The organism is Alteromonas sp. MmMcT2-2, assembly GCF_022348305.1.
GTDB classification, from domain to species: domain Bacteria; phylum Pseudomonadota; class Gammaproteobacteria; order Enterobacterales; family Alteromonadaceae; genus Alteromonas; species Alteromonas macleodii.
This window is the reverse complement of record NZ_JAKRFA010000028.1, coordinates 1-54628: the sequence shown is the minus strand read 5'-3', so window position 1 is coordinate 54628 and position 54628 is coordinate 1. Positions and strand designations below refer to the sequence as shown.

Below are 54628 nucleotides of genomic sequence, written 5' to 3'. Positions count from 1 at the left end.
TACTGCTGTAGCCGTATTTTTTATTTTAGCTTTCATCGTGTCTGTTCCAAAAAAGTGGTTAAATAAATGTAAATTCAACGTTAACATTGCTGATTGTGTACTTATTATCTCAAAATTAAATAAGCCAATGGTCGCATAAGACTATAGTCGTAATACTTTTCTAGTAGAACCTTAGTTGTATGCTGCTAAGACCAAAGTCTCATTTTGCTTTGTGGGTGAATGGCTAGAGTGTTTCACCATACAACAAGAATTTTACATCATTGATATTGGAGGCAATCTTTATGACCGCCAGCAAAACTTATCCTGTGCCTGAGAACATTCTTCAGTCTACACATTTAACCGCATCTCAATATGATGAGATGTATAAGCAATCTGTAGAGCAACCTGAAGCGTTCTGGGCTGAGCACGCATCCATGCTTGAGTGGTATCAAAAGCCCACCAAAATTAAAAACACAATGTTTGGTGAAAACGATGTGTCTATTAAGTGGTTTGAAGATGGTAAGTTAAATGCCAGCTATAACTGTATTGACCGCCATCTAGCTGATAATGCCACAAAAGTCGCCTTTCACTGGGAAGGTGACTCACCAGAAGATAGCCAAGATATCACGTATCAACAAGTGCACTATGAAGTTTGTAAATTAGCGAATGCACTTAAAGAAATGGGCGTAGCAAAAGGTGATCGTGTTGCGATTTACATGCCGATGATACCTGAGGCTGCCTACGCCATGCTAGCGTGTGCCCGAATTGGTGCAGTGCACTCGGTGATTTTCGGTGGATTTTCACCTAACGCTATTGCCGATCGTATCAACGACAGCAACGCCAAAGTCGTGATTACTGCTGATGAAGGCCGTCGTGCTGGAAGAAGTATTCCACTGAAAGCGAATGTGGATAAAGCACTGTCTGGTGATGCGTGTCCGTCTATTACTCATGTTTTAGTTCATAAGCTCACAGGAGGAGAAGTAGACTGGAATGCTAAGCACGATGTGTGGTGGCATGACGCTGTTGATGGCGTGTCAGCGCAGTGTGAACCAGAGGTAATGAACGCGGAAGACCCACTGTTTATCCTTTATACATCAGGCTCTACTGGAACGCCAAAAGGTGTAGTACACACCACGGGCGGGTATCTCTTATATTCTGCGATGACCTTTAAATATGCCTTTGACTACAAAGAAGACGATGTTTATTGGTGTACCGCTGATGTAGGCTGGATCACAGGCCACAGCTACATGGTTTATGGCCCTATGGTGAACGCCGCATCACAAGTGTTCTTTGAGGGTGTACCAACCTATCCAGACGTTAAGCGTATTGCTCAGGTAGTGGAAAAATACAAAGTAAATAGTTTATATACCGCGCCAACTGCTATCCGCGCATTAATGGCCCACGGAGATGTTCCAGCTGAAGGGTGTGATGTCTCATCGCTTCGTCTGTTAGGGACAGTAGGTGAGCCTATTAATCCTGAAGCATGGGAATGGTACCACCGCGTAATTGGTATGAGCCGTTGTCCTATCATCGATACATGGTGGCAGACAGAAACAGGTGGACACATGATCCTGCCTTTGCCTGGCGCTACGGAGTTAAAGCCTGGCTCAGCGACTCGCCCATTCTTCGGCATTCAGCCTGCGCTATTTGATGCTGACGGTAATGAGCTTGAAGGGGCAGCAGAAGGTAATCTTGTTATTAAAGACAGCTGGCCGAGCCAAGCTCGAACGGTTTATGGCGATCATCAGCGCTTTATCAACACCTACTTTAGCGCATACAAAGGTGTGTACTTCACCGGTGATGGTGCTCGTTGCGATGAAGATGGCTTTTACTGGATCACTGGTCGTGTAGATGACGTGCTAAACGTTTCTGGTCACCGTTTGGGCACCGCTGAAATCGAAAGCGCACTTGTTGCCCATCCTAAAGTAGCTGAGGCTGCCGTTGTTGGCTTCCCACATGATATCAAAGGGCAGGGTATCTACGTTTACGTAACACCAAATGAAGGGGTTGAAGCAAATGAAGCCCTTACTAAAGAGCTTAAGGCGTGGGTGCGTCAAGAGCTAAGCCCGATTGCTACACCTGATATGATCCAATGGTCTCGTGGATTACCTAAAACCCGCTCTGGTAAAATTATGCGCCGTATTTTGCGTAAGATTGCCGCCAATGAGCATGAGCAATTAGGTGACACATCAACGTTGGCGGATCCATCGGTTGTTGATACACTGATAGAGGAACGTCTAAATAAGTAGAAACTAAGGATATAGACAATGATAACCCTTCTAATCGCTGATGATCATCCGCTGTATCGCGATGCACTAAGAGGCGCGTTGTCGTTGTCACTTCCAGCCTTAACCCTCAAAGAGGCGGGAGACCTTAACACTACAGTCGATATTCTCAACAATGAGGATATCGACTTATTGTTGCTTGATTTGCACATGCCGGGTAGCAATGATTTGTTTGGCTTGCTGCATATTCGAAAACTCTTTCCCGAACTTCCTGTTGCCGTAGTCTCTGGCACAGAAGACACCACACTTATTTCAAAGATTATTAGCGTGGGCGCGCTAGGGTTCATCCCCAAAACTGCCAGTGCGCAAGATATTGCAAACGCCGTAGAAGCAATTCTGGATGGCGATGTATGGCTACCTGATAACTTAAGTGAAGACGTTGATGAGGTGAATGAAGAGTTCTCTGAATTAGCGGATAAAGTTGCCTCGCTAACGCCCTCGCAATACAAGGTGCTTTGTTACATGCGAGACGGCTTGCTGAACAAGCAAATTGGCTTTAATTTAGATATCGCAGAGGCCACGGTTAAAGCGCATGTTACTGCTATTTTTAAAAAGTTGGGCATAAACAACCGCACACAAGCGGTACTTATTGCTTCACAACTTGAGCTGGAGCCGCCGGTTCAGTAGCGTCGAACTTAAGCACGGCTTCTGAGGTAGCAAATTCCGGTAAGAACTTTTCTAATGCCAAGCGGCTTTGTTCACTTAGCAAAGGGTTGTCAATTTCAATAACCGTTCGCCCTTCGGTAAGTGCCATACCTTCTCTAAAGTTATCATGAGCTAACAGTAGCTCCTGAAATTTACCCGTTTCGAAGAGCCTTAACAGGCCTTCAGCTATGCGCCCGGCTAATGCCTGATTGTCGCTTCCTACAAAGAAAAAGATGGGGCTCGGGTATGAAATGATAAGGTGATCGTCGATAGTTAGACCGCGTGAGAGCGCCTTGTCAGCGAGTTCTTCTTTAATTTCCATAACACTTCTTGGAAACATATCAGCGAAGCCTTCCGAAACAATTCGAAATGACGCCCGGTAGGTCGTTTCCAACACCGGGATATCGTTTGCGCGAAATATCTTCGTATCGGGCCAGTCGTAGCCCAAAACCGCTCGGTATGCTCGTAACGCGTTTAATGACTTTACTTCTTTAAGTCGCGTATCGCCTTCTCTGACCAGCAGTGCACGCTTACCAAAAAGACCCGCCATAATGGGAATGCGAATGGGAAGGAACTGACGTTCACGCTCTGTCGAGGTAACGCTCCACGTCACGTCTAGCATGTGGTGTTCAAGGCTGCGTAGTTGACGCTCTTGCGCCGTTTCTTGGTCGCTGATAATCAGTTCAAAAGAGCCGTATTGAGGTTCAGTAACGCGCAGTGATTCTCTGAGAAGACGTTTAGCGTAGGCGTATACGGCGTCTCGCCCAGGGTGAATATTTGGCAGGCGGAGAACGGTGTGAGGTAAGTCAGTACTTACCTCGTTTGTGTTTTGCTGCTGAGCATTAGCACTCAATAGTGTAAATACACTCAACAGCAGAGAGGCAACACTTAGGGCTTTTTTCGTAACGTCCATATTTTGTATTTCATGCACTAAACGCATGCCTTACTGCAAGTTGCCGCAGGTTTTAACGCTGAATATCCATTGGCAAACTTGTATTGCTAGTCTTTTCCCGTCAGCAAAAAGTCGTGCTCGGGGTCTACAATAAATTGACCCCTCATCGCTTCTCTTCCGAGCAGCATCAAATAGGTCATTTCAGAGCGGTCCGTTAGGGTTAACTGAATATCCCACTGGTACCCGTCCATTATTATAGGCGTAATTATAACATAGCGCTTCTCAAGTGTAGCCGTTGAGCTTTTTACGCGTTTTTGTCCTTCTACACGTGCTTCTCTGCGAACCACGCGTTCAACGTTGTGAATGTCGGGATGGATATCAAATTTAATCCATAATTCACCGTCTTGATCAAACTCTTCAATGTTGTCAACATGAAGTGAAGACGTTGCCGCCCCTGTATCAACGCGTACGTTCAAATCAGAGATGGCGAGTTTTGGTAAATCGCACAGCTCTACCGCACCAACAATTTTTTTATTGTTCATCAGTTTTTCTACCAATTTTATAAAACAGGACCCTGTTCTGGTGGCAATAAATTGTCTTGTAATAATTCTACGTGTTCTGCAACAGTATCAGGCTCTGAAAAGTATGCAATGTGGTATACCGCTTCACCTTCTTGGGTAAGTGGAATATTTTGTTTACCAATTACAACACCTTCTGCAGGGCTTTCAAGGCTATCTAAATAATTGCCAAACGGATCAGCAATAATGGCCAGTTTGTCACCTTTTTCAACATGGTCACCTAGCTGTGCTAAATGCGTCACAAAGCCACTTTCTGGCGCGCGAACCCATCCACTTTGGCGCGCTATAAAACGCTCGATACTGTGGCCCTTACTGCGGCTTTTATTCAGCATGCCCAAATGACGCATGGTATTAATAATGCCTCTTACGCCGGCACGAATAGAAAACTCGTCATAACGTAACGCTTGGCCTGCTTCGTAAAGCAGAATTTTAACGCCACTTTCACTGGCCGCTTCGCGCAAAGAGCCATCGCGTAACTCTGCGTTAAGTAGTACAGGTACGCCAAACGCTTTTGCCATTTCCAGTACTTCTGGGTCGTCTAAGTCAGCGCGAATCTGTGGCAAGTTACTACGGTGTATAGCGCCGGTGTGAAGGTCAATGCCGACATCGCACTTACTTACCACTTCTTTGAAAAACAAGTTGGCTAACCTACCGGCAAGCGAACCTTTTTTACTCCCTGGAAAACTGCGGTTCAAATCGCGTCTATCGGGTAAATAACGAGACTGGTTTAGTACGCCGTACACATTAACCATAGGCACCGCGATAAGGGTTCCTCTTAGGCGTTCAATCGCTTTTGAGCGGATAAGTCTGCCTACTATTTCGATGCCATTTAATTCGTCACCGTGAATGGCTGCGCTGACGAACATAATGGGACCTGGTCGCTTTCCTCGTTTAACGTAAACGGGAATGCTCATATTGGTGGCCGTGTACAACGGCGGCATTTCTAACTCAATCTTTTTTGTTTCGCCAGGAGCAATGTTTTCACCCCCAATTCTTAAAACATCATTTACCACTAACGTTTTCCTATATTTACGTTATTGCATAGCAAAGGTTAAAGGGCGCTAGCCCTTTCCACGGGTTTTTGTTTTGTGCGGCTCTGCGCTTTTTTCAATGAACTCGATGATCATACTGGCGACATCTTTATTGGTCGCTTTCTCAATGCCTTCAAGGCCCGGCGATGAGTTTACTTCCATAACGACTGGACCGTTGTTCGAACGAAGAATATCTACGCCACAACAATTTAGTCCCATCGTTTTAGCCGCATCTACCGCTGTTTTGCGTTCCGCTGGACTTAGGCGAACTAAACTTGCCTGACCGCCACGGTGAAGGTTAGAGCGGAATTCCCCAGGTGCTGCTTGGCGCTTCATCGCTGCTACAACTTTTCCACCTACCACAAAGCAACGAATATCTGCACCGCCCGCTTCTTTAATGAACTCTTGCACTAAAATACTGGCGTTAAGACCCATAAAGGCTTCAATGATCGACTCTGCCGCTTTTTGCGTGTCGGCCAATACCACGCCAATACCTTGCGTGCCTTCAAGTAACTTAATAACCACTGGGGCGCCGCCAACCGTCTTAATAACATCATCGATTTTATCAGGGTGGTGTGCGAAGCCTGTTCTCGGCATACCTATGCCTTTACGTGATAAAAGCTGCAATGAACGCAATTTATCTCGAGAGCGGCTGATAGCAACCGACTCGTTAAGGCTGTATGTGCCCATCATTTCAAATTGGCGAACGACTGATGTGCCATAAAAGCTAACCGATGCGCCAATTCGCGGGATCACTGCATCGTAATAGGGTAGTCGCTTACCGTTATAGCGAACTGACGGTCGCGCACTGGTGATATCCATGTAGCAGTGCATGGTATCGATAACGTCAACCTGATGCCCGCGAGCCTGCCCAGCTTCGACTAAGCGTGAAGTAGAGTAAAGACGAGGATTTCTAGAAAGAATTGCAATGCGCATTATAAAAAAGCCTGTAGTTTGTGTTTTATTTTGTCGTTTTATCGACCAATCTATTACCACGTTAGAACGTGATTGTTAAATAGACAAGTCATTTTTGCGCGCATACTAATGTAAGTGTTCGGGGGTGTCTTACGAATAATTCTTGTTGTGTCGATTGCTTTTAATGCATGAACTTGACTGTTTTTCACGTTAGCATTAGAGCGCGTCGGCCTTTTTAACGTAAAATCAGAATTTAAGGTCAGTCTGCTTAACGAAAAAATGTAAGGATTTGTGTTAATGAATGAGTGGTGGCATGGGTTTTTGGCGTGGTTAACTCAGTACCAGTCAAATGTCGTGTGGAGTGGTTTGGTTTTACTAATTTATTTGGCGATGTCTCGTAAGTTGCTGCCAAAATTAGAAACCAACATCGTAAAGTCAAAGCTAAAATCAAATAGTGCTATTAAAGGGCTTTTTGCTGCACGGGTTATTGTTGCTACAGTATCGTTAGCCTTGTTGTTGCTAGCATGGGGGATCGATTTTTCTGGGCTCTTAGTGCTTTCCACTTCTATCATCACGGTAACCGGTGTTGCGCTTTTTGCTAGTTGGTCACTCATCAGTAACATCACTGCGTACTTTATTTTGCTCACAAACGTAGCCTATCGCAGAGGTAATTATGTGCGCATTCTCGACGGCGATAACTTCATTGAAGGTGTGATTGCCGATGTAGGGCCGTTTAGCACGCGCTTGCTTACCGCTGAGCGTGAAACCCTCATGTATCCTAACAACCTGATTTTAACCCGTCCTGTTTTGCTCAACCCTAAAGAGAAGTGGGGAGCAATGGGAAAAGTGGTGGCGAAGTCGAGCGTAGAGACGCCGGTGGTTAAAATTGAAGAAAGTAAACCACACGACGAATTACTCTAGACGTCTTTCCTTACTCATATAGCGAAAAACCTGCAGCGAGCTACTAGCTACACGTTTTTCGCCTCCCTGATGTAGCGCGTCATACTTTGGAGTAGTGCGCGCAGTTTCGCTGGTTTTAGCGGTTTAGCTAAGAAGTTTACGCCTTGGGCTTTACACTGTGTAACTAAGCTTTCATCTGGTGTCGCCGTTATAAGCGCTGCTGGCACCACAATATTAAGTCGATGTCTTATCTCTTCAATCAAAGCCAGCCCATTTTTCTCGCTGTCATGACTGAGCTGATAATCCATGAGTAAGATTTGAGGCTGAATAGTCTCACAGACTTTCAACGCGTCATCCCAATTGTTCGCAAGCACCACATTGATTCCCCATTTCTGTAATAGGGTCTGCATGGCATCTAAGTTCTCTCTTTGATCGTCCACGCAAAGCACGTCCATGCCTGTAAATGTTGTACTGCGGGGCTTTGCTGTAACGTTGGATACCTGTTTTGGCTCAGCTTTACCCAAGCTAAACGCAAAGCAGCTGCCTTTGCCTATTTTCGAGGTAACATTAATATCGCTGTTCAACTGCAGACTTAAACGTCGTACAACCCCCAAGCCAAGACCTATGCCGTGTTCCTTGCTTTCGTTCGCGCGGAAAAAGTCACCAAAAATACTGTCTTTTTTGTCGGTAGATATGCCAATACCTGTGTCGATAACTTTGAAATAAACGGTGTCTTTGACAGGCTTGATAATGAACAAAACGCGGCCATTTTCCGTGTACTTCACCGCATTTGAAAGCAAGTTTTGCGTTATTCGGTATAAGTACGTTTTGTCAGCTTTAACCCAGCACGGACGTATAATCGCTTTAAAACCAAGTCCTTTTTCCCGCGCGCGCATTGCCATTTCGTCCACAAGTGGTGACAGCAGGGTCCTTACATCAATAGACTCAATATCGGGTTTCATTTCACCTTGGTCTAAGCGTGCAATATCCAGCAAAGTGCCAATCAGTGTTTCACTAGACGTCACGCTATGGCTAAGCTTTTGAATAATGGCTAGCGCTGACTCAGTCAGTTCTTGTTCTTCAAGGGCGCTCACGTAGAGCTTGGCCGCATTTAGCGGCTGCAACACATCATGGCTTGCGAGCGCCAAGAAACGGGTTTTACTGGCATTGGCATCTTCTGCAGCCTTTCGTGCCCTTATCAGTTCTTTCTCGGCATCAGAGCGCCGTTCTATTTCAAGTCGAAGCTCGGCGTTTATGGAGTGTACTTCTTCAGTACGCTTCTTAATACGAGCCTCAAGGTCAATGTTTGATTCTTCAAGCGCTTGCTGTATTTCCATGTGTCCGGTGATGTCGTTGAAGCTTGTTACGAAGCCTCCGCCAGGTAAAGGATTACCTACCATTTCAATAACCCGTCCATCCATTCGTTGTCGCGTGAAGCGATGGGGCATACCAGAGCGCAAATGAGCCAGCCTTTTTTCTACTTCACCGTCTACGTTATCTGCGCCGAACTCACCTTGTGATGCGTTATACCGAATAAGCTTTTCTATAGGCGTACCCACTGCCAACAAGTTATCCGGGTAAGTGTAGAGGTTGGCATAGCGTTTATTCCACGCTACTAAATTTAAGTGTTTGTCGACTACGCTAATGCCTTGGTCCATGTTTTCAAGTGAAGTGAGTAGTGCAGTCATATTAAATTGCATGGCTTGCGTTGTGTCATCGAAGAAGTTGATAACCTCGGTAAAGTCCATCTTCTTACCACGCAATGCGCTGTCTAGCAGTACTTTGGCACTCGATGCGCCAATAACGCCACCCAAGGCGCGTTCGCAAAATGATAAAAACGACTCATCCGGCGTATCGTCGTGCTTTAATTGGCAATTATTGAGTTGCTGATATTGCTCTAACAATTGTTCACAACGCCCAGATCCCATAAAGGTCGACAATAGCGTTATGAGATCGGAGACGGTCACGTTAGTTGCCTGAGCTTTAACGGTGTTGTTAGTGGAAATGGCAGGGGACACAAAGGCTTCAGCTTGCATTCTGTCGATAAGACGCTGCGGTGCAAAGTGTGAAAAGAGTATGTAAACAAAGGTGTTTGCCGCTAAGCTGATCATAGCGCCTTGGCTAATGAGTTCGTTTTGCTCCATTTGTGAAACTTGCTCGCTCACAATAGGAAGCACAAGCCATAACACCCAAATCACTAATCCCACCATTAGCCCTGCGTAAACCCCGTGCGCATGCGCGCGCTTCCAGTAAAGTCCGCCAACAATGGCTGGCATAAGCTGGATAACTAACGAGAACGCAATAAGCCCAATTGAATGAAGCGAGCGGCTGCTGGTCATTTGCTGGTGGTACAAAAACGCCATAAGCAAGATAAACGCGATGACGATACGGCGAATAAGCCTGATTTTGCTCGACACGTCCTGTTTGTCATCGGTATTACCTGTAAATGCAAGAATGCGCGGCAGAATCACATCGTTGGTGAGCATAGTACTCAGTGTGAGTGTTGCCACAATGATCATAGCTGTTGCGGCAGAGAGCCCGCCTACGAAGACAATCACTTGAAGAAGAACTGACTCTGAAAATACAGCCAGTGACAGTACGTAAGAGTCGGGCTCGATATTAGCGCCAGCAAAAATGGCTTTGCCTGCAATGGCGATAATAGGAATTACCGCTGAAATAATGGTCAGGTAGAGAGGGAATAACCACCTTGCCGTGCGCAGATGACCTAGGCTTAGGTTATCAATAATGGCAACGTGAAACTGCCTAGGCAAACAAACAATGGCCGCTGCCGCCATGATAGTTTGAGCGATAAAAGTAAAAGAACCAAACTGCGCCAAGGCTATTTCATTGGTGAAACTTTCGAAGAATGGACCAGACTGTGTGCGCTTCCACGCACTATAACCAACAATGGCAACCAGCACTAACGCCAGCAATTTAATGGTCGACTCGAAGGCGATAGCCAGCATCAAACCCCGTCGGTACTCGGTGACGTCCGTTTGCCGGGTACCGAAATATATTGCGAATGCCGCGATGAAGCCAGTGGCGGCAATAATAATGCCGTTGCTGTTAGGCTGCTGAGTAAGGAGTTGGAAAGTAGCGCCCACTGCTTTTAACTGAAGCGCGATATAAGGAATAGTGGCAAGGAGCGCGATAAGCGTAACTACCAAAGCTACGGTTTGGCGCTTGCCATAGCGCGACGCGATGAAGTCGGAAATGGTAGTGATGTGTTGCTTCTTGCTGACGAGGGTTAACTTGTAAATAAACTTATAACCCAAGACGTAAACGAGAATAGGCCCAAGCATGATTGGCAGGTAAATCCAGGTGTCTCTACTTGCTTGGCCTACCATGCCGAAAAAAGTCCATGCGGTACAATAAATAGCGAGGGCCAGCGAATATATAGCGGGATGTGACGTTAGTGCTCTAGCGGTGGGCGAGTTCTTTTCACCCCAACTCGCCAGTGAAAACAGCAAGAAGAGGTACAGTACTGCAAGTGTTACCCAACCAAAAACCATAACGTTCCTTTTAACTTAGTTTTAACAATGCTGTCGCTATTATAATCATTTCGACCATGGTCTACCTACGACCATGGTCTCATTTTGAATTTTTAAAGGCAGGTCTAGAGTAATACGCGAGCTCCTAAATGCTTGACTTTGCTGCTTGTGATTGTCTTTCCTCAACCACGTAACACGCAGCAATAACGTTAACAAAGCCGGGCGTTAGGAATATGTAAAATCATAACAATCAATTAACCTGACATGAGGGTGAAACAATGGCATTTAGAAACGAAGAGGACAAAAAAGCGTATTGGAGGGAGAATCTCGCTCTTCTCGCCAAGCTTTTAGTCGTTTGGTTTATCGTATCATTCGGTGCCGGCATTATTTTTGTCGATATCTTAAATGAAATCCAATTTTTTGGCTTTAAATTAGGCTTCTGGTTTGCGCAGCAGGGCGCAATTTACGTATTTGTTGCATTGATCTTTGTCTACATGGCGAAGATGAACGCCATGGACAAACGCTACGGCGTAGATGAGGAGTAAATCATGGACGTTCAAACTTTAACGTTTATTATCGTTGGCGCATCGTTTGCGCTTTATATCGCCATCGCTATTTGGGCTCGCGCAGGCTCAACTAACGATTTTTACGTTGCAGGTGGCGGCGTACCTCCCGTTATGAATGGGATGGCAACGGCAGCAGATTGGATGTCGGCAGCCTCGTTCATTTCAATGGCGGGTCTTATCTCATTTATGGGGTATGACGGTGCAGTATATCTAATGGGGTGGACAGGTGGTTATGTTCTACTTGCGCTTTGTTTAGCTCCCTATTTACGTAAATTTGGCAAATTCACGGTACCTGACTTCATTGGGGATCGTTATTACTCACAAACCGCGCGTACGGTTGCTGTATTTTGTGCAATCTTCGTTTGCTTTACATACGTTGCAGGTCAAATGCGTGGCGTAGGTGTGGTATTCAGCCGCTTCTTAGAGGTTGATATTGTGTCTGGCGTGGTTATCGGTATGGTTATCGTGTTCTTCTACACGGTACTTGGCGGTATGAAAGGCATTACTTACACGCAAGTTGCACAGTATTGTGTAATGATTTTCGCCTACATTGTACCAGCGGTATTTATCTCTATGATGGTAACAGGACATATCCTGCCGCAAACCGGCTTTGGTGCAACCTTAGCAGACGGTTCGGGGGTGCATATGCTGCAGAAACTCGATAATTTGTCTGTCGAGTTAGGCTTTAACGAATACACCTCAGGAACAAAAAGTACCATTGATGTATTCTTTATCACCTTTGCGTTAATGGTAGGTACAGCGGGTCTTCCACACGTAATCGTTCGCTTCTTCACTGTGCCTAAAGTTCACGATGCGCGTAAATCTGCAGGCTATGCACTAGCGTTTATCGCAATTCTATATACCACAGCACCGTCACTAGCAGCGTTTGCCCGTGTGAATATGATCGAAACCATTAATGGACCTGAAATGACGGGAACTAGCTATGAAGAAGCGCCGTCGTGGATTAAAAACTGGGAACAAACTGGCCTTATCTCATATGAAGATAAGAACGGTGATGGCAAGATGTTCTATTCGGGTGACGAGCGCAACGAAATGAAAGTTGACCGCGATATCATGGTATTGGCTAATCCTGAAATTGCGAACTTACCTGCGTGGGTTATTGCACTCGTTGCAGCGGGTGGTGTGGCAGCAGCACTGTCAACGTCCGCAGGCTTGCTGCTGGTTATTTCAACCTCTGTTTCCCATGATTTACTGAAACGAAACTTTATGCCAAACATTACCGATAAAGCCGAGCTCATGTATGCGCGACTTGCTGCTGGGGTGGCCATTGTCATAGCAGGTTACTTCGGTATCAATCCGCCAGGCTTTGTTGCACAGGTGGTGGCATTTGCCTTCGGCTTAGCGGCGTCGAGTTTCTTCCCGGCAATTATTATGGGTATCTTCAGCAAGCGCATGAACGATAAAGGTGCTATTGCTGGTATGATTTCAGGTATTGCCTTCACTGCGGCTTATATTATTTACTTCAAATTTGTAAACCCAGCGGCCAATACGCCTGACAACTGGTGGTTCGGTATTTCTCCTGAAGGTATTGGTACCTTAGGTATGATGGTGAACTTCATTGTGGCTTTCCTTGTGTTCAAAGCAACAGATGAAGCGCCAGAAGAAATCCAAGAACTGGTTGAAAGCATTCGTTATCCTAAAGGAGCGGGTGAAGCATCAGCGCACTAAACTAATGTTGCCTTAAGATAGGCTTTAGCAAAATAAAACCAATCTACTGGCGAAAGTGAGTAGGTTGGTTTTTTCTTTTTGTGAACTGGACATTCCCTATGACTGCGATGGCTAAACAAGTTGAAGACTTTCTCAACACTTCAGCACCTTTTGACATGCTGGATAAAGAGCAAAAGCTTGAGCTAGTAAAACATACTGAATTGATTTACCTAACAGCGGATAATGTGGGCGACCTGCAAAAGGGTAAATCGTCACTTTTTCTTATTCAAAATGGACAGTTTTCCGTCCAAGATTCAGATGCCCCTTTACGCCATTTAAGTGAGGGCGACTATTTCGGCTACACCAATATAATGGAAAAACGTAATTTTTCATTAAGCATCAGTGTAGACAGTCCAGGTCTGGTTTACTGTTTTGAAGCATCTGCTGTTACCCCGTTATTTGAACTGCCAGCAATTCGAAATTTTTTTGATGGGCTGCGCAATAATGCCCTTCAAAACCATGCTATTTCCGATAGCAACTCCATGTGGCTTTATAAAGGGCTTGAGGATGTTATTAATAAGTCTCCCGTGTCGGTGGACGTAGAAACCTCAATTACAGCTGCGGCGCAGCTTATGACAACTCAAAAGGTATCGTCATTACTGGTTACACGAGAAGATAAGCTTATTGGCATTATCACCGACCGAGACTTACGTTCAAGAGTGGTTGCCGCCTCTCTCGATATTCATCTTCCAGTCAGTCATATAATGACGCCTAATCCTGCGCAGATTATGGGAAATAGAACGCTATTTGATGCCTTGGCGCTTATGACCGAAAGGAACATCCATCACCTACCCGTTATCGACCAGCAAACCCTTGTGCCATTGGGTATGGTGACAGCCAGCGATATTATTCGTCATCAGCGTGGTAACGTTCTTTTTATAATTGGAGAGCTAAGCAAAGCGGAAAACCTTTACGAATTAACACGGCTATCCTGGCAATTGCCGCATTATTTCTCTGCTCATGCGAAAAAAGCAGGGGACTATGACATTGCTGGCAAAATTTTGTCTCAAGCTACCGATATTATGACAAGAAAGCTTATTGGCTTTTTCCAACAGGCTAACGGTAAAGCCCCCATGATGTTTGCGTGGCTTGTTTATGGCTCACAGGCAAGAGAAGATCAGACGATGGGTTCGGATCAAGACAATGGACTGCTTCTTGCTGAGCGGCCAAGCGAAGCGCAAGCAGAATATTTCGCAAAAATGGCTGATTATGTGTGCAACGGTTTGGCCAAATGCGGCATTAAACTGTGCGATGGTAATATTATGGCGAGTAATCCTAAGCTTAGACTCTCGCTTGAAGAAGCCATTGAAGAAGCTAAGCGATGGGTAAAAGCACCAACTAAAGATGCGATTATGCACTTTAATATTTTTCTTGATGTTCGCTGCGCAGCCGGGGATATAAGTTTATTTAAGCAGTTGCAGCGTCAAAGAGCCCCCTTGATGAAGCAAAATATGTTCTTAGCAGCGCTTACGAGAAATAGTAACGAAATATCGGTTCCGCTTTCCATGTTTCAAAAGTTCATTTATGAAAAAGGCCGTAGAGAGAAGGACGTTATCGACCTTAAAACCCGAGCCGTGGCCTTAATTAACAATATCGCCCGCATATACGCGCTAGCTGATGGTGTGACGTTGCCTAACACACTTGCCCGGTTAGACGCGCTATCGGAAAATTCACAGCTCTCAAAAAGAGATGCGACTAACCTACGTGATATTTGGCTGTTTTTAAATCGTTTGCGTTGGCGTCATCAGTTGGAAAATAAAGTAACGGACAATCGTGTGTCGGTTTCAAGTTTATCATCGATAGAAAAGCATCAGCTAAAAGCTGCATTCAAGGCTATAGAGCGAACCAATCAAGCAATGGTTATGAAGTTCTCTGGCGGCGTAAGTTAACCCCATGATAACGCGAATAATCGAAGCCTGTGCATCGGTACTGTTTGGGAATCGTCAATTCAGAAAGTCGTTACGTGATAAAACGTTGGGCGACACCCCTTTGGCGTCTGTTGATTTAGAACTCACATCGTTAGACCCTGTGACAACTCAAATTACATCGATTGGTTATGTAAGTGGTTCAGCTGGAAAAATTACGCTTTCCTCCAGTGGCTATCACGTTATTAATACGTCAGCGGACTTAGGACAAAGCCCTGTAATACACGGATTGACCTTAGATATTTTGCAACAAGGCGAAGGCTTAGCAGACGCCATCAATTCATTGCTACCACTACTGAAGACACATGTTCTAATTTTTCACAATGCGCGATTAGATTTGATGGCGCTTGATAGTGCCTTCAAACGGTGTGGATTACCGCAGTTGGAAGTGCTCTATATTGATACGCTTCAGCTCGCACTTTATCAGTTAAACAAACAACATCAGGTGCTACCGAGTAATAGTGCAACGCTAACGGTTTGTAGGCAACGGTTAGACTTACCCGCGTTTCCTGAACACAACGCACTAGATGATGCGCTAGCGACAATACAGTTGTTTTACGCACAGCTAAATGAATTGGGAATTACTTTGGAGAATTCACTCGAGTCTTTGGCTCACACGAATGCTATTGGCCGTTTTAAGCTGGGAGTACCGCATTAGCGTCTAAAGCAAGGCGATGCTAATTATAGTGCCTAGGCCTTAAGTTTTGTGGGATGACTCGGTGCATTTATTTTGCCAGCGCTTACCGCTGTCGGCGCCACGAGTTGATTCCGTCCAGAGGTTTTAGCCACATACAGATTTTTGTCTGCTTCTAACATGACGTAGTCGATAGTTTTATTGTCATCAGCATGCTTGACGGCTAAGCCTGCACTTAGCGTAACGCGCTCATACTCAGATGCCGCATGAGGAATATTCAGGTCATAAACCGTTTGCAATAAGCGCTCAGTGACGGCTTTCGCGCCGTCTACATCGGTGTTAGGCAGAATAACCAAAAACTCTTCACCGCCAATTCTCACTAATTTGTCCATGGGTCGAAGTAGGGCGTCGTTGATCGTTTTACTGACCTTCCACAAACAGCTATCGCCATCTATATGACCATACATATCATTGAACAGTTTAAAGTGATCAACATCAAAAATAACCAAGGAGAGAGGAGTAACATTACGTAACCCATCTCTCACTAAACGGGGTAAATAGTCATCTAAATAGTGGCGATTGTAGGCACCTGTTAACTTATCTACATAGATAAGCTTTTCGAGCAAATCGTTTCTAAGCTTGTGATTGATGTGTGATTTTACACGGTTGCGCAGGGTACAAGCGTTTACCGGCTTCACCACAAAGTCAACGCAGCCAGATTCCCAACATCTCGACTCTTCTTCATCACTTGACGAAGAGGTCACGAAAATAATAGGAATGTGAGCACACAACGGCTTTTTTCTTAACAATGCGGTGGTCTGATGCCCGTCTATTTCGGGCATTGAAACATCCATGAGGATTAGGTCAGGCGTATGGTACTTGCAATATTCAATTGCTTCTTTACCTGAGCCCACAGAGGCGCAGGCGACTGTGTCTTCAAGTAAAGTTTCCAGAACAAGTCTGCTGCTGGCTTGGTCGTCGACAATCAGTACTTTGCAATCTGCTAAAGTTCGGTCGCCAACTTGTTCAATATACACAAGTACTCCTAAACACAAAGGTGAGTGTTCAGGTTCAAGAGTACGCCTAATTTTAGAAAATGTGGATTAACCAAAAGTTTAATATTTAACCATTTGGTTCAATTTCACTCTTATCTTCTTACTTTATATCGTTTCTAGGAAAACAAATTAAACACTGCAAGACCAAATACGCCGAAGGTACACAGCGTGCCTATCATATAAAAATAGCTTCTCGGGCTTGGATTTTTTTCTGTAGCGATTGCGTAATACAGTCCCATATGAATGATGCGACTTAGCGCGTAAATCCAAACAAGTGCTGCAAGTATGCTGGTTGATGCGCCAAGAAAAATGCAAAGAAGAGCTGGGAGCGTAAACTGATGAATATTTTCGAGCGAATTGTGAAATGTTCTGTGGCTTCTGAATACGAAACTATCATGACTCAATTCCTCGCTGACTTTCCCTGGAATATAGCGAGACTGTTTTCTGTGAGCGATAGCGGCAACGATGTTTTGCACGAAAACGGTAAAGCTAATAAGCAAAAGGCCCGCAATACTATATGTGTAGACTGTGAACACGTGAACTCCTTTCTTTATTCCTTGAATGGATTCAGACGACTGGTTAGATGACAACGAAGGCCTGTTTAAACATGCCCGTGACCAACTAACCGTTTAATGTTTCTACGCCGAGACTTGTTGAAGAGATCGAAGCACATGCATAAATCGATGAACGAAAGCACTAATTTTTAGTGCTTTCGTTTTCAGCGCTTTTCTTTGCAAGAGGGATTACAGCGCCGCTTTAACATCGTTTGGAAGCAACACGGTATCGATCACGTGAATAACACCGTTACTCGTCATGATGTCGGCTTTGATCACATTTGCGTCGTTTATCATAACCTTATTCATATCAGTTGAGACCATTACCTTGCTTCCTTCGACGGTAGTGGCATCAGATAGCCCAGCTACATCTTTTGCTGTGACTTTACCCGTTACTACGTGATAAGTGAGAATTTTAACAAGGGTTTGTTTATTCTCAGGTTTCAATAGCATTTCAATGGTGCCTGCCGGCAGTGCAGCAAAAGCTTCATCGGTGGGAGCGAATACAGTGAATGGCCCGTCTCCCTTTAGTGTAGTGACCAAGTCGGCAGACTTAACTGCGGTGACAAGTGTAGAGAACATGTCGTTGCTTGCAGCGGTGTCGACAATATCTTTATGTCCTTCCTTGGCATGATGGCCAGCAAGCGCTGAGGCACTCAATACAACTAAGAAGAACGCACTAATTAACTTTTTCATACTCTTTCCTTTTACCTATTAAATTACGTTAAGTGAAATTCAACATCCTTCGTTTCGCCAACTACTGACCTACGCCACTGAAAGCTACTGAATTGAGAATTGTTACGGCACTTCAGGGAAATTTGATGATTAACTTTGTGTAATACCAAGTCGCAATTTATGAGCACCTAAGGAAGCGAGTAAAATTATGCGTTGAACGAGCTTTAAATTGAGTTGTAAATAAAATGTAAATTCATGGTGCGCTGCTATACTTAATCTATCGAGTAAATAAGAAAGGTGCCTATTATGAATGCTCGACTCGCTGTTCCTTTGTTGTTATGCATAGTGCTTGCCGCTTGCCAAACCACTGATAATCAGCATGTAAAAGATGCGCCCACTTTGTTAAATGACAGTCTCTTTCCTTCCTATACGTTATTTCCCGTAGAGTCTTCAGATGAAATTTTTTACTTAGACGAAGACGCACAGTTTTTTGCCGAAAGGGCAGTTTACGAAAAAAGTATCCTGCAAAAGAATGTAAAAGGGTTAGTAAAAGCAATTTTCGATCATTCTGATCATGGGATGCTTTATCGTAACAGCGCAAATACAACGGCAAATACAACATTTAATAACCGAGCCGCGAACTGCCTGTCTCTTTCCATTATGACGTACGCTTTGGCAGAACACGTTGGACTCAATGCAACATTTTACGAGGTGGAAATTCCGGAATACTGGACACGACGAGAAGGGTATAGCTTACTGAATGGGCACATTAACCTTCGACTCTCATTGCCAAATGAAAGTCCTGTTGCAGCTGTGGGAGGAACGTGGGCAGACGTTGATTTTGATCCACAAATGCTGCGAAATTACTTCCCAAGAAATGCCGTTTCCAAAAACAAAGTAATAGCAATGTATTACAACAACAAAGGAGCGGATGCCTTAGTGGCGAACAGCTACACTCGGGCCTATAGCTATTTTCGTGCAGCAGCAAAAGTCGCTCCCGAACTTCAGCAGAGCTGGGTGAACTTAGGTGTGCTTTATAGGATGGTGGATGAATATGAACAGGCTGAAATGACATACAAACACGCACTATCGTTAAATGAAGAAAACTTAACCGCATGGGAAAATTTATCCATTCTTTACACTTATCAAGATAGAGATGACGAGGCTTTAAAAATAACACAAATGGTAGAAGCTAAGCGGAAGCATAATCCATATTACCATTACATTTTAGGAGAACAGGCACTTGAGGCAGGTGATATTGCATTGGCAATAGTTCATTACGAAAGAGGACTAAGACTTGATAACGCGCGCCATGAGATTCTATTTGGGATGGCAAAGGCCTATCACGAGTTAGGTGATGTAAGTGAAGCTCAACGTTATCTAGAGCGAGCGGTCAGGTATTCGCCCAATGAGCAAGAAAAGCAACGCTATTCTTCAAAACTGGCAACGTTAGCAAGCAGCTAAAAAAAAGCCGCAGACTAGCTGCGGCAAAAGAATAACACTACAAAAGGAACTTAATTTATATAACGCCCAGCTCACGAAGGCGCTCTTGCAGGTATGACCCTGCGGTATGACGTTCTGAAAGAACAACATCTGGTCTAGGGTGTAAGAACAGTGGCAATGAAATACGAGATTTCGTCATGTCAGCACCATCTGGGTTTACAACCCTATGCGTAGTTGATGGGAAGTATCCGCCAGACGCTTCTTGAAGCATGTCGCCAATATTCACAATCAAGTTCCCGAAATCACAAGGAACTTCAATCCAACTACCGTCTTTAGCTTGTACTTGCAATCCAGGCTCGTTGGCTGCAGGCAAGATAGTAATCAAATTAATATCTTCGTGAGCAGCTGCGCGAATTGCGTCTACTTCTTCATCACCTTTTAGTGGTGGGTAGTGCAGTATACGTAGCAAAGTTTGATCAGAATCTTTGATCATGTCACCTAGCGGTTGACTGTACTTATCGCTCACCTCTGAAGGAGAATGTTTTTCTATCCAACCCAATAGCTCTTTCGCTAGTGTATTTGCCTCCTCATAGTACTGAGAAATCTGCGGGTGTAGCGCTTCTGGACACTGACCCCACGGATAGAAGTGGTAATACTCTTTAATGTCTTTTTTCGTAAAGCCTTTGGCTACCTCAGATACGCTCTGAGGGAAAAATCCGTCTTGTTTACCCTTGTTGTACAGGTAATCGTTCTTCTCTTCACTGTCGAAGAAGCCCTGCCAATTGTCGTAAATACCTTGAACTAATGACTGTCGGATAGGGTGATTTTTTAAAACACCGAACCCTGTCTCGCGAAGTGACTTCACGAATTCTTCTTGTGCGTTTTCCGCTTGGTAATCAACAGCAACTAATTGCATAACTTTATCCCGTATATTTTGACTGCGGCATTATAAAGGTAGACGGGCTACAGAAAAAAGTCGCAGAAATTGACATAAATCAACCCCGCGAGGAATTTGCGCGTAATTTACAGAAACCTGACCAGTTAGTCTAGTAAAATATTGACCAACTGGTCCAAATTAATGAAATTTAACCAAGAGAGAGGTAAAAGCCCGCTAGCGCGGCACTCATTAAGTTAGATAACGTTGCAGCAATAACAGCTTTTAACCCCAGCCTCGCAATTTCTTTTCTGCGTGTTGGTGCCATGGCACCAATTCCACCCATCAAAATAGCGATAGAAGAGAAGTTTGCAAAACCACAAAGTGCAAAGGTGATAATGGCCTGAGATGCTTCAGATAGCTGTGATTGGTTCTCTAGGAAGTTTAGGTAGGCGACAAATTCGTTAACTACCATTTTCTGACCAATAAAGCTGCCTGCAAGTTGCGCTTCCTCCCATGGTACGCCGATTGCCCATGCAAGAGGTTGAAGCACATAACCCAGGATCCCTTCAAACGTCACGTTTTCATAGCCAAACAACTCTGCTGTCCAGCCAATAAGACCGTTAAACATGGCAATAAGTGCTATGAAAGCGAGTAGCATTGCACCTACGTTCAACGCAAGTTGCATGCCTGATGCTGCGCCACTGGCGGCTGCATCAAATACATTGGCGTAGCCGGTATCTTCCGCATCTACGTCATGTAAATCTTCATTTGGCTTACTGGTTTCTGGCAACATGATTTTTGCCATAAGTAAGCCACCTGGAGCAGCCATAAAGCTGGCTGCTAGCAAATACTTAAGATCTACCCCCATGCCTGCGTAGCCCGCCATTACTGAACCAGCAATTGACGCCAAACCACCCACCATAATGGCAAATAGCTCAGAACTCGTCATGTGTGGAATAAAAGGGCGAACCACAAGAGGCGCTTCTGTTTGGCCCACAAAAATGTTGGCAGCAGAAGACATGGATTCAGGTCGGCTAGTTCCCAGTGCTTTCTGTAAAAAGCCACCGATAACCTTGATGATCAAACCCATTACTTTTAGGTGATAAAGAACGGCAATAAGCGCCGAGAAAAACACGATAACTGGAAGCACGTTAAAGGCAAAAATAAACGCTATCGACTTGTCGCCAATAGGACCGAACAAGAAATTAATGCCTTCTTGGCTATAAGCAATGATGTTGGCGACAAAACGCGTCGCGCTCAACAATACTTCTTTACCAGGTTCAGAATACAGGACAAACGCGCCAACGGATGCTTGAATAGCAAATGCGCCACCAACGGTGCGCCAATTTATATTGCGTTTCGCCGATGATAACGCGAAGGCAATACCCAGAAGTACTGCAATGCCCAGTAAACTCACCATAGTTATGTTCCCTTAAAGAAGCGCTTGCTGAATGTGTGATTTGATCACATCTAATGCAATTTGGTTTTTGCCGCCTTGCGTCACTACTACGTCGGCAGTGAAGCGGCTAGGTTCAATAAATTGATGATACATAGGCTTAACAGTTTCTTCGTACTGTTTTGCCACCGACTCAATACTACGACCGCGTTCTTTTAGGTCGCGCATCATTCTGCGCATCAAACAAATATCAAGAGGAGTATCAATGAAGATCTTCACGTCGTACAAAGGAAGTAGATCAGTACGAGCAAGTAGCATGATACCTTCAAGAATAATGACTGGCGCAGGATTTAGACGCTCAGTTTCAGGCAAACGCGTATGCGTTTTATAGCAGTAATGTGGATAGTCAATAGGCTGACCATCGCGCAATGCTTGCAAGTGTGCTTTTAAAAGCTCATGTTCAAAGGCATTCGGGTGATCATAGTTGTTCTTCTCACGTTGCTCCATGGGAAGATGATCTTGCGCACGGTAATAGTGATCCTCGCGCAGCACTTGAACAGGGCGGCCTTGAGCACTGAAACCGTTAAACAAATTTTTTGTAAAAAGAGACTTCCCAGAGCCAGAAGCTCCAGAAATGGCAATAATAAGTGGCGATTGCATAGTACTATAAAGCTGATTTTGTTGGTGCAAAGATACGCGTTTAGGCCTCGCGAATCAATGTTATATTCACAAGTTCTCGGTTTTTGGATCGGTCTTTGCTAGAACTTTATCGTATTTTCAAGGTATTGCAGGGCGTTTAGTCAGCTTACAAAAAATACCAAAAAGTTCTCCAAGTGGTCAGTTTTTAACTGAACAAGTCAAAATATCGCTAGTTACCAATTATCTCTATATCGTCATCCTTAATACTCGGTAATGCATACGAATGCTGCTTCGAGCGAGAGCCCTCACCCTGAGCCCGAGGTGGATAGTATATTTCTTTTTCTTCAGTGAATCCGGCAAACACTTCATCAAGGGCTGCACGGATCTCGCTCAAGGTTTTGTCTAAATTCGCGTTGAAGTCTGGCCTTTTGCGTTTAGTATGCCCAAGTTCAATCAGTCTACCAAAGCTCTTGTTAGCAAGAATCATAAGTTCATGTGGTACATCTTTATGCGGAGGAAGCGGCTGATTGGGGTACTCAATACAAAACTTAACTAAAGCAGTATAGAAACATAATGGCTTATTCTGTAGTGCAACTACCTTGTCATCAACACCGTTTGAAAGTGTTTTATCTTTGAGATTAATAATGAGCTTCGGTGTTGGCGGCAGCAATTCTTCTTCAACAGCCGACACTTTCTTACGCTTTTTCGTTGCAATAGAAAATACTGGAAGTAGTAAAAGTGAGCAGAGCAATGCTATAAAACTAAATCCTACTCCACTCCATGACGACTTACTGCGCATTTCAAGTACAATACGTTGCTCTGCATTTATCAGTAAGGTAGATGTCACGTTAGGGTATTGTGTGAAATCTTGAGATTGAACGCTGATTTCCTGAATATGGCTCACTAAAATAGGATAGCCTTCTTTGGTTAGTTCGCTATTTAATCTATCTAAATAGCTATAGATAGCATGCTGATTGACCGGCGTATTAAGCGTTACATTGCCCACATCTAGAAATGCGCTGTCTAGGCTTATACGACGTTCGACTTTATCTTGCGCTTCATGAATATCAGCCTTAAATGAAAAGTACTGGCCAATCAGCGCGATAGTCTGTAAGCACAGAAATAGCAGTGCCCAGTTTAACGTTATGCATGCAGGCGATTTGAACTTAGGTTTGATCATTTGTTACACCCCGCTTCAAGTGTAATATTTTTGTAATATGGTCGCGGGCGAGCCATTGCTATTTCATGTACAACAGACTGCATAGCACAGAACAAATCGGTGTTTTGTGTCTGCATTTTCAGGTACCACTGCATTCCACCTATGCTTTCTTGTAACGGTGTTGCGTAATTTCTTGAAAAGCGATCACTGTCATCTTCAGCCCAATAAGACGAAATAATGTCAACATCACCTGCTAACAGTGCTCTGCGAAGCTCTTGATGGGAACTGTAATATACAATTGATACGTTTGTGTCGCTTAACCCTAAATTTTGTAGGATAGTTTTGGGTACAATGTGGCCTGAGCGACTACTTGGGTAATCTAATAAACCAATTTTTTTACCGAGCAAGTATTCTTTACTTAATTGCGGGCGTTCGCGTAACGCAATGAAAAAGGCGCTGTAATTAGGGTGCGATGCCACTTTAGACAGCCCATATATTTGGTCAGCGCCAAACGCGTCGACCACGTTCTTTTTCACTAATGCAAGGTCAACAACGCCGTGGTTGATGTAGCGAAACGTGTCATAGTCGCTTTGACCGATGATAATTTTTACTTCGCCGAATTGCTTCTTTATTGTGCTGTCAGCGCACAATCTATCTCTTGCCATTTCAGCAATGCGACCGTCGGTAACATACACTGAAAAAATGTCGCTATTCGCACTTAATTTAGTTTTGCAGTATAAAAATTGACCAGTTTGTGGGGTGATGTCACTATAAACATTGTTTTTTTGTAAATAGCTAAAAGTACCGCACGCGATAGCGACGATGACAAATAATATCCACTTTCCGGAGGCAACAATTCTAAAATTCGCCAAAAAAACGACCAAATGAATTAACGATTTATGTGGGGATTTCATCAGTTAAGGTTATTTATTGCAATAGGTAAATTTATTTTAAATCGTTAAGCTATTGAAATATAGTTTATTTTTATAGGTAAATCTGATTTTTATTAAACGCTGTTTATTAGTCGCACATCTGCCAAGAATAGCACTGTCCAATTGCTGCAGATAGACAACAACAATAACAAGTAAGTTAACTTGACTACATGGTCAAGTAATTTTTTACAAAGTCACTAGCGTCGGGCAATTGGTGTTAAACAAAAATGTAAAACTGTAATAAATTTGACATGAATCTCGATAACAATTCTTCGTGGTACTAGAATAGTAAGTGGTCTTGATAGGGCCAACGCCCTGCGCAAGTCCATAAAAAAGAATTTTAAACAAAAAGGGAAACACACACATGAACTCTCCAGCTAAATTCAGCCGTATTGCGGCTGCTGTTGCGCTGTCCATCGGGTTGTCTACCGCTGTAATGGCGCAAGAAACGTCTTCATCAATTAAAGGTAGCCTAGTTGGTCCAGCAGGAGCTCCAGCAGCAGGAACTACAGTTATTATTACCCACGTCCCCACTGGCGCCAGAAAAACCGTTCAAGTTAACAACGCAGGGCAATTTAGCTCTCAAGGTCTACGCGTAGGTGGTCCTTATACTGTTGAATTTGATTCAGATAAGTTTGATGATAAAGTCATAAGTGATGTTTATTTGCAACTAGGTGAGCCTTTAGTTCTTAATTTAGCGCTAACTGACGAAGCTGACGTTGAAAGAATTCAAGTTACAGCTTCTCAAATGGGGTACGACGTATTCGGTCAAAAAAGTCCTGCGTCAACATTCAATCTTGAAGATTTAGAGTCTGCTCCTTCTGCAAACCGTGACCTAAAAGATATCGTTCGTGTAGATCCTCGTATTAGTATTTCTGAAAGCGACGGCGAAGAGGCGATCATCTGTGGTGGTGGTAACCCACGTTTTAGTGCACTAACTGTTGATGGTGTTCGTATGAACGACAGTTTCGGTTTGAACCAAAATGGTTATCCGACTGTTAGAATGCCATTCTCTTTCGATGCAATTGACCAAGTAACCGTTGAGCTTGCACCATTTGACGTGCAATACGGTGGTTTTACGGCGTGTAACATCAACGCAGTTACAAAATCGGGTACAAATGAAGTTCACGGTAGTGCTTTCTATGATTACACTAGTGATTCATTAATGGGTGATAAAGTAGAAGATACAGACGTTGATACAGGCGACTTTACTGAAAAGCGCTACGGTGTAAACGTTGGTCTTCCACTAATCAAAGATGAACTTTTCTTCTTTGGTGCTTATGAAAAACTTGAAGGCGCTCAAATCTTCTCTTACGGCCCTCTAGGTAACCAAGTATCACAACAAGATATCGATCGCATTCGTGAAATTGCGTCACGTGTTTACGATTACGATATCGGCGGTACGCCTGGCTCAATGCCTGTGGAAGACGAGAAAGTACTTGTTAAGCTTGATTGGAACATCAACGACGCTCACCGTGCATCATTAGTTTATAACTATAACGATGGCTTTAGAATCGACCAATCTGATGACTACTCGACAGCTCTTTCTTTAGATAGCCATTTCTACGAAGTAGGTGCAAAGCTTAATTCAACAGTTGCTTCATTGTACTCAGACTGGACCGACGACTTCTCTACCGAAGTTCGCTTAGGTCGAATCAAGCTTACCAACCGTCAAAACTCACTAGATGCTGACAGTGGTTTTGGTGAAATTCGCATCGATAGAGTAAACGGTGCAGACGTCTTTTTCGGTCCAGATGACTCTCGTCAATCTAACGAAATGGATTGGAATAGCACAACTGCCAAGTTCGCTGGTACGTACTACCTAGATAACCATACAATTACATTCGGTTATGAGTATGAAGAGCTAGAAGCATTTAACTTGTTCATGCAACATACTATTGGTGAATACCGTTTCGAAACTATTGATGATTTTGAAGCTGGTTTGGCTGACGACATCTACTACAACAACTCTGCTGGCACAAATAATCCTCAGGACGCAGCGCAACGATTCTCTTATGAAACGAACACGCTTTATGTTCAAGACGAGTGGATCCTTGATGACCTAACTTTGTTGTTCGGTCTTCGTTATGACAAATACAGCAGTGATGACAAGCCTAAGCGCAATGAAGTATTTGCTCAACGCTATGGTTATGACAACACTTCAACATTCGATGGAATTGATTTATTGCAGCCTCGCTTTGGCTTCAACTATACATTGAATGACAATATGGAAGTACGTGGTGGTGTAGGCCTATACTCTGGTGGTAACCCTAACGTTTGGCTATCAAACTCTTTCTCTAACGACGGTATTACAAATATTGATACTTATCGCAGTGATTTTGAGTTGTTCGATGAGAACGGTAACACGGTTCCGCTGGTTAATGGTGGTCGCCTAATTTACTCACCACTTCAAGAGATGTTTGATGAAGTTGCTGATGCAGATCCATCTTTGGGTAATGAGCCTTCAACGAATGCCGTAGACCCTGATTTTGAGATTCCTAGCGAATGGAAGTTCAATCTTGGTTTCACTTGGGTAACAGACAGCGATTATGTATTCCAAGCAGATATTCTTCACAACAAGAAGCAAGATAGTGCACAAATCATAAATGTTGGTTGGGACACAGAAAACGTTACTTTTGCAGCTGACGGTCGACCTATCTACGACTATATTCAAGTTGGAACTAATGACGATGGTGACGCTGTTTTCCGTAACTTCCGTAAGAGTGACTTAGTACTTACCAATGCTCGTGAAGATGGCAAGTCGACCACTATCTCTTTTGCTGTTCAAAAAGAATATGACTTTGGTTTAGATGCTTCATTCGGTTATGCATACAACCGCTCTGAAGACGTTACACCAATGGCAAGTTCAGTAGCGTTCTCGAACTTTACTAACTTTGCTTCATCAGACCCGTTAAACCCTGGTATCGCAACTTCGAACTACGAAGTGCCACATCGCTTTACGTTTAACTTGCGTTATTCGACTGAAATTGTTGACGGTTACAAAACAAGCTTCTCGCTATTCGGATCTCGCCAGCAAGGTCGTCCATTCTCGTACACCTTTGACGGTATCACGATCGGCGACGCGCAGTTTAGAACAAACAATGCACTTCTTTACATCCCAGAAGTTGATGATCCAAACGTGACGTATGCAGAAGGCTTCGACTTAGGTGCATTCAACTCATTCATCGATGAAGGTGGTTTTGCTCGCGGCGAAATCCTTGAGCGTAACTCTGAAAATGCTGAATGGTATTCTCGAGTTGACTTCCGTATTGACCAGCAACTTCCTGGTTTCATGAAAGGTCATCGCGCAAGTGCATACTTCATCCTTAAGAACGTTGGTAACTTCTTAAATGATGATTGGGGCGTTCGTAAAATTGGTCCATTCGTTTCAGCTCCTGTACTTGATGCATCGCTAAATAGCGATGGTACATATACGTACAACGAGTTCTTTGAAGGTAACACTAATCAAAATGGATTCTTTAATGAGCAATCATTATGGCAAATCCGAGTTGGTGTTAAGTACAGCTTCTAATCCAATGGTGTGAACCTATTGTAGTGTTAGGTGCCACTCTCCTTAACAGGAAGTGGCACTTTTTTATGCCCGTCATTAATCTCATAACCATGCAATCTAACGATCCTCCACTTTTTTAATGATCTGAATACGTACATTAGTCGAACTGATTGACGACAAATTTTTAAATGCTCGAAAGGAGGGCTTATGTCAAAACATATGCTAATGGTAATGACATCTCACGAAATTATGGGTGATACTGGCAAAAAGACAGGCATGTGGTTGGAAGAGTTTGCTGCGCCGTACTACGCATTTAAAGACCAAGGATATACGATAACGTTGGCGTCACCCATGGGAGGGCAAGTACCTATCGACCCTAATAGTCTGGTTGACGATGCAATGACCGATGACGCTATGCGATATACGAAAGATGATCTGGCACGTAACGCTATAGCGTCGACGATTCCGCTCGAAGACGTGCGTGCTGATGAGTTTGACGCGGTGTTCTATCCGGGGGGACACGGCCCGTTGTGGGACCTTTCTGACAATGTGCACTCGATAAAACTAATCGAAGACTTTATCGCAGCTAATAAACCCGTTGGGGCAGTATGCCACGCGTCAATTGCACTTAAAGACGTTAAAACGCCTGACGGTAAATATTTGGTCGAAGGGAAGTCGGTTACCGGTTTCTCGAACAGCGAGGAAGCAGCGGTGGAGCTTACTGACGTAGTGCCTTATCTGGTTGAAGATGAACTGGTTAAAAAAGGCGGTAAGTATGAGAGCGCCGACAATTTTGCTGTAAAAGTGTGTACCGACGGGTTACTGGTGACGGGACAGAATCCGCCGTCATCACGACCAGCAGCCGATGCGCTGATTAAGCTATTGAGTTAGCGTCAGCGAACAGCAGAATATATAGTGCCCTCAATGAGAGGGCACCGTTTTAAAAGTGTGGCTACCTAAACGTTCTCAAACAGGTCTTCAACACGTTGTCTTAGTTCTTCAATTCTAGACACATCCGCTGGCGCGATGAAAATAGTGTCGTCACCTGCAATGGTGCCCAAAACCCCGTCTTTCTTACTTAATGAGTCAAGCAAGCGCGCAATAAGCTGTGCAGCACCCGGACTTGTTCTTATTATTACCATGACATTGTTGTGCACAATGTCTAATACAAGCTGTTTGAGCGGGCTTTTAGCGGTTGGCATGCCCAACTCAGGGGGAAGGCAGTAAACCATGTCTCCGCGGGCATTACGCGTTCTTACCGCTCCAAATTTACTTAACATTCTTGAAATTTTAGATTGGCTGATGTTGTCGAAGCCTTGTGCTTTTAATGCATCAACAATTTCGCCCTGTGAACCGTAACTTTCTGCTTTAAGAATTTCTTTAAAAGCTTTGATGAGTAGCTCTTGTTTTGCGTTTGCCATTAGCGCTCTTTTCTTTTTTGAGGGTTATCGTTAGGAATTATATTTAGTATGCGTATATTGTGCCGCACAGGTAGACTTTGCGCAATTTCTTTGCATAATCATTCATGATAATGAATATCGAGATAAAATCGCCATAAATAACGTTAATAAGACGATCCGGTGATTGAGTTTTCCCCCGCGTTGCATTAGTGTGACGTTCCGTTTAAATACGTGAAGTAATCCCATAGGAGAAATGGTATGAAAGTAGCCGTGTTAGGTGCTGCCGGTGGTATTGGTCAGGCGCTGTCTTTGTTGTTGAAAACACAATTGCCAGCAGGTTCAGATTTAGCGCTATACGACGTAGCGCCAGTTGTTCCTGGTGTTGCCGTTGATTTGAGCCACATCCCCACTGCGGTAAAAGTAACCGGTCACGGTAAAGATGACCTAGCTGATGCACTAACTGGAGCAGACGTTGTTCTAATTCCAGCGGGTATGCCTCGTAAGCCAGGTATGGATCGTTCTGATCTATTCAACATCAACGCCGGCATTGTTAAAAACCTAATTGAAGGTGTAGCTGATAACTGCCCGAACGCGTGTGTTGGTATCATCACTAACCCAGTTAACACTACTGTTGCTATTGCAGCTGAAACGCTTAAAGCAAAAGGCGTTTATGACAAGAACAAGCTTTTTGGTGTAACGACACTAGACGTTATCCGTGCTGAAACGTTTGTTGCTGAACTTAAAGGTGTAGACGTATCTTCTGTGCACGTACCGGTAATCGGTGGTCACTCTGGTACAACTATCCTTCCTCTACTTTCACAAGTTGAAGGCGTAGAGTTCACAGACGAAGAAGTTGCTAGCCTAACTACTCGTATCCAAAACGCGGGTACTGAAGTTGTTGAAGCTAAAGCGGGCGGCGGTTCTGCAACCCTGTCAATGGGTCAAGCAGCGGCACGCTTCTGTCTATCACTAGTTGCAGCAATGCAAGGTGAGAACGTGGTTGAGTACACTTATGTACAAACTGACGACAGCGGCGACGCAGCATTCTTTGCACACCCAGTTCGCCTAGGCGCAAACGGTGTTGAAGAAATCTTGCCATACGGCGAGCTAAGCGCATTCGAAGAAAAAGCGAAAAACGACATGCTTGAAGGCCTACGTGGCGACATCAAGCTAGGCGTTGACTTCGTAAACGGCTAATAGCGCCTGAAGCGGATGTACTAGCATCCGCTAGAAAAGGCTGGATACGTTCTTACGTACCCAGCCTTTTTTGCATTTAAGACATTACAAAAAAAGCCTGCTCAATGAGCAGGCTTTTCATTATAACGTTACGCGTTCATTGGGCTCTAGCCTGTATTACGCATACCAATTGCAATACCCGCGATGGTAACCATCATGGCACGCTCTAGGCTGGTGTTTTGTGCATCGTCACCGGCTTTACGAATACGATCCAGAAGCTCAATTTGCAGGTAGTGGAGGGGCTGAAGATATCCTGCACGGATCTCCATAGACTCTTTACCCTGCGGGTCGTTCTTCATGATGTCGCCGTCACCGGTTATAGCCAGTAGCGACGAGATGCTTTCTTTAAGCTCGGCACGCAGAGCTTCACCAAAGTGTTTAAGCTCTTTGGGTACTAAGCGCTCATCATAAGCTTCACTGATACGCGGATCGGCTTTATGGAACACCATGTCTAGCATTGAAAGACGTGAACGATAGAACGGCCATTCGCTGAACATTTCGTTAACCACTTTTTCGTTTTCCGGGGTCTTCACGCTATCAATAGCACGCATAACGCCTAGCCAGCTTGGTAGCACCAAACGGGTTTGTGCCCAAGCAAATATCCATGGAATAGCGCGTAGGCTCTCAATACCGCCTTGTGGCTTACGCTTCGCTGGGCGACTACCTAGTGGGAGTTTGCCTAACTCTTGCTCTGGCGTTGCAACACGGAAGTAAGGTACGAACTCTTTATCGTGACGCACGGTTGCACGATAGTTGTCACGACCTTGGGCTGCCATTGCAGTTATAAGCTCTCGCCATTCTTCTTTTGGTGCCGGAGGCGGGAATAACATGGCTTCAATTATGGCGCTGGCGTAAATACCTAGGCTGCGTTTAGCCAGCTTAGGCATACCGAATTTATAGCGAATAGTTTCGCCTTGCTCAGTTACACGGAAGCCGCCGTCTAGCGAGCCAGGAGGCTGAGAGTAAATGGCAGCATGTGCTGGCAAGCCACCACGACCAATTGTACCGCCACGGCCGTGGAATAGCGTCAGGCTTACGTCAAACTCATCAGCAATCGCAACCAAGGCTTCTTGTGATTGGTATTGAGCCCAGCCCGCAGCAAGTGCACCTGCGTCTTTGGCTGAATCTGAATAACCAATCATAACGAATTGACGACCTTTAACGTAACCGCGATACCAGTCGATAGACAGAAGTTTGCGCATTACGTCAGGCGAGTTGTTCAAATCGTCTAGCGTCTCGAACAATGGCGCCACTGGCATTGGCCAATCTACACCACTTTCTTGAAGTAGCAGCTGAACGGCCATAACGTCCGATGGCTCACTGGCCATAGAGATAATATAGATACCAAAACCGTGTTTGCTGTGCTTCGCAATTACCTTACAGGTATCAAGCACTTCTTTCACGTCATCAGACGCATCCCATTGAGCGGGGAATAGCGGGCGTTTTGAGCCAAGCTCGCGCAATAAGAACGCTTGCTTGTCGGCTTCGCTCCACTGAGCATAATCACCAAGACCTAGGTAGCGTGTTAGTTCGCTGAAAACGTCTGCATGACGTTCAGAGTCCTGACGCACGTCAAGGCGCAGAAGGTGAATGCCAAATACACGAGCACGACGAATAGTGTCTAGCAGCAGACCGTTTGCTACAACTTGCATTCCGCAGTCTAACAGTGACTGGTAGCAAAGCATCAGTGGTTCAATTAGCTCATCATCACTTTCAACCCAGTTTGAAGTATCTGGGTTTTTACCTGCTAAGTAGTCGCTAATGCCATCGCGGGTTGCGATGAACTTGTCCACAAGTGGACGAAGAAGGGCGCGGTATGGCTCGTTGGCGTCGCCGACTTTTTCGCGTAACGCGTCGTTGCAGTCGTACATTGAAAGCTCAACTTGCAAGCGATCAAGATCAATCGCGAAAAGCTTGGCCGCACGTTTTCTAGCAAGTAATAATACTTGCTCAGTCACTTTTGACGTTACAAATGGGTTGCCGTCTCTGTCGCCGCCCATCCAAGAGCTAAACTGAACGGGAGACGCATCTAGTGGCAGTGATACTTCATAATCTTCGTTTAGGCGACCATCAAGCTCGCGCATAAAGTCTGGCACTGCTTCCCATAATGAGTTTTCAATAACAGAGAAGCCCCAGCGTGCCTCATCAACCGGTGTTGGACGTACTGAACGAATTTCTTCAGTGTGCCAAGCCTGTGCAATAAGGTCAGCAATACGGGTTTCAATTTTCTTACGCTCAACATCATTAAGCGACTCTTGGTGAATAGCCTGAAGGCAGTTCGCCAATTCTTTATGTTTGTGAATAAGTGTACGGCGCGTAACCTCAGTTGGGTGCGCGGTCAGTACAAGATCGATGTTCAGTTTTGCAACCGCATCCTGCACTTTTTCAGCTGTTAATTCAGCTTTATCTAGGTGTTTAAATAGTGCATCAATAGACGCATCAACATTCATTGCCGCATTGTATTCTTGCTCAGCAATGTTGCCCAAATTCAAGAATTGTGCGAATGCACGGCCAACAGTAAGCAAATCGCTGTCAGACATTGTTTTGAAAGTTTCTTTCAGTTCTTCGCTACATGTAGCGTCTCCCTGATAAGAAGCTCGGCCGCCTTTACGAATCTTTTCAATACGGTCTAGCCACTCTTGACCCAATTGATTTTTGATTGTTTCACCTAAGGTTTTACCTAGGTATCGAACGGTATCTTTCAGTTCAGCATCGTAGTGTGTTTGCATGCTATCCTCCTAAATATATGGCCTTAACCATACTGTGTCCTTTGCGACTTGTCTAACCACTTTCGGTTATAATTTACAACATTTTGATACTTTTGCACCCTAGTTAACATTGCTCAAAGCAAGATATTTTGTGGTGTGATACACTCTTGCACCGGAAAATGCAGAAACATTCTCGCGTTATGCGTTTTGTTTGAAATTTGTACTGCATTTGTAATTTAATTTCAGGAGTTCTTGTGACTGATACATTCAATACAGTAGAAACCCAAGCAAGTTACGGCATTGGTTTTCAAATGGGTCAACAATTACAATCAAATCCGTTTGACGGACTAGCGATTGACGCTGTTGTAGCTGGCCTAAAAGACGCCTTCGCAGGTCAAGCGCCTCAGGTTGATAACGACACACTACGTGATGCGTTCGGCGAAATTCACAAGCGTATGCAAGCGGCTAAAGAAGAAGCAAGCAAAGCGGTTATTGAAGAAGGCACAAAGTACCTTGAAGAAAATGCGAAGCGTGACGAAGTAACCGTTACTGAATCTGGTCTTCAGTATGAAGTTATTGCTGAAGGTGACGGTGAAACACCAGTTGCGGCTAGCACTGTACGTGTTCACTACCACGGTACACTTATTAACGGTACCACTTTTGACAGCTCTTACGAGCGCGGCCAGCCAGCTGAATTCCCAGTAGGCGGCGTTATTAAAGGTTGGACTGAAGCACTTCAACTTATGAAAGTAGGTGCTAAGTACCGTTTATACGTGCCACATGAGCTTGCTTACGGTGAGCAAGGTGCGGGTGCAGCTATTGCACCATACAGCACGCTTATCTTTGACGTAGAGCTTCTAGACGTTCTAGGTTAATGTGTTGTTCACAGGTGTGCAGTTCTGTACACCTGTGTTCCATTTTTTCTTATTCATAGTTCATAACGTTTTAAAAACTAGCCCGCACTTCGTTGAATTTAGCGATATGGCCTAATGTTTCTTTTTCCTATCTCTTTTCTTCTCTGTCTTTTCTCGTAAATACAAAGCAAAGCTAAATTTGGCACGTTGTTTCATTGGTGTCGCCTTGCGTTTGCGATATGCTAGGTTTCATCTGCTCCGAGTTGTTATCAGTGGCTTCGGCATTACAATAGCCCCACGCTCAAATAAGGAAAATTATTATGGTTATCAAGCCTAAAGTGAGAGGCTTCATTTGTACAAACGCGCACCCTGTTGGCTGTGCAACGGCGGTTGACGAACAAATTGCTTATGTAGAAGCAAAAGGCGACTTAGGCGAAGGCCCTAAAAATGTATTGATTATTGGTAGCTCTACGGGGTACGGCCTAGCATCACGCATTACTTCTGCGTTCGGCTATGGCGCTAAAACGCTGGGTGTGTGTTTTGAAAAAGCACCAACGGAACGTAAAACGGGTACTGCCGGTTGGTACAACACCGCTGCATTCCACGAAAAAGCCAAAGCAAAAGGCTTGTATGCAGAAACTATTAATGGCGATGCGTTTTCCGATGAAATCAAAAATGAAACCATCGAAAAAATCAAAGCTGAAATGGGCAAGGTTGATTTGGTCATTTATAGCCTTGCATCCCCGCGTAGAACCGACCCAGAAACAGGCGTAACGTATAAATCTACGCTTAAGCCTGTAGGGCAGGCGTACACTACGAAAACCTACGATACTGATAAAGACAAAGTGCATGAAGTATCGCTAGAGCCAGCCAACGACGAAGAAATCCTTAACACCATCAAAGTGATGGGCGGTGAAGATTGGGAACGTTGGATGGACTTTTTACGTGAAGCCGATGTGCTTGCTGAAGGCTGTAAAACCACCGCATATACCTATATCGGTAAAGAACTAACATGGCCTATTTATGGTCAAGCGACGATTGGTAAAGCGAAAGAAGACCTAGATCGCGCTGCCGCAGCCATTATTGGTAAAAACAGTGATTTGCTTGTGCAAGCCAATGTGAGCTCGTTGAAAGCACTGGTAACGCAGGCAAGCTCAGCCATTCCTGTAATGCCTCTGTATATTTCACTTATTTACAAAGTGATGAAAGAGGAAGGCACCCACGAAGGGTGCATTGAGCAGATTCATGGCTTGTTCACACAGTGCCTGTTCGGCAATACACCAACGTTAGATGAAGCAAATCGCTATCGCATGGATGGCAAAGAAACTAACGACGCAACACAGGCAAAAATTAAGGCGCTATGGGATCAAGTGACACAAGAGAACTTTCATGACTTAAGTGACTACAAAGGTTACAACCATGAGTTCTTAAAACTGTTCGGTTTTGACATTTCAAGTGTTGATTACGACAGTGAAGTTGACCCAATGGTTAATTGGTAAAACCTAAACTTACCATTAATTAACCTAATGCTTATATGCGCAAAAGCCGTCTGATTTGACGGCTTTTTTGTACCTGATTACAAGTTGATACGGCGTATGGATTCGCAAAATGTAAATGAATAAGACCAAAGGTTTACATTAAATTGTAGAAAAATTTGCCTTTATCTTGAAATAGCGTGGCACAAACGTATGGGTTAATGCTAAAATCCCGAAATTAAGTAGGGGTCTTTTCTGCCTCTACCAAAACAGCAGTAGCGATTGCAGCTACACAACAACAATAATAAGTGTAAATTTCTGCTGGTGGTCTATAAAGAAAGGGCGAATTAAGCGTCCGCAAAAGGAATTATGCGTTACGGCTTCATAACAGGCTGACCGTAGCAATTGCAGCAAGTTCCATCAATCAACAACGAAAAGGTGTTCTACACCTGTTAATAGTGCGCTTTTGCATGCTGACAGGCAGGTTTTCTGCGGTCATGCAAAAGGGTATTTCTATTAGAGTAGTGCGATTACATATGATAAAAATCAAGAAAGGTCTCGACCTCCCAATTGAGGGAGCGCCAAAGCAGGAGATTGCTGATGCATCTGCTGCAACGCGCGTTGCCATTCTGGGAGAAGAATATGTGGGTATGCGCCCTACCATGCACGTCCAAGTTGGCGATGTAGTGAAGAAAGGTCAGGTGCTTTTTGAAGACAAAAAGAACCCTGGCGTTAAATTCACTGCCCCAGCAGCGGGTGAAGTGGTAGAGGTTAACCGTGGTGCAAAACGTGTTCTTCAGTCTGTAGTTATCAAAGTGAACGGCAGCGATGCTGTAACTTTTGATAAAATTGCAGCTGACCAGATCGCGAGCGCTTCACGCGAGCAGCTTCAGTCAATCCTTGTAGAGTCAGGCATGTGGACAGCGTTCCGTACACGTCCATTTAGCAAATCTCCTAAGCTAGACTCTGTTCCAAGTTCAATTTTCGTTACAGCAATGGATACCAATCCACTAGCAGCAGATCCTGCAGTGATTATTGCTGAGCGCCAAGACGATTTCGTAAATGGTCTTAAAGCATTAACGCAATTGAGCGGTGGCAAGACTTACGTTTGTAAAGCGGCAGGTGCATCTGTTGCTACTGGCGATGCGGCAGTTGATGTTGAAGAATTTGGCGGTCCTCACCCTGCGGGCCTACCGGGTACTCACATCCACTTCCTTGATTCTGCTGGCATGAACAAAACGGTTTGGCACATCAACTACCAAGACGTTATGGCAATTGGTGCATTACTGACCTCTGGCGAGCTAGATAACCGTCGTGTTATTTCACTTGCAGGTCCTGCAGCAACTAACCCACGCCTAGTGCGCACCGTAATGGGCGCAGACTTGACCGAGCTTACTGCTGACGAGCAAGTAGACGGTGAAGTACGTGTTATCTCTGGTTCTGTACTTAGCGGTACGACAGCGATGGGCGTTCACGGCTTCCTTGGTCGTTTCCACACCCAAGTTTCACTACTAAAAGAAGGTCGCGAGAAGAAATTGTTCGGTTGGATCCTACCTGGTTCAAACCAACACTCAGTGACTCGTGCTTACTTAGGTCACCTAAGTGGCAGCAAGAAATTTGATATGACAACAACTACCAATGGTTCTGAACGTTCTATGGTTCCAATTGGTAATTACGAACGCGTTATGCCCCTAGATATCATTCCTACGCTTCTGCTTAGGGACCTGATTTCTGGTGATACTGACGGTGCTCAGACGTTGGGTTGCTTAGAGTTGGACGAAGAAGATTTGGCATTGTGTACTTATGTATGCCCTGGCAAATACAACTACGCTCCTATCTTACGCGACTGTTTGACCACGATAGAGAAAGAGGGTTAAGTCATGGGTTTAAAAGCGTATTTAGAAAAGATCGAACCAAACTTCGAACCAGGTGGTAAGCATGAAAAGTGGTATGCGCTTTACGAAGCTGCGGCGACCATTTTCTACACCCCAGGTAAAGTAAATAAAGCTAACACGCACGTGCGTGACAGCATTGACCTTAAGCGCATCATGATCATGGTATGGATGGCAACATTCCCAGCTATGTTCTTTGGTATGTATAACATTGGTTTCCAAGCGCAAGAAGCAATTGCTGCTGGCGCAGGAACACTACCTGATACGTGGCAAGCAGGCCTATTCGCTGCCCTTGGCGGTGACTTGGCAAATGCGGGTACACTAGGTCTATTCTTCTATGGCGCATGTTTCTGGCTGCCAATCTACGCGGTAACGTTCGCGGTAGGTGGTTTCTGGGAAGTATTGTTCGCGTCTGTGCGCAAGCACGAAGTTAACGAAGGTTTCTTCGTTACATCGGTACTATTCGCACTAACACTTCCAGCTACTATTCCTCTATGGCAAGTTGCACTAGGTATTACCTTCGGAGTTGTAATTGCTAAAGAAGTATTCGGTGGTACAGGTCGTAACTTCCTTAACCCAGCATTGTCTGGTCGTGCATTCCTTTACTTTGCGTATCCTGCGCAAATTTCAGGTGACCAAGTATGGGTAGCGGCAGATGGTTATTCTGGTGCAACGTCTCTAAGCCAAGCGGCTTCAGGCAACCTTGATTACGCGAACATGGATCAGTGGATGAACAGCTTCATCGGTACTATCTCAGGTTCAGCGGGTGAGGTGTCTACCCTTGCTATTATTCTTGGTGGCTTGTTCATCATGTACATGCGTATAGCAAGCTGGCGCATTGTTGCTGGTGTAGCAATTGGTGTGGCGTTCTTCGCAACCTTGCTAAACCTAATCGGCAGCGATACGAACCCTATGTTTGCAATGCCTGCTCATTGGCACTTTGTTGTTGGTGGTCTTGCTTTTGGTATGTTCTTTATGGCGACAGACCCAGTTTCTGCGTCGTTCACAAACCAAGGTAAGTGGGCTTACGGTATCTTCATTGGTTTCATGACGGTACTAATCCGCGTCCTAAACCCAGCCTTCCCTGAAGGTGTAATGCTAGCAATTCTATTTGCTAACTTGTGGGCGCCACTGTTCGACTATTTCGTCGCACAAAGCAATATCAAGCGGAGGGTAGCACGTGTCGGCTAAGAAAGAATCTTTAGGCAAAACGGTAGGTATTGTTGTTGCCGTATGTTTAGTTTGTTCAATTGTTGTGTCTGGTGCGGCTGTTGGCCTTCGCTCTCTACAACAAACAAACGCAGCTCTAGATAAAAAGAGCAACATTCTTAATGCTGCAGGCCTTTATGAAATGGGCATGAGCAATAGCGCAATTGAAAGCACGTACAGCGAGCGAGTAGAACAGCGTTTTGTTAATCTTGACGAAGGTACTTTCGTAGAAGCGCCTAAGCCAGATTACGATATGTATAAAGCAGCCAAAGAAACTGAGTACAGCACAAAGGTAACTAACAGCAATGTTGGTTTCCAACGCCGCCCTAACGTGGCAAGTGTTTACTTAGTTCGCGACGACGCAGGTGATGTATCTCGTATCATCCTTCCTGTTCACGGCAGCGGCCTTTGGGATCTTATGTACGGTTTCTTAGCGGTAGACGCAGACGGCCAAACGGTTCGCGAGCTTATTTACTATCAGCAAAAAGAAACGCCAGGACTAGGTGGTGAAGTGCAAAACCCTGCTTGGCAGGACAAATGGGACGGCAAAGAGCTTTACGAAAATGGCGAAGTTGCTATTCGCGTAGTGAAAAATGCTAACCCTAGCAATCCTCACACTATCGATGCGCTTTCAGGTGCAACCCTAACCAGCAACGGTGTTGAAAACACTATTCGTTACTGGGTAGGCGAGCAAGGCTTCGGCCAGTTCCTGAAGAACCAAGCATGGCGTTCATAAGGGAAGTCTCATGGCAGATACTAAAGAAATGAAAAAGGCCCTCTTTGGGCCAATCCTGGACAATAACCCGATCGCCCTACAGGTATTGGGTATCTGTTCAGCACTGGCAATTACCACTAAGCTGGAAACAGCATTGGTAATGTCGCTTGCGCTTACAAGCGTTGTAGCGTTCTCAAACTTGTTTATTTCACTAATTCGTAACCAGATCCCATCTAGCGTTCGAATTATTATCCAGATGACCATCATTGCATCGTTGGTAATCGTTGTTGACCAAATTCTGAAAGCGTATTCGTATGAAATATCGAAGCAGCTGTCGGTATTCGTTGGTCTGATTATTACTAACTGTATCGTAATGGGTCGTGCTGAAGCTTACGCCATGAAGAGCCCGCCTCTGATGAGCTTCCTTGATGGTATTGGTAACGGCTTGGGTTACTCTTTCATTCTAATTGTTATTGGTACAATTAAAGAGCTATTTGGTTTCGGTACTATTTTAGGTTTCGAAATCCTTCCACTGGTTCAAAACGGTGGCTGGTATCAGGGTAACGGTTTGTTAATCCTACCATTCAGCTCATTCTTCTTAATCGGCGGTATGATTTGGTTTATCCGTACTATCCGTCCAGAGCAAGTAGAGCCTAAGGAGTAAGTCATGGAACATTATTTGTCGTTATTTGTTCGCTCAATTTTCGTTGAGAACATGGCGTTATCACTTTTCTTAGGTATGTGTACATTCCTAGCGGTATCTAAGAAAGTTAAAACTGCTATGGGTCTTGGTGTTGCAGTTATCGTGGTACTAGGTATCTCTGTACCCGTTAACCAAGTTATTTATGTAAACATTCTTGCTCCAGGCGCACTAGCATGGGCAGGTTTCCCAGAAGCTGACCTAAGCTTCCTTAACTTCCTAACGTTTATCGGTGTTATCGCGGCGTTGGTACAGATTCTAGAGATGAGCTTAGACAAGTTCTTCCCTGCGCTTTACAACGCACTAGGTATCTTCCTTCCGCTAATTACCGTTAACTGTGCAATCTTCGGTGGTGTGGCGTTTGCGGTACAGCGTGAATACAACTTCACTGAAAGCATCGTTTACGGCGTTGGTAGTGGTATGGGCTGGGCACTAGCAATTGTATTGCTAGCGGCAGTACGTGAAAAGCTGAAGTATGCTGATATGCCTGATGGTGTTCGTGGTCTTGGTTCTGTATTCATGATCGCTGGCCTAATGGCACTTGGCTTCCAGTCATTCACTGGTATTCAGCTGTAATAGAGCTCGGGAGCATATAAATGAATAACGTAGAAATATTTCTTGGCGTCGGCATGTTTATTGCCATCGTATTGGCGCTAGTATTTATCATTATGTTTGCCAAGTCTAAATTGGTACCAAGTGGTGATGTAACTATCACTATCAATGGTGATCCAGACAAGGCAATCAAAACTGCACCGGGTGGCAAGCTACTTGGTGCATTAGCTGACGCAGGTTACTTCGTATCGTCTGCTTGTGGTGGCGGTGGCTCATGTGGCCAGTGTCGTGTAGATGTACACTCAGGTGGTGGTGAGATCCTTCCAACTGAACTAGACCACATCACTAAAGGTGAAGCGCGCGAAGGCTGCCGTCTTTCATGTCAGGTTGCTATCAAGCAGGACATGGAAATTGAGCTGGAAGAGTCGGTATTTGGTGTTAAGAAGTGGGATTGTGAAGTTATCTCTAACGATAACAAAGCAACCTTTATCAAAGAACTTAAGCTTAAAATTCCTAACGGTGAAAGTGTACCTTTCCGTGCAGGTGGTTATATTCAGATTGAAGCGCCAGCGCACCACGTTAAGTACAAAGAGTTCGATATTCCTGAAGAATACCGCGGTGACTGGGAGCGTTTTGGCTTCTTCGACATCGAGTCTAAAGTAGACGAAGAGACTATTCGTGCTTACTCAATGGCGAACTACCCAGAAGAAGAAGGCATTATTATGTTGAACGTGCGTATCGCTACGCCGCCACCTAATAACTTAAGCCTACCTGCGGGTAAAATGTCATCGTACATTTGGAGCCTGAAAGAAGGTGACAAAGCGACTATCTCTGGTCCATTCGGTGAATTCTTCGCGAAAGAAACTGAAAACGAAATGGTATTCGTAGGTGGTGGTGCAGGTATGGCCCCAATGCGTTCTCACATCTTCGATCAGCTTCGTCGCCTTAAGTCTAAGCGTAAGATGAGCTTCTGGTACGGTGCACGTTCACTTCGTGAAATGTTCTATACAGAAGACTTCGACGAGCTAGCAGCAGAAAACGACAACTTTGAGTGGCATGTAGCACTTTCTGATCCTCAGCCAGAGGACAACTGGGAAGGTTACACTGGGTTTATCCACCAAGTACTTCTTGAGAACTACTTGAAAGATCACCCTGCACCAGAAGACTGTGAGTTCTACATGTGTGGACCACCTATGATGAACGCGGCCGTAATCAACATGCTTAAAGATTTAGGTGTTGAGGACGAAAACATCATGCTAGATGACTTCGGTGGCTAGGCGTTTAATTTAAGAGCTACTCGCTTAAAAGTTATTAAGCATATTAAAAGGGGCGTAAGCCCCTTTTTCGTTGAAGCAAAACGCAGAATGCACATAATAGCGATTGAATAATGTGCATATTAGCTAAGGACAACATCGTGATTCGATTTGCTATTCGAATTTTCCTCGCCTTTGTTGCGGTAGGTATTCTACTTCTCGCAAGCTGTAGCGACGAAAAAACGCCTGTAGTACACCTGCAAGGGCAGACAATGGGCACAACCTACAACGTTAAGTACCTTGTAGCGGAGACACCGGTAGAAGGCTTACAAGCTGAAATAGATGCCCGTCTTGTTGAGGTTAACAAGATGATGTCTACTTACGATCCAACGTCAGAACTATCAAGGTTCAATCAATATCGCTACACCGACAATTTTGCCGTATCACCAGATACGCTAACCGTAGTTAACGAGGCATTACGCTTGGCTAACCTTAGTGGCGGAGTACTTGATGTTACCGTTGGCCCATTGGTTAATTTATGGGGGTTTGGACCAACTAAGCGCCCTGAAAAAGTACCAAGCCAGACAGACATTGACGATATTCGCGAATATGTGGGTTATAAGAAGCTGTCAACCACGCCTACAGGCTTAAAGAAAAGTCACCCAATGCTTTATGTTGACCTGTCGACTATTGCAAAAGGCTTTGGCGTTGATGAAGTGGCGGAGATCCTTGAAAACCACAACATTGAAAACTACCTTGTAGAAATAGGTGGTGAAATGCGTGTGAAAGGTGAACGAGGCGACGGCAGTGAGTGGCTGATTGCCATTGAAAAGCCAGTTACCACTGAACGTGCTGTTCAAAAAGTTGTCTCAATAGGAGAAAACGCGGTTGCTACATCAGGTGACTATCGCAACTATTACGAAGAAGACGGCGTTCGTTATTCGCATCTAATCGACCCCACAACGGGCAAACCTATCTCACATAACCTGGTTTCGGTTACGGTAATTCATCCTTCTTCAATGACGTCTGATGGTTTGGCTACGGCGTTTAATGTAATGGGATGGGAACAAGCGATAGCGGTTGCTGAGCAAGAACAACTCGCTGTATTCCTCATTCGTCGCACAGAAGACGGATTTGAAGAGTATGCATCGCCAGAATTTGATAAACTGGTCACAGTTCATAATTAGGGGGTAGCAATGTCTACATTCATTCTTGCTTTTGGTTTCTTTCTAACAATGGTACTGGCTATGGCCGTAGGTTACCTTTTTCAGAAAAAATCAATCTCTGGAAGCTGTGGTGGCTTAGGTGCACTAGGTATTGAAAAAGCCTGTGACTGTCCAGAACCGTGTGACCGTAAAAAGTCGCGCATGGAAAAAGAAGAAGCCCGCCAGAAAAAACTAAACGAGTGGAAGCAGAACCAAATTTTGTAATGCTTAACCCATCGTTGGTTTAAGGTTTAAAAGCGCTGTTTGATACTAATCGACAGCGCTTTTTTGTTCTGTGAGTATATCTATCTAGCTCGTTAACGTTGAGTTCTATTGAAGTTGCCGAACGATATCCATTGATTGATGAAGAACCCTAATTATTCTGATACCGTATTTGAACTTTCTAAAAACGATCATATGTTTATTCACATAGCTAGAAAAACACCCCCATTTAATATCATTTCTCGGTATAGCTAACGCCGAGTTGGCATCGTTTGCAAGCTCGATAAATCTTGACTCAAGGTCATCTAAATAATTATTGCGTTGCTCCTTGCCCCAGTACTCTTCGGTATAAACACCGATCTCATATAGATCATTGGCAGCAGCTTTTGAAACGCGGAATTTAGTCACTATCTACTATCTAGCCGTTTCTTAAGAGAGTCCATTGAAAAATTAATGTCGTCTTCACTTTGTTCTCCTTCTTCAATCAAGAGCCTCAGCGCATTTAACTTTGACGATGCGTCTTGTTCTTGAAGCAGTCTCAATGCAGCGCGAATTACCTCGCTTTGATTGTTATAATTGCCTGAACTTACCATCGCTTCGATAAATTCGCTCATACTTCTACTTGGTTGAAATGTAATTGTTCTAGCCATATGACAAACCCTGTAAGTAAATTACTTACAATATAGCCGGATCGTCTCACACTCGCAATTACGCCTAAGTAAAAGTAAGTGTTATTAATGGGCTTATTTGTATTAATTCCTGTTCAACATTGCCTTGAATCATGCGTGTGAGGCATCAATCTTATCAAGAATCGACAACGACATAGTGTAATTAAACGCTATTGATAATATACTGTCTTTTTGTACAGTTTCGTGTGAGCACGTTAAGATCAAAGGCTGGTAATGCGAAAAATTATCCACGTCGACATGGATTGTTTTTACGCCGCAGTTGAAATGCGCGACAACCCAGCCTTGCGCGATATTCCCATTGCGATAGGCGGCAGTGCCGACCGTCGAGGGGTTATTTCTACCTGTAACTATCCCGCCCGAAAATTTGGTGTGCGCTCAGCTATGGCTACAGCGTATGCTTTAAAGCTATGCCCAAACTTGACCCTCGTAAAAGGGCGCATGGATGTGTACGCTGCCGAGTCGCAAAAAATACGTAAGATATTTGCTGATTATACCGACCTCATTGAGCCTTTATCATTAGATGAAGCCTACCTAGACGTGACTAACAGTGAATTTTGCGGTGGCAGCGCCACGTTAATTGCTGAAGAAATACGTGAACGCATTAAAAATGAACTTGGGCTTACAGCTTCAGCAGGTGTTGCGCCTTGTAAGTTTGTGGCAAAAGTGGCGAGCGATGAAAATAAGCCCGATGGAATTTGTGTTATTACTCCTGATAAGCTCGATGAGTTTGTACGCGAAATGCCACTAAAGAAAATACCGGGCGTAGGCAAAGTCACCATGCAAAAGCTTCAGCGTATGGGGCTTAATACCTGCGACGATGTTCGCCAATACCCTTTTGAGCGCATTCAAAAAGAGCTGGGTAAATTTGGCAGTGTGCTGTGGGAGCGAGCTCACGGTATTGATGAGCGTGAACTATCGGTATCTCGTGAGCGAAAGTCTATCGGCGTAGAGCGCACGCTAAGCGAAGACATTCACACCTTCGAGCAATGTATAGACTTTTTGCCACATTTATTTGAAAAGCTTCAAGAGCGAATGGAAAATCACAAGAAGCGAACGGGTAAGCCTGTACGTATTCGCACGCAGGGCGTTAAGCTTAAGTTTAACGACTTCCAACTAACCACGGTAGAACACCGCTGTGCCACGCTTGATGAAGCGTATTTTCGCACGTTAATGCAGGAAGCCTTTGAACGAGCAACAGGGCGGGGTATTCGTCTTGTTGGCGTTCACATAGGCCTTGCTGCCGACCAATCAACACAGCAATTGGTGTTGCCTTTTGAACCGATTTAGCCAATAAGCTCAGTACTTTTTAAGTACTAACATGCAGTAGCCTCAATCTAACCACTTGTTATACTTAACGCACTGATACTCTGCGATAGACTGACGCTTTTGTATTACCCGATAAAAGGCCAATCCCACAGAGTTTAGTTTCTAAGACCATTTAATCTTTGGCAAATGAAAGCGATTGGCTAACCCTTACTATTTTTTTCCACTTAAATGAAGGACGTTATGGACTCGAAAGAACTTAAAACCCCAGGTCGCTACAAACATTACAAAGGTAATTTATACGATGTATACGAAGTGGCGACGCATTCAGAAGATGAAAGTAAGCTAGTGGTATACCGCCCATGCTACGGCGAAAAAGCGCTTTGGGTTCGTCCACTAGATATGTTTGTTGAGTTGGTTGAAAAAGACGGAGAAACACTCCCCCGTTTTGCCTATGTTGGCAATATTCCAGATGATGAAAAAATGATCTAATTGTGAAATTAGGTCATAGTGTAAGAGGTCTTTAATAAACAGGCTTCTTACAAGGAAATAATAATGAAAACTGCACCTCGTTTTAGCGCACACATTTTGGCTGCGTTTATTGCTGCGAGCCCTTTGGTTTATTCAACGATTAATCCCGCAAATGCACAAGATAGATTTGCCGATGTCGAAGTTAAAGCGACAGCGATAAAAGGCTCAGTGCACATGCTTACAGGTGCAGGTGGAAATATCGGCGTATCTGCTGGGGAAGACGGTGTTTTGATCATCGACGATCAATTTGCGCCGCTTGCAGAAAAGATAGCGGCCCAGCTTGGTGAGCTCGGGAGTGACAAGCCAAAGTATGTGATAAACACGCACTATCACGGCGATCACACAGGCTCTAATGCGTTTTTCCACAGCCATAAAGGCGCGACCATTCTGGCGCACGAAAATGTGCGTGTTCGCCTAGCTAACGATGAAAAGATAAAACCGGAAGCGCTGCCAACTATCACCTATGAAGACGGCATAAAAATTTACTTCAATGGTGAAACCCTTCACGTCATGCACTTAGCGGTAGGCCACACCGACGGCGATAGCGTAGTGTGGTTCGAGCAACCCAACGTTATGCACACCGGCGACTTGTTCTTTAATGGTCGCTTTCCCTACATCGACCAAGGTGCTGGCGGTAATGTGGAAGGCTATATGGACTCAGTAAAACAGCTGCTTGCTAAAATAGACGATGAAACCGTTATTATTCCTGGCCACGGCGACATCAGTAACAAGCAAGAATACAGCGCATTTTTAGCTATGATCTCTGAAACGTTCAGCTACGTTAAGGCACTTAAGCAAGACGGCAAAACCCTCGATGAAGTTAAATCGATGGGCTTAGACGATAAGTGGGCCGACTGGAGCTGGAATTTCATCAATGAAGAGAAGTGGATAACTACACTCTATACTGATGCCTAAATAGTATTGGTTACACTTTAATATCGAGCGAGTGTGCAGGGGAGTTTTCTTTACGACCCTGCAATTTCGTTAAAATGACTCTATCACTGGATTTTTGAGCACAAACTTCAAAGGCAATAGGTTAGGAAGCGCAGGTTTTCGAGCACCAAGTCTAGGGGCTAAAGCTGCCAAACGTCTACTAAGCGGTTTCTCGTATTTTAAGCTCAAAGGGTAGAACTTGGCTCGCTTGTTCAATGTCTTCGCCCTCTATTAGCGATATCAATGATTCAGCTGCCATTTCTGCCATCTTACGGCGCGGGACTGATACGGTTGTTAGGGCAGGGTAAATTGAGCGCGCAAAACTCAAGTCGTTGAAACCGCAGATATCGATATCCTTACCAGGCTTGATACCTCGTCTATTACATTCCATCACCGCGCCAGCAGCAAGCTCGTCACTCACAAAAAATAGCGCATCAGTGTCCGGCCATTTATGCAGTGTTTCTGAAAGAAGCTCAGCACCAGCTTGAAATGTGGCGTCGGCTCTAGAGGAAACATATCGCTCGGCGGACAACTCAGCATTGTCCAGTGCGGTTGCCCAGCCCTGCTTTCTCAATATTGCACGCCAATCTAAATACAATGAGCAAAAAGCAATGTTGCGACGCCCTTTGTTGATAAGATGCTGGGTCATAGACTGGGCTGCTAATTCGTTATTTACCCCGTAGTTAATATCAAAAGGCTCACTAGAAATATCCATAATTTCGGCTACAGGCGTCCCTGTGGCTAGCAGCATTTTTCTCGTTTCTTCAGTGTGGCGCGTAGAAGTAAGAATGAATCCACTCACGTTCTGTTGAATGTAAGATTCGACAGTACGCTCCTCGCCAAGCTCGGTATAGGTCGAGTCGCCAATCATCAGTGCATAATTGGCTTTGTCGGCCACGGCCTTCACGCCTAACATCACATCGTTAAATACGTTGTTTCCAAAAGACGGAAGCAATAACGCGATGGTTCTATTATTGTCTGAGCATAATGACTGGGCGGCGCGGTTCGGAATATAGTTTAGCTCTCGCGCTGCATTTTTGATCTTAAGGGCGAGTGATTTAGAAATGCCACTAGAATTATTAAGCGCACGAGATACGGTAGTTTTGTGAACCCCCAAATGATTGGCTACGTCTGATATTTTTGTGCGTGACTTTTTTACCTTACTCATTCTTCGATCTTTTTATGTGCTGCTAGGTCCGCTAATCCGCGCGGAAGTGAGTGTTAATGTCGTGATGTTTAATTCGATATCAAAGGGCGTATAAAGTCTTCCGCCTGCTGAGAAACACACTCGAAAGTTTGTGTAACATCAATAATGAATGCGTTGTCTTTAGGAGGCAGCTCTAAGGCTGCAAACTGGCTTTCGAGCATAGCATCACCGTTAAAAAAATGCTCCCGTTGTTTTAATCGCGCACTAAGCACAGACTGTGACGCATGAAGGTAAATAAAGTGGCAGTGAGGCGCGATATCTTTGGTTAGCACGTCACGATAGGCTGAGCGCAGCGCTGAACAGCTTATAACCACGTTCCGGCCGGCGTGAATGTGTTGCTTGGCAATCATGTTTAACGTAATTAACCACTCCCATCTGTCTGCATCCTGCAGTGGTATACCTGAAGACATTTTCTCTACGTTTGCCTCGCTATGGTAACGATCTCCTTCTTCGAAAGGCATGTCAAAACGTTGGGCTAAATGCTGGCTCAATGTCGATTTTCCCGTCCCTGAAACTCCCGAAACGAAAAATACATGGCAATGGGTCATAAGCTTATCTCTCACATTAAAATTCAGGAGTACATCAAGAGCGAGTTATTTGGTCTCCATCTTACTCATAAATATTAGTTTGGAAACCGGTTGCGTTCAAGGGGTGATTATAATAGTGTTACCAGATAGCTATCTTGTATTAATAAATATTTAACATTGGCTGGGTTTTTCAACTTAGCTTGTAAAGGTAGCGGGTGATTTCCGTATTATGGCTTCGTCGACATGAAGACAATGTCACTAACAGGTACCAGAGAGCACGTATGACCGATACTTTTTCCCTTCTTTTTGTCGCCATTTGTAGCATTGTACTTCTCACATATTTAGTTGTAGTTAGAAAAGTTCATGCTTTTATCGCTATCCTTGTGGCAGCAGCGTTTGTTGGCCTGGGTACGGGAATGCAAGCGGCCGACGTACTGGCTTCCATGCAGTCAGGCATGGGCAACACGCTGGGATTTGTAGCGACCATTGTTGGTCTTGGTGCTATGTTCGGGCAATTCTTAGAAGAATCCGGCGGCATTGATAGGCTTTCGCAAACTATCAACAATAAATTTGGTGATAAGAATAGTCAGTGGGCGGTTGTGTTAACGGGGTTTCTTGTTGCTATACCTGTCTTCTTTGAAGTGGGGCTTATCATATTAATGCCTCTTATTTATTCGTTAGCAAAGAAATCAGGAAAGTCGCTTATTTATTACGGAATCCCGCTCACAGCAGGACTCGCTGTCACTCACGCTTTTATTCCTCCAACACCAGGACCTGTAGCGGTAGCTTCAATTTTAGGGGCGGATATCGGCTTAGTCATTTTGTTTGGCTTTATCGTTGGTATTCCTTGCGCGTGTTTAGCCGGCCCAATTTACGCAACATTTTTAGCGAAACGCCTGCACGTACCTGTCCCAAACCATATCATTGAAGCTTCACATAAAAAGCCAAAGGAACTCCCCAGCTTTGGTTCAGTTGCGGCGCTACTGACATTTCCGCTAGTGGCTATTTTGGTGGGGACGTTGGCAAAGTTCACGCTTTCAGAAGGTGTCTTGAAGGAGGCGTTGCTATTTATTGGGCATCCCTTTATCGCCCTGACCATTGCAACCATTGCTTGTTTTAAAGTGCTAGGGAAGAAGCAAGGCTTATCAAGCGAACAAATTAGAAACATTGCATCAAGAGGGTTAGAGCCGGTTGCCTTAGTCATACTGGTGACAGGCGCGGGTGGCATGTTTAAACAAGTGCTCATCGATTCTGGGGCGGGGCAGGCCTTCGCCGATGTTGTCGCATTATCGCCGCTCCCACCGTTGGCAGCCGGGTTTCTTATCGCGATTTCAGTCAGAATTATTCAAGGCTCGGCAACGGTTGCCATGTTAACAGCTGCTGGTTTAATGGGCCCTGTAGTGCAGGAACTGGCGTTTTCACCATCAGTACTCGCCCTGATGACAATTGCTATAGCGGCAGGCGCTACGGCCATGTCTCACGTGAACGATACGGGGTTTTGGATCGTAAACCGTTATTTTGATATTTCTGTGAAAGACACGTTTGTGTCTTGGACGTGTATGGCAACCCTAATAGGTTTTATTGGGCTTTTTCTCGTACTAATGCTTGGTTTATTTGTCTAATGTCCCAAGCGGCTCAGACCCACTTGAATCGTTTTTGTGGAAACCGGTTTCAAGCTTTTGCAGCTCAAATGGCTTTAAGATTCACCATTTGAGGCATTATTACTAAACGTCTGTATATAAAGCTGCTCTACTTTATCTCGCGCCCATTGGGTTTTTCTAAGAAACTTAAGTGACGATTTAATCGAAGGATCGTTATTAAAGCAGTTCACTTTGATGCGGTAATACAATCCATCCCATCCGTAACGCTCGTGAAGTTGCGTGACGATTTTCTCTAGCGTTAAGCCATGTAAGGGATTATTAGGTTGCTGATTCATAAAGTGCCGCTGCTTGTTCTAAATTAAGACCCTAGTCTAGCACGAACCCACTTGCTGCGTATCAATGCGCTAAGCTTTACTTTCAATTGTTTCACCCGTAGGTATTTGTTTTGTGTTCGGTATCAAAGGTTGGCTAGCGTCGTTCACTTTCGTCGATGGACTTCGCACTACTCTAGGCTTTCGCGGTGTTTTATAAAGCGGCCAAATAAGCTGTTCTTTCCAGTTGGCGTAAAACATCCCCTCAATACCGTATTGCGCAGGATACTGCCTGGTGATCTTAGCGGTACCAAATAGCACATCCCAAAAGAACAACAGGTTTCCATAATTACCTTTATAGTTGGTCACGCCGTCATCGGCTTTTAATCCGTGATGCGCACTATGTGTTGAAGGCGTTGATATGGTGCGTTCAATTACCCAGGCCACAGGATGTAACCTCCGAATATTGTAAAGTCTCTTATCCCATTTCCACTCCGCGTGGGCGCCAGTGATAACGGTAAGTTTAATCACCAAGTAAAAGGCATAGGTCCAACCCAATCCTAGGTAAATTAGTGCACCGGAAAACCATAGCGAAGGCATAAACAGGTAATAGAAAAAGTTATTTCTGTAAATAATGCGAACGCTCATGTACTTAGCGTTATGGTGGGCTCTATGTAAGTTGTAAAGAAATCGGGTGGAATGTGAAAGCCTATGCCACCAATATTGCATCATGTCATCGAAAATCAAAAGTAGCGCTATGTGCAAGAGAATAGGGGAATCTACAAGTATTCCCTGATATTGGGGAAATGCTAGTGCCATCATTGTTGCAGAACAAAATAGAACCAGTGGCTGAGTTACAATAAATAAGAGTAACGTACCTATCAGCTCTACTTTTCCATCATCGCTTACTTCTGTCGCTTTTTTAAATAGCTTACCATTCTTCGCTTCTAGCAAAGCAAACATAATAAAAACCGCTAAAATTGCCCATTGATAACCCATTGTAATGACTCCCACCAAGAGATTGTTGAGAGTGAATTTACATTGCGTTAACATGCAAGAATATATACTTGTATAGATTTGAATGTCATGTCTTACATTCACGGCAAGCAGCAAACCATTATGCCTGACGACTACGTCGAGCTTTGTTTGCCTTTTGGAACGCTAAGAACCTATGCGGCTACCTCGACAATTCACGATAGGGGAAGTAAAAACAAAGGGCTGTCTGTTGTGGTATCAGGAGAAGTAAAGATTGGTAATTATGGCCTGGACGGCAGTTATCAAATTACTACTGTATTGCAACGAGGAGATACGTTTGGCGAGTTCACATTGTATGCATCACTTGCAAGAACGCATCACGCTGAAGCACTAACGGAATGTAAGGTATTACAAATACCTGAACCTGCTTTTCGTTCTCTGACAAGCCAACATCCAGCGATTGCTGAATTCATCACCCGGTCACTGGCAATAAAGCTTCACTCGGCGCTGGAAAGGTTGGATGATATTCGACGCTTACCCACTCACGTCCAGTTAGCTAAGCTAATTTATCAATCGTATCTTACCTCTAAGCACGTCTTTATACCGTTAAGGCAAAGCGATTATGCTGAAAGATTGGGCGTTACCGTACTTACCGCACATAAATCATTAACGAAGCTGTATGATTTAAAGTTGATTGAAAAGCGCTACGGGGGCGTGGCAATTACCCAGGTCGAGCGACTGGAAGGTTTTTTGAAAGAAAGTTCGTCACTATTACCATTGTAAGAGTGGTTAATGTCCTCCACATGCGAGAGCGCCAAAAGACCCTCCCTCAAATTTATTCCACGCCCATGGCAACTCATGCATCAAGTATTACGCTGGCTTTAGCCCGCCTAAAATAATGTGCTGAATGTTGCTTAGCGTGCTCTCGAAGAAAGCGGGATCGCTTAAATCTTTGCCGGTTACGGCTTTGATCTGCACGCTGAAATCGGCGTAATGCTGAGTAATGGCCCAAATGCTGAATATCAAGTGTATAGGGTCAACAGGCTTTAGCTTACCCGCTTCAATCCATTCGATAATGACGGCGCTTTTCGCGTCCAGCAGTGTTTTGAGCGGCGTTTCTAATTCCTTTATCAACAGAGGGGCACCTTGTACCACTTCCATGCAAAAAAGCTTAGATTCAGCTGGATTGTCCCTCGACATTTCAAGTTTTACTTTAATGTAGTCGCTCAGGGTTTCTATAGGGTCTTGTTCTGCTGAAAAGCTCTGAAGGGGCGTTAACCACACATCTAAAAGGTGGGTAATAACCGATAAGTACAAACCCTCTTTACTTTTAAAGTAATACAGTAAATTACTTTTTGAGACATTCGCTAGTTCCGATACTTGCTCTACAGTGGTGCCACTCACGCCGTTCTTTGAGAACAAGGAAAGGGCAGCATCCATAATGCGAGTACGCTTTTCTAATAACGCTTTTTCTCTTCGCTTTTGCGTGGTCGGGCTAAATGCTCTCGCTGATTTCGTAATTGTTTGACCTTCAGATTTACTCACTACTTGTCTCTTCTTTACCGGAATTTCCGTGATCAGGCGCTTAGTTTACGTGGAGTTCTCGTCGCTATAAACCCATTTGCACAAATATGCACCAATTAAGTTCAATTGCACTGGACTTGGTGTTCCAAATTGAACCAATAAGTCCAATTTGGGTTGTTGAATTTTGTAAGTGACTGAAATTTATAGATTAAATAAATTGGCCTGCTTTATGCTGTTCACTAAGTATACCGCCACTTCAATGTTTTGAATTCGGCAACCTTAAAAAAAGCGGGATAAACCGCTTAAAACGCATACAAGCAGAGGTACAACATGGATATAGGTGTATTTATTCCGATTGGGAACAACGGCTGGCTAATTTCGAAAAATTCGCCTCAGTTCAAACCTTCCTTCGATCTCAACAAAGAGATTGTAATGAAGGCTGAAAAGTACGATATGGATTTTGCGCTCTCTATGATCAAACTGCGAGGGTTTGGCGGTGAAACCGAATTTTGGGACTACAACTTAGAGTCGTTTACGTTAATGGCAGGCCTTGCTGCTGTTACCTCAAAAATTCAACTATATGCCACGGCTGCCACACTAGTCTTGCCGCCTGCAATCATGGCGCGCATGGCCAGTACCATCGACTCTATCTCCAACGGACGTTTTGGCGTAAACCTAGTCACTGGCTGGCAACGCCCTGAATACTCGCAAATGGGTATGTGGCCGGGCGATGAATTTTTCGGTAACCGCTATGAGTATTTGGATGAATACATTCAGGTAGTCAAAGAATTATGGGAAACCGGAAAAAGCGATTTTAAAGGCGAGCATTTCCAAATGGATGATTGCCGAATGTTGCCCAAGCCACAGCGAAAAATTCCACTTATCTGTGCCGGTCAAAGCGCAGCAGGCATGGATTTCTCTGCCCGTCATGCCGACTATAATTTCTGCTTTGGTAAAGGCGTAAATACACCTACCGCTTTTGCACCAACCGCAGCGCGCTTAACTGAAGCGGCTGAAAAACACGGTCGCAGCGTAGGTTCAGCGGTACTTATCATGGTTATTGCCGATGAGACGGATGAAGCCGCCATGGCGAAATGGGAAAGCTATAAAGACGGCAAAGATCAGTCAGCGTTGGACTGGATGGCAACGCAAGGAGCTGCTGATAAGAAATCGGGTAAAGACACGAATATCCGCGATATGACCAACCCAACCTCAGCAGTAAACCTGAACATGGGGACGCTGGTGGGTTCCTATGAGTCGGTGGCCTCTATGCTTGATGAAATAGCCACAGTGCCGGGCTGTGAAGGTGTATTGCTGACCTTCGATGACTTCCTTAAAGGCATGGATGATTTCGGCACTAAAATTCAGCCGCTAATGAAATCCCGTCAGCATTTGCTTAGCACATCGGGAGCCGCCTAATGTCAGCCGGTGAAATATTTGAGGTCTCAGGGTGCTTTCAAGCGCGCCAGACGGGGCAGCCCGTACTACCAGCTAAGCCCGAACCGTTGACGTTAAACCCTGCGGAAACTGCCGTTATTGTGGTGGATTTGCAAAACGCTTATGCCAGTAAAAACGGCTACTTAGACAAGGCGGGTTTTGATGTGTCTACTACGGCGCCAGTCATTGAAAACACCACTAAAGTGCTTGAAACAGCGCGGGCTGCAGGCATGCCTGTGGTGTTCTTACAAAATGGATGGGATGCCGACTACAAAGAGGCCGGCGGCCCTGGTTCGCCGAACTAATGGTATGGACCCTCTCCTCCCATAAAGGCTTCAAATGAGCCAAGATAGGGTTGTTCAAATCACTATCAAGAAGGAGAAGGTCACATGAGTAAGG

The 54628-nt window shown here is 44.6% G+C and carries 50 protein-coding genes; 28 read left to right on the top strand and 22 right to left on the bottom strand.

What is annotated here, in order from left to right; translation table 11 throughout:
• Positions 1-281 precede the first annotated feature (281 nt).
• Both acs and MHM99_RS15245 read left to right on the top strand, forming a co-directional pair.
• A complete protein-coding gene (acs, locus tag MHM99_RS15250; protein WP_239220059.1) occupies positions 282-2228 on the top strand; it encodes an acetate--CoA ligase in 1947 nt (648 codons plus the stop codon).
• Between the two features lie 18 nt (positions 2229-2246).
• On the top strand, positions 2247-2891 hold the full coding sequence (locus MHM99_RS15245; RefSeq protein ID WP_014950824.1) for a response regulator transcription factor: 645 nt from the start codon (positions 2247-2249) through the stop codon (positions 2889-2891).
• Here the strand turns inward: MHM99_RS15245 and MHM99_RS15240 are convergent.
• From MHM99_RS15240 to rimK, 4 genes are read right to left on the bottom strand one after another with little or no spacing between them, the layout of a single operon-like run.
• Positions 2851-3849, bottom strand: coding sequence for an amino acid ABC transporter substrate-binding protein (locus tag MHM99_RS15240; RefSeq protein ID WP_230962166.1), 999 nt, complete (start codon positions 3847-3849; stop codon positions 2851-2853). The genes MHM99_RS15245 and MHM99_RS15240 overlap by 41 nt on opposite strands.
• Before the next feature lie 59 nt (positions 3850-3908).
• The gene (locus tag MHM99_RS15235) at positions 3909-4343 is read right to left on the bottom strand and encodes a RimK/LysX family protein (protein WP_014977481.1); all 435 of its coding nucleotides are present in this window, start codon (positions 4341-4343) and stop codon (positions 3909-3911) included.
• A 17-nt stretch (positions 4344-4360) separates the two neighbouring features.
• On the bottom strand, positions 4361-5392 hold the full coding sequence (locus MHM99_RS15230) for a succinylglutamate desuccinylase/aspartoacylase family protein (RefSeq protein ID WP_168463507.1): 1032 nt from the start codon (positions 5390-5392) through the stop codon (positions 4361-4363).
• Positions 5393-5440: 48 nt separating this feature from the next.
• The gene (gene rimK / locus MHM99_RS15225) at positions 5441-6346 is read right to left on the bottom strand and encodes a 30S ribosomal protein S6--L-glutamate ligase (RefSeq protein ID WP_014950820.1); all 906 of its coding nucleotides are present in this window, start codon (positions 6344-6346) and stop codon (positions 5441-5443) included.
• Between the two features lie 276 nt (positions 6347-6622).
• Here rimK and MHM99_RS15220 point away from each other — a divergent pair, with 276 nt between their 5' ends.
• Positions 6623-7246, top strand: a complete 624-nt coding sequence (locus MHM99_RS15220) for a mechanosensitive ion channel family protein (protein WP_014950819.1) — start codon at positions 6623-6625, stop codon at positions 7244-7246.
• A 47-nt stretch (positions 7247-7293) separates the two neighbouring features.
• Here MHM99_RS15220 and MHM99_RS15215 read toward each other — a convergent pair whose 3' ends face one another.
• Complete coding sequence (locus MHM99_RS15215; protein ID WP_239220057.1) at positions 7294-10737, bottom strand: PAS-domain containing protein; 3444 nt, start codon at positions 10735-10737, stop codon at positions 7294-7296.
• 257 nt (positions 10738-10994) lie between these two features.
• Here MHM99_RS15215 and MHM99_RS15210 point away from each other — a divergent pair, with 257 nt between their 5' ends.
• From MHM99_RS15210 to MHM99_RS15195, 4 genes are all read left to right on the top strand, one after another.
• Positions 10995-11261 carry a DUF4212 domain-containing protein gene (locus MHM99_RS15210; RefSeq protein ID WP_014950817.1) on the top strand — a complete coding sequence of 89 codons (267 nt, stop codon included), beginning with the start codon at positions 10995-10997 and terminating at the stop codon, positions 11259-11261.
• A gap of 3 nt (positions 11262-11264) precedes the next feature.
• A complete protein-coding gene (locus MHM99_RS15205) occupies positions 11265-12971 on the top strand; it encodes a sodium:solute symporter family protein (protein WP_014980378.1) in 1707 nt (568 codons plus the stop codon).
• Positions 12972-13069: 98 nt separating this feature from the next.
• Positions 13070-14899, top strand: a complete 1830-nt coding sequence (locus MHM99_RS15200; protein WP_239220055.1) for a putative nucleotidyltransferase substrate binding domain-containing protein — start codon at positions 13070-13072, stop codon at positions 14897-14899.
• 4 nt (positions 14900-14903) lie between these two features.
• Positions 14904-15593 (top strand): 3'-5' exonuclease, encoded by a 690-nt coding sequence (locus MHM99_RS15195; protein WP_239220053.1) that lies wholly within the window; start codon positions 14904-14906, stop codon positions 15591-15593.
• A gap of 32 nt (positions 15594-15625) precedes the next feature.
• On the opposite strand, the gene MHM99_RS15190 is transcribed toward MHM99_RS15195, so the two are convergent.
• The 3 genes from MHM99_RS15190 to MHM99_RS15180 all read right to left on the bottom strand — a co-directional run bounded on the left by MHM99_RS15190 (position 15626) and on the right by MHM99_RS15180 (position 17874).
• On the bottom strand, positions 15626-16606 hold the full coding sequence (locus MHM99_RS15190; RefSeq protein ID WP_239220051.1) for a diguanylate cyclase: 981 nt from the start codon (positions 16604-16606) through the stop codon (positions 15626-15628).
• 134 nt (positions 16607-16740) lie between these two features.
• A complete protein-coding gene (locus tag MHM99_RS15185) occupies positions 16741-17160 on the bottom strand; it encodes an MAPEG family protein (protein WP_014950813.1) in 420 nt (139 codons plus the stop codon).
• A gap of 207 nt (positions 17161-17367) precedes the next feature.
• Positions 17368-17874: a fasciclin domain-containing protein gene (locus MHM99_RS15180; RefSeq protein WP_239220036.1), complete on the bottom strand. Its 507-nt coding sequence runs from the start codon at positions 17872-17874 to the stop codon at positions 17368-17370.
• Between the two features lie 285 nt (positions 17875-18159).
• Here MHM99_RS15180 and MHM99_RS15175 point away from each other — a divergent pair, with 285 nt between their 5' ends.
• Positions 18160-19317: a tetratricopeptide repeat protein gene (locus tag MHM99_RS15175; RefSeq protein ID WP_239220034.1), complete on the top strand. Its 1158-nt coding sequence runs from the start codon at positions 18160-18162 to the stop codon at positions 19315-19317.
• Between the two features lie 55 nt (positions 19318-19372).
• On the opposite strand, the gene MHM99_RS15170 is transcribed toward MHM99_RS15175, so the two are convergent.
• From MHM99_RS15170 to MHM99_RS15150, 5 genes are all read right to left on the bottom strand, one after another.
• Positions 19373-20212, bottom strand: a complete 840-nt coding sequence (locus MHM99_RS15170) for an isopenicillin N synthase family oxygenase (protein ID WP_168463570.1) — start codon at positions 20210-20212, stop codon at positions 19373-19375.
• 169 nt (positions 20213-20381) lie between these two features.
• A complete protein-coding gene (locus MHM99_RS15165) occupies positions 20382-21593 on the bottom strand; it encodes a NupC/NupG family nucleoside CNT transporter (RefSeq protein WP_239220032.1) in 1212 nt (403 codons plus the stop codon).
• Positions 21594-21605: 12 nt separating this feature from the next.
• Complete coding sequence (gene udk / locus MHM99_RS15160; protein ID WP_014950808.1) at positions 21606-22229, bottom strand: uridine kinase; 624 nt, start codon at positions 22227-22229, stop codon at positions 21606-21608.
• A 208-nt stretch (positions 22230-22437) separates the two neighbouring features.
• A complete protein-coding gene (locus MHM99_RS15155) occupies positions 22438-23388 on the bottom strand; it encodes a hypothetical protein (RefSeq protein WP_168463569.1) in 951 nt (316 codons plus the stop codon).
• Entirely contained in the window at positions 23385-24239 is an 855-nt protein-coding gene (locus tag MHM99_RS15150; protein WP_168463575.1) for a PhnD/SsuA/transferrin family substrate-binding protein, read from the bottom strand. Before MHM99_RS15150 ends, MHM99_RS15155 begins: the two co-directional genes overlap by 4 nt.
• A gap of 424 nt (positions 24240-24663) precedes the next feature.
• Here MHM99_RS15150 and MHM99_RS15145 point away from each other — a divergent pair, with 424 nt between their 5' ends.
• Both MHM99_RS15145 and MHM99_RS15140 read left to right on the top strand, forming a co-directional pair.
• Positions 24664-27831, top strand: a complete 3168-nt coding sequence (locus MHM99_RS15145) for a TonB-dependent receptor (RefSeq protein WP_187447207.1) — start codon at positions 24664-24666, stop codon at positions 27829-27831.
• Between the two features lie 186 nt (positions 27832-28017).
• Complete coding sequence (locus MHM99_RS15140) at positions 28018-28701, top strand: type 1 glutamine amidotransferase domain-containing protein (protein WP_239220030.1); 684 nt, start codon at positions 28018-28020, stop codon at positions 28699-28701.
• 65 nt (positions 28702-28766) lie between these two features.
• Here the strand turns inward: MHM99_RS15140 and argR are convergent, their stop codons facing one another.
• A complete protein-coding gene (argR, locus tag MHM99_RS15135; RefSeq protein WP_014950803.1) occupies positions 28767-29231 on the bottom strand; it encodes a transcriptional regulator ArgR in 465 nt (154 codons plus the stop codon).
• Between the two features lie 237 nt (positions 29232-29468).
• Here argR and mdh point away from each other — a divergent pair, with 237 nt between their 5' ends.
• Positions 29469-30407, top strand: coding sequence for a malate dehydrogenase (gene mdh / locus MHM99_RS15130; RefSeq protein WP_168533964.1), 939 nt, complete (start codon positions 29469-29471; stop codon positions 30405-30407).
• A 146-nt stretch (positions 30408-30553) separates the two neighbouring features.
• Here mdh and ppc read toward each other — a convergent pair whose 3' ends face one another.
• Positions 30554-33175 carry a phosphoenolpyruvate carboxylase gene (ppc, locus tag MHM99_RS15125; protein WP_168533962.1) on the bottom strand — a complete coding sequence of 874 codons (2622 nt, stop codon included), beginning with the start codon at positions 33173-33175 and terminating at the stop codon, positions 30554-30556.
• 233 nt (positions 33176-33408) lie between these two features.
• Here ppc and MHM99_RS15120 point away from each other — a divergent pair, with 233 nt between their 5' ends.
• The 10 genes from MHM99_RS15120 (at position 33409) to nqrM (ending at position 43234) form a co-directional block, all read left to right on the top strand.
• Positions 33409-34029 (top strand): FKBP-type peptidyl-prolyl cis-trans isomerase, encoded by a 621-nt coding sequence (locus MHM99_RS15120; protein WP_239220028.1) that lies wholly within the window; start codon positions 33409-33411, stop codon positions 34027-34029.
• A 299-nt stretch (positions 34030-34328) separates the two neighbouring features.
• Complete coding sequence (fabV, locus tag MHM99_RS15115) at positions 34329-35507, top strand: enoyl-ACP reductase FabV (RefSeq protein ID WP_239220026.1); 1179 nt, start codon at positions 34329-34331, stop codon at positions 35505-35507.
• 512 nt (positions 35508-36019) lie between these two features.
• Entirely contained in the window at positions 36020-37360 is a 1341-nt protein-coding gene (locus MHM99_RS15110) for a Na(+)-translocating NADH-quinone reductase subunit A (RefSeq protein ID WP_239220024.1), read from the top strand.
• A 3-nt stretch (positions 37361-37363) separates the two neighbouring features.
• The gene (locus tag MHM99_RS15105; RefSeq protein WP_014950797.1) at positions 37364-38566 is read left to right on the top strand and encodes an NADH:ubiquinone reductase (Na(+)-transporting) subunit B; all 1203 of its coding nucleotides are present in this window, start codon (positions 37364-37366) and stop codon (positions 38564-38566) included.
• Positions 38556-39320 carry a Na(+)-translocating NADH-quinone reductase subunit C gene (locus tag MHM99_RS15100; protein WP_014950796.1) on the top strand — a complete coding sequence of 255 codons (765 nt, stop codon included), beginning with the start codon at positions 38556-38558 and terminating at the stop codon, positions 39318-39320. Before MHM99_RS15105 ends, MHM99_RS15100 begins: the two co-directional genes overlap by 11 nt.
• 10 nt (positions 39321-39330) lie before the next feature.
• Entirely contained in the window at positions 39331-39963 is a 633-nt protein-coding gene (locus tag MHM99_RS15095; RefSeq protein ID WP_014950795.1) for an NADH:ubiquinone reductase (Na(+)-transporting) subunit D, read from the top strand.
• Between the two features lie 3 nt (positions 39964-39966).
• Positions 39967-40575, top strand: coding sequence for an NADH:ubiquinone reductase (Na(+)-transporting) subunit E (gene nqrE / locus MHM99_RS15090; RefSeq protein WP_014950794.1), 609 nt, complete (start codon positions 39967-39969; stop codon positions 40573-40575).
• 20 nt (positions 40576-40595) lie between these two features.
• The gene (gene nqrF, locus MHM99_RS15085) at positions 40596-41828 is read left to right on the top strand and encodes an NADH:ubiquinone reductase (Na(+)-transporting) subunit F (protein ID WP_014950793.1); all 1233 of its coding nucleotides are present in this window, start codon (positions 40596-40598) and stop codon (positions 41826-41828) included.
• 137 nt (positions 41829-41965) lie between these two features.
• Positions 41966-42991: an FAD:protein FMN transferase gene (locus MHM99_RS15080; protein ID WP_014950792.1), complete on the top strand. Its 1026-nt coding sequence runs from the start codon at positions 41966-41968 to the stop codon at positions 42989-42991.
• Positions 42992-43000: 9 nt separating this feature from the next.
• Positions 43001-43234, top strand: a complete 234-nt coding sequence (gene nqrM, locus MHM99_RS15075; protein WP_014950791.1) for a (Na+)-NQR maturation NqrM — start codon at positions 43001-43003, stop codon at positions 43232-43234.
• A gap of 105 nt (positions 43235-43339) precedes the next feature.
• Here nqrM and MHM99_RS15070 read toward each other — a convergent pair whose 3' ends face one another.
• Positions 43340-43639 carry a type II toxin-antitoxin system RelE/ParE family toxin gene (locus MHM99_RS15070; protein ID WP_014977463.1) on the bottom strand — a complete coding sequence of 100 codons (300 nt, stop codon included), beginning with the start codon at positions 43637-43639 and terminating at the stop codon, positions 43340-43342.
• Complete coding sequence (locus MHM99_RS15065; protein WP_014977462.1) at positions 43639-43845, bottom strand: type II toxin-antitoxin system ParD family antitoxin; 207 nt, start codon at positions 43843-43845, stop codon at positions 43639-43641. Before MHM99_RS15065 ends, MHM99_RS15070 begins: the two co-directional genes overlap by 1 nt.
• 288 nt (positions 43846-44133) lie before the next feature.
• On the opposite strand from MHM99_RS15065, the gene dinB reads away from it, so the two are divergent.
• The 3 genes from dinB (at position 44134) to MHM99_RS15050 (ending at position 46629) form a co-directional block, all read left to right on the top strand.
• Positions 44134-45207, top strand: a complete 1074-nt coding sequence (dinB, locus tag MHM99_RS15060; protein WP_014950790.1) for a DNA polymerase IV — start codon at positions 44134-44136, stop codon at positions 45205-45207.
• Between the two features lie 219 nt (positions 45208-45426).
• On the top strand, positions 45427-45675 hold the full coding sequence (locus MHM99_RS15055) for a DUF1653 domain-containing protein (protein ID WP_168534390.1): 249 nt from the start codon (positions 45427-45429) through the stop codon (positions 45673-45675).
• Between the two features lie 63 nt (positions 45676-45738).
• A complete protein-coding gene (locus tag MHM99_RS15050) occupies positions 45739-46629 on the top strand; it encodes an MBL fold metallo-hydrolase (protein WP_168534392.1) in 891 nt (296 codons plus the stop codon).
• A gap of 178 nt (positions 46630-46807) precedes the next feature.
• On the opposite strand, the gene MHM99_RS15045 is transcribed toward MHM99_RS15050, so the two are convergent.
• Positions 46808-47815, bottom strand: a complete 1008-nt coding sequence (locus MHM99_RS15045; protein ID WP_168534394.1) for a LacI family DNA-binding transcriptional regulator — start codon at positions 47813-47815, stop codon at positions 46808-46810.
• Positions 47816-47883: 68 nt separating this feature from the next.
• A complete protein-coding gene (locus MHM99_RS15040; protein ID WP_168534396.1) occupies positions 47884-48402 on the bottom strand; it encodes a gluconokinase in 519 nt (172 codons plus the stop codon).
• Between the two features lie 260 nt (positions 48403-48662).
• On the opposite strand from MHM99_RS15040, the gene MHM99_RS15035 reads away from it, so the two are divergent.
• Positions 48663-50003: a gluconate:H+ symporter gene (locus MHM99_RS15035; protein ID WP_014980360.1), complete on the top strand. Its 1341-nt coding sequence runs from the start codon at positions 48663-48665 to the stop codon at positions 50001-50003.
• Between the two features lie 74 nt (positions 50004-50077).
• Here MHM99_RS15035 and MHM99_RS15030 read toward each other — a convergent pair whose 3' ends face one another.
• Positions 50078-50317 (bottom strand): VF530 family protein, encoded by a 240-nt coding sequence (locus MHM99_RS15030; protein WP_014950784.1) that lies wholly within the window; start codon positions 50315-50317, stop codon positions 50078-50080.
• A gap of 69 nt (positions 50318-50386) precedes the next feature.
• On the bottom strand, positions 50387-51292 hold the full coding sequence (locus MHM99_RS15025) for a sterol desaturase family protein (protein WP_239220020.1): 906 nt from the start codon (positions 51290-51292) through the stop codon (positions 50387-50389).
• Between the two features lie 87 nt (positions 51293-51379).
• Here MHM99_RS15025 and MHM99_RS15020 point away from each other — a divergent pair, with 87 nt between their 5' ends.
• Positions 51380-52051: a Crp/Fnr family transcriptional regulator gene (locus MHM99_RS15020; protein WP_014977456.1), complete on the top strand. Its 672-nt coding sequence runs from the start codon at positions 51380-51382 to the stop codon at positions 52049-52051.
• Between the two features lie 87 nt (positions 52052-52138).
• On the opposite strand, the gene rutR is transcribed toward MHM99_RS15020, so the two are convergent.
• A complete protein-coding gene (rutR, locus tag MHM99_RS15015; protein ID WP_014950781.1) occupies positions 52139-52813 on the bottom strand; it encodes an HTH-type transcriptional regulator RutR in 675 nt (224 codons plus the stop codon).
• Between the two features lie 309 nt (positions 52814-53122).
• Between rutR and rutA the strand changes: the two genes are divergently transcribed.
• Complete coding sequence (gene rutA / locus MHM99_RS15010) at positions 53123-54211, top strand: pyrimidine utilization protein A (RefSeq protein ID WP_014950780.1); 1089 nt, start codon at positions 53123-53125, stop codon at positions 54209-54211.
• Positions 54211-54534, top strand: a complete 324-nt coding sequence (locus tag MHM99_RS15005; protein ID WP_275445582.1) for a cysteine hydrolase family protein — start codon at positions 54211-54213, stop codon at positions 54532-54534. The genes rutA and MHM99_RS15005 overlap by 1 nt, the downstream gene beginning before the upstream one ends.
• The last annotated feature ends 94 nt before the right edge of the window (positions 54535-54628 follow it).

Bases quoted from the DNA above. Each gene is read 5' to 3' on its own strand.
- acs (WP_239220059.1), top strand. From the start codon at position 282: ATGACCGCCAGCAAAACTTATCCTGTGCCTGAGAACATTCTTCAGTCT.
- MHM99_RS15245 (WP_014950824.1), top strand. From the start codon at position 2,247: ATGATAACCCTTCTAATCGCTGATGATCATCCGCTGTATCGCGATGCA.
- MHM99_RS15240 (WP_230962166.1), bottom strand. From the start codon at position 3,849: ATGCGTTTAGTGCATGAAATACAAAATATGGACGTTACGAAAAAAGCC.
- MHM99_RS15235 (WP_014977481.1), bottom strand. From the start codon at position 4,343: ATGAACAATAAAAAAATTGTTGGTGCGGTAGAGCTGTGCGATTTACCA.
- rimK (WP_014950820.1), bottom strand. From the start codon at position 6,346: ATGCGCATTGCAATTCTTTCTAGAAATCCTCGTCTTTACTCTACTTCA.
- MHM99_RS15220 (WP_014950819.1), top strand. From the start codon at position 6,623: ATGAATGAGTGGTGGCATGGGTTTTTGGCGTGGTTAACTCAGTACCAG.
- MHM99_RS15215 (WP_239220057.1), bottom strand. From the start codon at position 10,737: ATGGTTTTTGGTTGGGTAACACTTGCAGTACTGTACCTCTTCTTGCTG.
- MHM99_RS15210 (WP_014950817.1), top strand. From the start codon at position 10,995: ATGGCATTTAGAAACGAAGAGGACAAAAAAGCGTATTGGAGGGAGAAT.
- MHM99_RS15205 (WP_014980378.1), top strand. From the start codon at position 11,265: ATGGACGTTCAAACTTTAACGTTTATTATCGTTGGCGCATCGTTTGCG.
- MHM99_RS15200 (WP_239220055.1), top strand. From the start codon at position 13,070: ATGACTGCGATGGCTAAACAAGTTGAAGACTTTCTCAACACTTCAGCA.
- MHM99_RS15195 (WP_239220053.1), top strand. From the start codon at position 14,904: ATGATAACGCGAATAATCGAAGCCTGTGCATCGGTACTGTTTGGGAAT.
- MHM99_RS15180 (WP_239220036.1), bottom strand. From the start codon at position 17,874: ATGAAAAAGTTAATTAGTGCGTTCTTCTTAGTTGTATTGAGTGCCTCA.
- MHM99_RS15175 (WP_239220034.1), top strand. From the start codon at position 18,160: ATGAATGCTCGACTCGCTGTTCCTTTGTTGTTATGCATAGTGCTTGCC.
- MHM99_RS15170 (WP_168463570.1), bottom strand. From the start codon at position 20,212: ATGCAATTAGTTGCTGTTGATTACCAAGCGGAAAACGCACAAGAAGAA.
- MHM99_RS15165 (WP_239220032.1), bottom strand. From the start codon at position 21,593: ATGGTGAGTTTACTGGGCATTGCAGTACTTCTGGGTATTGCCTTCGCG.
- udk (WP_014950808.1), bottom strand. From the start codon at position 22,229: ATGCAATCGCCACTTATTATTGCCATTTCTGGAGCTTCTGGCTCTGGG.
- MHM99_RS15155 (WP_168463569.1), bottom strand. From the start codon at position 23,388: ATGATCAAACCTAAGTTCAAATCGCCTGCATGCATAACGTTAAACTGG.
- MHM99_RS15145 (WP_187447207.1), top strand. From the start codon at position 24,664: ATGAACTCTCCAGCTAAATTCAGCCGTATTGCGGCTGCTGTTGCGCTG.
- MHM99_RS15140 (WP_239220030.1), top strand. From the start codon at position 28,018: ATGTCAAAACATATGCTAATGGTAATGACATCTCACGAAATTATGGGT.
- argR (WP_014950803.1), bottom strand. From the start codon at position 29,231: ATGGCAAACGCAAAACAAGAGCTACTCATCAAAGCTTTTAAAGAAATT.
- mdh (WP_168533964.1), top strand. From the start codon at position 29,469: ATGAAAGTAGCCGTGTTAGGTGCTGCCGGTGGTATTGGTCAGGCGCTG.
- ppc (WP_168533962.1), bottom strand. From the start codon at position 33,175: ATGCAAACACACTACGATGCTGAACTGAAAGATACCGTTCGATACCTA.
- fabV (WP_239220026.1), top strand. From the start codon at position 34,329: ATGGTTATCAAGCCTAAAGTGAGAGGCTTCATTTGTACAAACGCGCAC.
- MHM99_RS15110 (WP_239220024.1), top strand. From the start codon at position 36,020: ATGATAAAAATCAAGAAAGGTCTCGACCTCCCAATTGAGGGAGCGCCA.
- MHM99_RS15105 (WP_014950797.1), top strand. From the start codon at position 37,364: ATGGGTTTAAAAGCGTATTTAGAAAAGATCGAACCAAACTTCGAACCA.
- MHM99_RS15095 (WP_014950795.1), top strand. From the start codon at position 39,331: ATGGCAGATACTAAAGAAATGAAAAAGGCCCTCTTTGGGCCAATCCTG.
- nqrE (WP_014950794.1), top strand. From the start codon at position 39,967: ATGGAACATTATTTGTCGTTATTTGTTCGCTCAATTTTCGTTGAGAAC.
- nqrF (WP_014950793.1), top strand. From the start codon at position 40,596: ATGAATAACGTAGAAATATTTCTTGGCGTCGGCATGTTTATTGCCATC.
- nqrM (WP_014950791.1), top strand. From the start codon at position 43,001: ATGTCTACATTCATTCTTGCTTTTGGTTTCTTTCTAACAATGGTACTG.
- MHM99_RS15065 (WP_014977462.1), bottom strand. From the start codon at position 43,845: ATGAGCGAATTTATCGAAGCGATGGTAAGTTCAGGCAATTATAACAAT.
- dinB (WP_014950790.1), top strand. From the start codon at position 44,134: ATGCGAAAAATTATCCACGTCGACATGGATTGTTTTTACGCCGCAGTT.
- MHM99_RS15055 (WP_168534390.1), top strand. From the start codon at position 45,427: ATGGACTCGAAAGAACTTAAAACCCCAGGTCGCTACAAACATTACAAA.
- MHM99_RS15050 (WP_168534392.1), top strand. From the start codon at position 45,739: ATGAAAACTGCACCTCGTTTTAGCGCACACATTTTGGCTGCGTTTATT.
- MHM99_RS15045 (WP_168534394.1), bottom strand. From the start codon at position 47,815: ATGAGTAAGGTAAAAAAGTCACGCACAAAAATATCAGACGTAGCCAAT.
- MHM99_RS15040 (WP_168534396.1), bottom strand. From the start codon at position 48,402: ATGACCCATTGCCATGTATTTTTCGTTTCGGGAGTTTCAGGGACGGGA.
- MHM99_RS15035 (WP_014980360.1), top strand. From the start codon at position 48,663: ATGACCGATACTTTTTCCCTTCTTTTTGTCGCCATTTGTAGCATTGTA.
- MHM99_RS15030 (WP_014950784.1), bottom strand. From the start codon at position 50,317: ATGAATCAGCAACCTAATAATCCCTTACATGGCTTAACGCTAGAGAAA.
- MHM99_RS15025 (WP_239220020.1), bottom strand. From the start codon at position 51,292: ATGGGTTATCAATGGGCAATTTTAGCGGTTTTTATTATGTTTGCTTTG.
- MHM99_RS15020 (WP_014977456.1), top strand. From the start codon at position 51,380: ATGTCTTACATTCACGGCAAGCAGCAAACCATTATGCCTGACGACTAC.
- rutA (WP_014950780.1), top strand. From the start codon at position 53,123: ATGGATATAGGTGTATTTATTCCGATTGGGAACAACGGCTGGCTAATT.
- MHM99_RS15005 (WP_275445582.1), top strand. From the start codon at position 54,211: ATGTCAGCCGGTGAAATATTTGAGGTCTCAGGGTGCTTTCAAGCGCGC.